The sequence below is a fragment of the Acinetobacter sp. S4400-12 genome, assembly GCF_024129495.1.
Taxonomy (GTDB): domain Bacteria; phylum Pseudomonadota; class Gammaproteobacteria; order Pseudomonadales; family Moraxellaceae; genus Acinetobacter; species Acinetobacter lwoffii_C.
The window spans coordinates 1-41,557 of sequence record NZ_JAMXYB010000022.1 but is presented as its reverse complement, the minus strand read 5'-3'; the positions used below and the strand labels follow the sequence as shown (position 1 = coordinate 41,557).

At 40.0% G+C, this 41,557-nt stretch carries 36 protein-coding genes, 5 pseudogenes and 1 riboswitch; of the genes and pseudogenes, 27 read left to right on the top strand and 14 right to left on the bottom strand.

Translation table 11 applies throughout. From position 1 onward, the window contains the following. The 4 genes from NI461_RS09770 to NI461_RS09755 all read left to right on the top strand — a co-directional run. On the top strand, positions 1-174 hold a 174-nt coding region (locus NI461_RS09770), incomplete at its 5' end, for a transposase family protein (protein ID WP_290443986.1). A gap of 70 nt (positions 175-244) precedes the next feature. Next, positions 245-1,597 (top strand): ThiF family adenylyltransferase, encoded by a 1,353-nt coding sequence (locus tag NI461_RS09765; RefSeq protein WP_253157171.1) that lies wholly within the window; start codon positions 245-247, stop codon positions 1,595-1,597. Further along, positions 1,587-2,069 carry a Mov34/MPN/PAD-1 family protein gene (locus NI461_RS09760; protein ID WP_005234367.1) on the top strand — a complete coding sequence of 161 codons (483 nt, stop codon included), beginning with the start codon at positions 1,587-1,589 and terminating at the stop codon, positions 2,067-2,069. Before NI461_RS09765 ends, NI461_RS09760 begins: the two co-directional genes overlap by 11 nt. A 24-nt stretch (positions 2,070-2,093) precedes the next feature. Next, the gene (locus NI461_RS09755) at positions 2,094-2,690 is read left to right on the top strand and encodes a DUF6088 family protein (RefSeq protein WP_005234369.1); all 597 of its coding nucleotides are present in this window, start codon (positions 2,094-2,096) and stop codon (positions 2,688-2,690) included. A 27-nt stretch (positions 2,691-2,717) separates the two neighbouring features. Here the strand turns inward: NI461_RS09755 and NI461_RS09750 are convergent. After that, positions 2,718-2,993 (bottom strand): annotated as a pseudogene (locus NI461_RS09750) (integrase core domain-containing protein); the annotation flags it as partial. Between the two features lie 65 nt (positions 2,994-3,058). Between NI461_RS09750 and NI461_RS09745 the strand changes: the two are divergent. The 4 genes and pseudogenes from NI461_RS09745 to NI461_RS09730 all read left to right on the top strand — a co-directional run. Next, positions 3,059-3,253: pseudogene (locus NI461_RS09745) on the top strand (IS982 family transposase); the annotation flags it as partial. 157 nt (positions 3,254-3,410) lie between these two features. Next, the gene (locus NI461_RS09740) at positions 3,411-5,027 is read left to right on the top strand and encodes an alkaline phosphatase (RefSeq protein WP_131273880.1); all 1,617 of its coding nucleotides are present in this window, start codon (positions 3,411-3,413) and stop codon (positions 5,025-5,027) included. A gap of 14 nt (positions 5,028-5,041) precedes the next feature. Then, positions 5,042-6,553 (top strand): alkaline phosphatase, encoded by a 1,512-nt coding sequence (locus NI461_RS09735; protein ID WP_253153351.1) that lies wholly within the window; start codon positions 5,042-5,044, stop codon positions 6,551-6,553. Between the two features lie 35 nt (positions 6,554-6,588). Next, positions 6,589-7,278 carry a hypothetical protein gene (locus NI461_RS09730; protein WP_228276958.1) on the top strand — a complete coding sequence of 230 codons (690 nt, stop codon included), beginning with the start codon at positions 6,589-6,591 and terminating at the stop codon, positions 7,276-7,278. Between the two features lie 73 nt (positions 7,279-7,351). On the opposite strand, the gene NI461_RS09725 is transcribed toward NI461_RS09730, so the two are convergent. After that, positions 7,352-8,353: an AraC family transcriptional regulator ligand-binding domain-containing protein gene (locus NI461_RS09725; RefSeq protein ID WP_005399817.1), complete on the bottom strand. Its 1,002-nt coding sequence runs from the start codon at positions 8,351-8,353 to the stop codon at positions 7,352-7,354. Continuing rightward, positions 8,350-9,276 carry a diguanylate cyclase gene (locus tag NI461_RS09720; RefSeq protein ID WP_163141003.1) on the bottom strand — a complete coding sequence of 309 codons (927 nt, stop codon included), beginning with the start codon at positions 9,274-9,276 and terminating at the stop codon, positions 8,350-8,352. The genes NI461_RS09725 and NI461_RS09720 overlap by 4 nt, the downstream gene beginning before the upstream one ends. Before the next feature lie 324 nt (positions 9,277-9,600). On the opposite strand from NI461_RS09720, the gene NI461_RS09715 reads away from it, so the two are divergent. The 12 genes and pseudogenes from NI461_RS09715 to NI461_RS09665 all read left to right on the top strand — a co-directional run bounded on the left by NI461_RS09715 (position 9,601) and on the right by NI461_RS09665 (position 25,288). Continuing rightward, on the top strand, positions 9,601-12,087 hold the full coding sequence (locus NI461_RS09715; protein ID WP_253157170.1) for a TonB-dependent receptor: 2,487 nt from the start codon (positions 9,601-9,603) through the stop codon (positions 12,085-12,087). A gap of 76 nt (positions 12,088-12,163) precedes the next feature. Continuing rightward, positions 12,164-14,143 carry a phytase gene (locus NI461_RS09710; RefSeq protein ID WP_253157169.1) on the top strand — a complete coding sequence of 660 codons (1,980 nt, stop codon included), beginning with the start codon at positions 12,164-12,166 and terminating at the stop codon, positions 14,141-14,143. A gap of 113 nt (positions 14,144-14,256) precedes the next feature. Beyond that, positions 14,257-14,955, top strand: coding sequence for a protein TolQ (gene tolQ, locus NI461_RS09705; protein WP_049590884.1), 699 nt, complete (start codon positions 14,257-14,259; stop codon positions 14,953-14,955). A gap of 12 nt (positions 14,956-14,967) precedes the next feature. Further along, positions 14,968-15,414 (top strand): protein TolR, encoded by a 447-nt coding sequence (tolR, locus tag NI461_RS09700; protein WP_086208627.1) that lies wholly within the window; start codon positions 14,968-14,970, stop codon positions 15,412-15,414. Then, positions 15,411-16,172, top strand: coding sequence for an energy transducer TonB (locus NI461_RS09695; protein ID WP_253150961.1), 762 nt, complete (start codon positions 15,411-15,413; stop codon positions 16,170-16,172). Before tolR ends, NI461_RS09695 begins: the two co-directional genes overlap by 4 nt. Positions 16,173-16,292: 120 nt before the next feature. Next, positions 16,293-16,451, top strand: coding sequence for a transposase (locus NI461_RS14310; protein WP_163168538.1), 159 nt, complete (start codon positions 16,293-16,295; stop codon positions 16,449-16,451). 383 nt (positions 16,452-16,834) lie between these two features. Next, a pseudogene (locus NI461_RS09690) lies at positions 16,835-19,225 on the top strand (type I restriction endonuclease subunit R); the annotation flags it as partial. 134 nt (positions 19,226-19,359) lie between these two features. Beyond that, a pseudogene (locus NI461_RS09685) lies at positions 19,360-19,590 on the top strand (integrase core domain-containing protein); the annotation flags it as partial. A gap of 142 nt (positions 19,591-19,732) precedes the next feature. After that, positions 19,733-19,879, top strand: a riboswitch (cobalamin riboswitch). Positions 19,880-20,004: 125 nt separating this feature from the next. After that, positions 20,005-21,861, top strand: a complete 1,857-nt coding sequence (locus NI461_RS09680; protein ID WP_253150965.1) for a TonB-dependent receptor — start codon at positions 20,005-20,007, stop codon at positions 21,859-21,861. 345 nt (positions 21,862-22,206) lie between these two features. Further along, on the top strand, positions 22,207-23,340 hold the full coding sequence (locus NI461_RS09675) for a 5-methyltetrahydropteroyltriglutamate--homocysteine S-methyltransferase (RefSeq protein ID WP_253157168.1): 1,134 nt from the start codon (positions 22,207-22,209) through the stop codon (positions 23,338-23,340). A 159-nt stretch (positions 23,341-23,499) separates the two neighbouring features. Continuing rightward, positions 23,500-23,793 (top strand): hypothetical protein, encoded by a 294-nt coding sequence (locus NI461_RS09670; RefSeq protein ID WP_075175391.1) that lies wholly within the window; start codon positions 23,500-23,502, stop codon positions 23,791-23,793. A gap of 109 nt (positions 23,794-23,902) precedes the next feature. Next, positions 23,903-25,288 carry a methylenetetrahydrofolate reductase C-terminal domain-containing protein gene (locus tag NI461_RS09665; protein ID WP_005267252.1) on the top strand — a complete coding sequence of 462 codons (1,386 nt, stop codon included), beginning with the start codon at positions 23,903-23,905 and terminating at the stop codon, positions 25,286-25,288. 276 nt (positions 25,289-25,564) lie between these two features. On the opposite strand, the gene NI461_RS09660 is transcribed toward NI461_RS09665, so the two are convergent. The 3 genes from NI461_RS09660 to NI461_RS09650 form a co-directional block, all read right to left on the bottom strand. Beyond that, a complete protein-coding gene (locus tag NI461_RS09660; protein ID WP_253150969.1) occupies positions 25,565-27,106 on the bottom strand; it encodes a PepSY domain-containing protein in 1,542 nt (513 codons plus the stop codon). 3 nt (positions 27,107-27,109) lie between these two features. Then, complete coding sequence (locus NI461_RS09655; protein WP_051069421.1) at positions 27,110-27,346, bottom strand: hypothetical protein; 237 nt, start codon at positions 27,344-27,346, stop codon at positions 27,110-27,112. 162 nt (positions 27,347-27,508) lie between these two features. Continuing rightward, positions 27,509-28,177, bottom strand: coding sequence for an epoxyqueuosine reductase QueH (locus NI461_RS09650; RefSeq protein WP_075175394.1), 669 nt, complete (start codon positions 28,175-28,177; stop codon positions 27,509-27,511). A 443-nt stretch (positions 28,178-28,620) separates the two neighbouring features. Between NI461_RS09650 and NI461_RS09645 the strand changes: the two genes are divergently transcribed. From NI461_RS09645 to NI461_RS09615, 7 genes are all read left to right on the top strand, one after another. Beyond that, complete coding sequence (locus tag NI461_RS09645; protein WP_253150971.1) at positions 28,621-29,922, top strand: MFS transporter; 1,302 nt, start codon at positions 28,621-28,623, stop codon at positions 29,920-29,922. Between the two features lie 353 nt (positions 29,923-30,275). Then, complete coding sequence (locus tag NI461_RS09640; RefSeq protein ID WP_067728746.1) at positions 30,276-31,274, top strand: putative oxygenase MesX; 999 nt, start codon at positions 30,276-30,278, stop codon at positions 31,272-31,274. Positions 31,275-31,316: 42 nt separating this feature from the next. Next, positions 31,317-32,345: a methionine synthase gene (locus tag NI461_RS09635; RefSeq protein WP_005267229.1), complete on the top strand. Its 1,029-nt coding sequence runs from the start codon at positions 31,317-31,319 to the stop codon at positions 32,343-32,345. A gap of 96 nt (positions 32,346-32,441) precedes the next feature. Further along, on the top strand, positions 32,442-32,936 hold the full coding sequence (locus NI461_RS09630) for a flavin reductase (RefSeq protein WP_005267227.1): 495 nt from the start codon (positions 32,442-32,444) through the stop codon (positions 32,934-32,936). A 43-nt stretch (positions 32,937-32,979) separates the two neighbouring features. After that, positions 32,980-33,780: a sulfite exporter TauE/SafE family protein gene (locus NI461_RS09625; protein ID WP_005267225.1), complete on the top strand. Its 801-nt coding sequence runs from the start codon at positions 32,980-32,982 to the stop codon at positions 33,778-33,780. Between the two features lie 83 nt (positions 33,781-33,863). Next, positions 33,864-34,781 carry a LysR family transcriptional regulator gene (locus NI461_RS09620; RefSeq protein ID WP_253150973.1) on the top strand — a complete coding sequence of 306 codons (918 nt, stop codon included), beginning with the start codon at positions 33,864-33,866 and terminating at the stop codon, positions 34,779-34,781. Positions 34,782-35,226: 445 nt separating this feature from the next. Further along, complete coding sequence (locus NI461_RS09615; protein ID WP_253157172.1) at positions 35,227-36,378, top strand: tyrosine-type recombinase/integrase; 1,152 nt, start codon at positions 35,227-35,229, stop codon at positions 36,376-36,378. Between the two features lie 133 nt (positions 36,379-36,511). On the opposite strand, the gene NI461_RS09610 is transcribed toward NI461_RS09615, so the two are convergent. The 8 genes and pseudogenes from NI461_RS09610 to NI461_RS09575 all read right to left on the bottom strand — a co-directional run bounded on the left by NI461_RS09610 (position 36,512) and on the right by NI461_RS09575 (position 41,489). Then, positions 36,512-36,688, bottom strand: coding sequence for a hypothetical protein (locus NI461_RS09610; RefSeq protein WP_167513722.1), 177 nt, complete (start codon positions 36,686-36,688; stop codon positions 36,512-36,514). Between the two features lie 17 nt (positions 36,689-36,705). Beyond that, a complete protein-coding gene (locus NI461_RS09605) occupies positions 36,706-36,909 on the bottom strand; it encodes a hypothetical protein (protein WP_253157167.1) in 204 nt (67 codons plus the stop codon). Then, complete coding sequence (locus NI461_RS09600; RefSeq protein WP_253157166.1) at positions 36,906-37,388, bottom strand: DUF551 domain-containing protein; 483 nt, start codon at positions 37,386-37,388, stop codon at positions 36,906-36,908. Before NI461_RS09600 ends, NI461_RS09605 begins: the two co-directional genes overlap by 4 nt. Beyond that, entirely contained in the window at positions 37,388-37,651 is a 264-nt protein-coding gene (locus NI461_RS09595; protein ID WP_253157165.1) for a hypothetical protein, read from the bottom strand. Before NI461_RS09595 ends, NI461_RS09600 begins: the two co-directional genes overlap by 1 nt. A 34-nt stretch (positions 37,652-37,685) precedes the next feature. Further along, positions 37,686-38,015, bottom strand: a pseudogene (ssb, locus tag NI461_RS09590) (single-stranded DNA-binding protein); the annotation flags it as partial. Further along, positions 38,003-38,491 (bottom strand): hypothetical protein, encoded by a 489-nt coding sequence (locus NI461_RS09585; protein WP_253157163.1) that lies wholly within the window; start codon positions 38,489-38,491, stop codon positions 38,003-38,005. The gene NI461_RS09585 and the pseudogene ssb, both read right to left, overlap by 13 nt. Further along, positions 38,491-41,250, bottom strand: a complete 2,760-nt coding sequence (locus NI461_RS09580; protein WP_253157161.1) for a toprim domain-containing protein — start codon at positions 41,248-41,250, stop codon at positions 38,491-38,493. The genes NI461_RS09585 and NI461_RS09580 overlap by 1 nt, the downstream gene beginning before the upstream one ends. Beyond that, positions 41,250-41,489 (bottom strand): hypothetical protein, encoded by a 240-nt coding sequence (locus tag NI461_RS09575; RefSeq protein WP_253157159.1) that lies wholly within the window; start codon positions 41,487-41,489, stop codon positions 41,250-41,252. The genes NI461_RS09580 and NI461_RS09575 overlap by 1 nt, the downstream gene beginning before the upstream one ends. Positions 41,490-41,557: the final 68 nt, after the last annotated feature.

The following is a 41,557-nucleotide window of genomic DNA, read 5'->3' as shown; positions in this document are numbered from 1 at the left end:
CTAAAAATCTATAATCAGGAAATCAACAAAAGAAGAATAGCAATTGAGCATGTATTTGGTCGCTTAAAAACCTTCAAAATTCTTGCTGAGCAATATCGCAATCGAGGCAAAAGACTGGGATTAAGATTCAATTTAATTGCGGCAATCTATAATTTGGAACTGAGTAAAAAATGATTTATGAAAGAGGTCTAATGAAAGTAATAGAAACGAGGAATTTTATAGGGAAATAAGTTCTTATTGGAGATTGCAATTAAATTTTAATAACCATCAGCTTGTTGTTTTGGAACATCCCTCAACTAATGGTGAGCTTTTTGGACTCACTGATCAAAGGGGAGGAATAAAACGTCATCAAGTTGTATGGTTAGCATCGCAGCAACCAATGATAGAAAAGCATCTTTCTAAAATATTAAACAGGGTAGAGAAAGTATCAGTTTTAGCACCAGTTGCATATTTTATTCGCTTAAATTCTTATCCAACTGTTGAAATTCCTAATTCCAACAAAGTCTTTGAATGGATTGAAAATCATATATCTTCAGTAGATTTTCAGAGGTTATTAGAATGGGATAAAAGAAACAATAGTTATCCTATTAGATGGTTACTATTAGAACTCCCGGATACTGAGCCACCCATTATTCAAGCGATAACTCTTAAACACAAAGGTATCAAAAGTGATAGCCATCAAGTTTATGGTAAACGAGCTGGACGTCGATTACGTAAGCAACAGAATAACGATGTAACATTGTCGAGTTTGGAACATAGTCCAGTTCATTTGCTAGCAAAAAATGTAATCCATTCAAGAAACATAGAACTATCAAATAATGATATAGCAAATAAAAAAATAGCAGTAATTGGTGCAGGTTCTTTAGGTAGTTCAGTCATTATGCATCTAGTGAGGGCAGGTATTACTAACATCACCATTGTTGATCCTGATAGATTTGAAAGTGCAAATTTAGGAAGACATATTTTAGGGGTAGATGATTTAGGTAAATATAAAACCCAAGCATTAAAAGAGCGAATCCAAAAAGATTTGTCTCATATCACTATTACATCAATTCCACAATATATTCAGTATGAATGTATTAAGAATATTAGCATGCTTGATGAAATGGATGTGGTGGTAATTACAACTGCTGATTGGAATTCAGAAGAGTTTATATGGTTATTGCATGAAGTTAGGCAACCTAAGTGGGCTTTAATCCAAGCTTGGGCTGAGCCTCATGCAATTATAGGGCATGTGCTGATAACTAGACCAAATAGTATTGCTGATGGACGCTACTTATTCGATGAGCATGGAAACTTTTTACACCAACATTCAGAATGGAAGGATAATGGGGTCATCCCACTTCCTGGTTGTGGAGAAGCGTTTATCCCTGGTGGTCCTATTGGAATTAATACAATAGCGGCAATAACAGCTCAATCGGTATTTGATGTACTTACTGGAAAAGTAGAATCTGAGACATGGGTTACTAGTATAGGTGATATTGAAAAGATACGTGAATTGAATGGTATGTACGTTGGACCGAATGTACCTGAAGGTTGTAAGCAAATTGTCATTTCCAGAGAGTGGCCAAAGGAGCAGTGTACTAGTGAGCTATGATCTAGCTTGGGAATGGCGATGGAAAACGCTTGATGTTGAATTAAAAGTGTCCACAGAGGTGGTAGACATATTCTTTTCTCATCAACAAAAATTAAAAGAAGATGAGAAAGGCGGGCAGTTATTTATTGATACAAGTATGTCGGATGGTTTATGGCTTGCAGTAGCTACACCTCCACATAATGCTGACCTTTCTGGTCCAACATGGTTGGAACTAGATGCCAATAGGTGTAAGCAGGAGGCTATTGAGTATCAAAATCAAGGGTTAGTTTTGGTAGGATACTGGCATACCCATGCTGAGTTAACCCCTAATTTGTCCCCGCAAGATATAAAAAGCTTTCGTGAATTTTCACGAAAGAATATTAGCTCGTTGCCGAACCCTTTAGCTGTAATTGTTGGTAATGGTAGTAATGGCGATACAATTAGAGCTTGGTCTTTACAAGAAAATGGTTTTATACAAGCTACATTAAACTAATTGGTGTTTAGAAGGGTATCTTTTGTGAAGTTTTCCAAAGATAAAATTGTAATTGATGAATATAAAAAAATTGAGGAAGGTAAAGTATTTAGTGCTTTAGATTTTAGTGTCCATGTAAATGATAAAAAGCTGCAATGGATTTTGAGAGATTATATAAAAAATGGTGATTCCCTCATTCTTTTTCCGAAGGTCTATTACAAGACCAAAAAGAATAGAATGATTCCAAATAGGATTCTCACTCCAGATATACAGAATACTTTAAAAGTCTTATCAAGGCGTACTGGGGAGATGTTTCAAGAACATGGAGGGATATCAGCAAATTATTTAGGTTTAAGTACCCAAGTTCCACAAATAGAGGTTTTTTATACTAATAGAAATTCACGAGAGTTTTTATTTTTTGATTGTACTGTGAGATTAATAAAAACACGTTGTCTCGACGTTTTTCAATATCCTCATGAGAGAGTTGGTTGGGCTGTATCAGCACTTTATTTTCTTGGCCCTAAGGTTGTTGATGTGAAAATGATTAACAAATTAAAAGAATCGTTGGGTGAAGAGGATTTTCAGACATTTTTGAGAGCTAAAAAGCCAAGTTGGATTAATAAACTAATAGATGAATCATAGTTGAGATGTAGAAATAATATGTGTGATTCATAGAGATCGTTTCAATTTAGCGATCTCTAAATCCATCTTGTAATTGGCGTGTTGAATCCGTTCATTTGATGGGTTGTATTGCTTCTGGACCTCATCAGAGAAAGGGGTTTCTTCACATAATTCAAAGTACCTTTCCATCGGTGTTTTACCTTTCAAAGCTGAATGTGGTCTCATCCAGTTATAGTAATGCTGCCATTCGGCTAGCTTGTCTTGGATATCTTCAGAATTAATATCGACAGTAGCGTAGAACTCAGATTTATCAGTCTTTTGAGAAGTAAGCGTCCGCTGAGTTATTTATGGGAGGATTATCATCCAAGCAGATAAAATTATAAAGCACTGATTTAATTGCATATAACAGAAAGAATATGAAATCTGTTTTAATCTCCATATATGATGAATATCATTTAAAGCATCGTAATAAAATAGAGACTTTATTCAGCTCATTAAAAGGGTAATATAATTTAGTCCTCAGTAAAGCGAGAAGCATTGAAGTGTACTTAGCTGGAATTTATGCATCTTTATATGCTTACTAATGATGTTATCAAAATAAGCTAAACATTCGAGTAATGGAATCCTTGGCTTAAATAGGTTTCGGGTTATTTTTAGCAAGTAAATGAAAAAGTAGTTAAATGTCATCTTATTTAAATATCTGCGGCGTATGGTTCAGCCATCTTTAGATGGGTTGATGCCATGCTCGGTTCTCTTGAAAAATTCCAATTAAAAACAATCAGCGTGGTATGTATAAGTTTCAGCGCCTTATTGCTTACCGCTTGTCAAACTACTACGATAACGCGAAATCAACAAGCCAATACAGAGCAACAGCTCCAACAAGAAAAAGTCCAACAACCGAAACGTGTGGTCTTTTTTTTGGGTGATGGTATGGGCATCACCACGCTTACCGCTTCACGTATTTATGCTGTTGGTGAAGATGGTCAGTTGGCGATTGATCGGCTGCCTGAGTCTGCTTTTGTTCGTACCTTTTCTGAAGATGCGCAAGTCACGGACAGCGCACCTTCGATGGGCGCGTACATGACCGGTGTGAAGATGAAAAACGAGGTGATCTCGATGCAGACAGGGACGATTGCGGTTGAACCTGACTCAGTAGGGAATAACCAGTGCGTTAGTAACCCACAAAACAAAAATAAGCAAAACACACAGACTTTACTTGAATTAGCCAAAGCAAAGGGCTGGGGGACAGGGGTTGTGACCACAACGCGGATCACGCATGCCACACCAGCATCGACTTATGCGCATATATGCCACCGTGATGCTGAAAATGACATTGCATCACAGTTGGTCCCGAGCTCAAAAGGCGATGATTATCAACGCTATAACCTCAAACTCAAAGATGGAGTCGATGTGGTTTTAGGTGGAGGTAAGCGTCAATTTTTGCCTAAAGATGCAGGTGGAGAACGTACTGATGGGCGCAATCTAATTACCGAGATGCAAAAGGCAGGCTACCGCGTGGTTTTTGATGAAAACCAACTGTCCCAAGTGCAACTGGCGAAAAATGAAAAATTATTGGGTTTATTTAATCACAGCCATTTAAATTACGACTTGGATCGCACCAAGAAAAACTTGGCAGAGCCGAGTCTCAAGCAAATGACGCTGTCTGCTTTAGACATCCTGACGCAAAATAAAAAAGGTTTTTTCCTGATGGTGGAGGGCGGGCGTATAGATCATGCGCTGCATGACACCAATGCCAAACGTGCTTTACAAGACACGATTGCCTTAAATGATGCTTTAGAAGCAACCATTCAAAAGCTTAAACAAAGTGATCCTGAACTTAAAAATACACTGATTGTAATCACAGCCGACCATGATCACACCTTGGTTTTAAATGGTTATGCCAAGCGTACAGGAAAATACGTCGAAGGTAAGGAAACCAGTGTGCTTGGATTGGTAAAAAACTATGATCAAGCGGGCTTTGCTCAAGATATTCATGGTCAACCTTATCCGATTATCGGTTTTGGTACGGGCAAAAAACGCCCCACTCAAAACCGTATGGATGACTTGGTACTGAACTTAAAAGACACTGATGTCTGTCATCCTGTACAAGGGCCAAAGGCACCACAAGGTGAAAAATATAGTTTCACCTATCCTTTGGCTGAAACGGGTTGGTGTACGGGCACTGCTGCGGATGATTTCCAACAAGAAGCTGTGATTCAAACGGGCTATAAAGATAAAGAAACGCATGGCGGTGCAGATGTGTTTTTAGGTGCGATTGGTCAGGGAGCCGATCAGTTCTCAGGTAGCCTTGAAAATATTGAGGTCAATCACCTCATTCGTAAGATCACAGGCTTATAGCAGAGGGATATCACATGAAACATACTTTAAAAACCATCCCATACATGATGCTTCTGCTTACAGCGTCGATTTCTTCAAGTGCTTTGTATGCTGCGGACACCACAGTTACACCGACGAAAAGCGTTATATTCTTTTTAGGCGATGGCATGGGACCAACCACAGTGACGGCAAGTCGTATTTATGCTGTGGGGGAAAATGGCAAACTGGCCATGGACAGCATGAAGCACGCAGCAAGGATTAAAACCTATTCTGAGGATGGTCAAACCACAGATAGCGCTCCCTCTATGGGTGCCTATATGACTGGGCAGAAAAATAAAAATGAAGTGATTGCCATGACAACAGGAACGGTTGCGGTCGAACCTGAAGAAGGAAAATTGCCGAATGGCAAAAGCTTAGCGAAAGCCATCAACCGTTGTCCAGAACAGGGCAGTAGTATGGTCGCAGGGATGCCTGCGTTAAGTATTTTAGAACTGGCAAAAAAGCAGGGTAAAGCGGTTGGCGTAGTGACGACGACCGAACTCACCCATGCCACACCTGCGGCAACCTATGCACATATCTGTCACCGTGATGCGCAATACGATATCGCGCTTCAAGCTGTTCCAAAAGGTAAAGCTTATAATCCAAACTTATTGGATGGTATTAATGTCCTTATGGGAGGCGGCTTAAATCATTGGACGCCTTATGATGCAGTCTCTAACCCCAAAGGGCGCTTGGATGGTCGTGATTTATTGGCAGAGTTTAAACAGCAGGGTTATCAAATCGTTTTAAGCCAAAGTGATTTGGCACAGACGGTCAATACTCAGAAAATTTTCGGCATATTCTCCACACAGTCACATTTAAATTTTGATTTGGACCGACTCAAGAAGAATATAGAGACTGAACCGAGTCTGGCGGCGATGACCAGTAAAGCGATTGATGCACTGCAAGCACAGAGTCATGGACAAGGCTATTTCTTGATGGTTGAGGGTGGGCGTATTGACCATGCGCTACATGCCAATAATGCCAAACGGGCATTGCAGGAAACCAAGGCATTTAATGATGCAATTCAAACTGCACTGGATAAAGTGGATTTGAGCAATACCTTGATTGTAGTGACGGCAGACCATGACCATGTGATGACCTTTAATGGTTATGCCGCACGAACGGGTCAAACGACGGAAACTAATCCAGGTATTTTGGGGCTGAGCTATGACTATAATATTGCAAAAGAGCAAAATGCTTACAGCAAAGTGCTGGCTGATGGCCAAGTACATAATCCATACCGCGATGTAAATGGGGCAACAGGAACGACGCTTGTTTTTGGAAATGGTACGGGTAAACGTTTAGATATTCGTGACAGTATTAGCAACGAGCAAGCCTTTGCTGACGACTATAAACAAGAAGTCGGGGTACAACTGACGAAAAGCGAAACACATGGCGGCGGAGATGTGATGCTGTTTGCTGAAGGAAAGAATTCAAATCTATTCAAAGGCACACAAGAAAATACATGGGTATTTGAGCAATTGAAAAAGGCGTTTGGATTCTAATGGATACAAGATTTATACGGCCGTTCAAATTCAAAATGAAATTCTTAGCATTGTCTTTCAGTTTGCTCAGTCCATGGGTATGGTCGGCCGATGAATATCGTATTGATTATCAGATAGAACGATTGGATGCCAATGGGGTCACGACCATTCAAAAATACAGTGAGAAAATAATTCGAGATGAGCAAAATATTTGGATTGAACGTTTAAACACACAAACGCATGCTGACGAAGCCCAGACACATAGCAACGCTCATGTGTCTGCCAAAACAGACACCCATGAGCATGTGAGTTTTGACAGTGCAATTCAGTGGATGCAGCGCAAAGATGTAGTCGGGCAAGCAAACGTAGAAAGTCCGTTTCAGCGTTTTTATATTTTGCCAGATGAAAAAATGCGGGTGCAATTGCAGGATGTCGATCAAGAAATGCTAGGGATGAAAAACTGTTGGCGCTGTGAATATAGTTTGATTCATCCTGACATTTTAAAGCGAGCACAATTGATTCAACGTGATCCGAAGTTAGCGCATTATCAAATACGCAGTGCTGGGCAAACGTTGAATATTATATGGAGTGAACAGGATCAACTGGTTCAAAAATACGAATTGCTCAAACCGACCTCAGGCTATGCCAAAACCTTTACCGTGCGCAAAATTGGCCAACATGTTGCTATACCTTGGACACAAACAGAAAAATACAGCGAACGTGACTATGCGGACTTTAGTGATTAGCCGATGAGTTTTTGACTTTTAATTTCGACGTTACAATAGAAATACCCGTGATTTTTTTGGGAAAAATAAGCGCTTAGGACTGTGCCGCTTGTACGGTTAAACCACTCCACCGCTTAAACGCACGTCGAAAATTAGTGGCATCGTTAATTTGTAAATACTGAGAAATCTGTTCAGTTTTAAAACCATGTACACGATATAAAATTATGGCAGTATGCAAACGACTTTGATCGAGTTGCGCCTGAAAATGGGTCTGATGCTTTTTCAGTTTACGTTTTAAGGTGGCAGAACTCATTTGAAAATAGTCAGCGGTTTGTTCAAGTTGAATATTATTTTGAATATTCTGCATTAAATATTGGTGCAAACTGAGCAAAAAACTCTGTTGAATATTTTGAGCTGTCATTTCTTTCAGCGCATATTGATAACTGATTGAAGCTAAGGTCGAAGAGGCATTGGGAAGTTTTTCATAAATCAAATCGCGAGGTAGGCTCATCATGTTGATCGGGCGATTAAACTCTAAAGCACTGCCTAAATGTGTCCAATATTGTTCAATATAATCCGGTTCAGAAAAATTAAACTCGAATTTCCACGCTAATTTGGCTTGGTACAGTTGACGGCTAAACGCTTGTACTGCACTCATTGCGCTTTCGATTAAAAAGCGATTTTCAAGCTTGTTTTCATCTAACCAATAAATATGAATATGGCTTTGACTGTACATGAGTCGAGGGCATAACCAAGGTGAAACGGACGCGGAAAATGTTAAATAACGGCTAAGTGCCTCATCGAAGGTCGATGCATAAAGCATGGATTTAATGGCGTCATTAAAGGGGGTGGTTAGGCTGCGTTGACCAAATAAAAAACTGATGTCCTGATTGCGAAAACACTGTTCAGCATTTTTTAAAACCTGTTGTAACTGTTGTTGACTAATTAGTTTTTGCCCCGAAAAGATATCTTCTAAGAAAATACTGCTGCCACTGAGCAGGACGTGATGTTCGACTTCATGACTCGCTGCCAAATCAATTAAAATAGACAATTGATGATGCGCAGGAATGTAGCTGTAGTCGCATTCAAAGCTCATACCATGACTCGCTTCGGTGAGTAGTACTGCTTCACTTGGAGCAATTGCTGATTTAAGGCACTCAAGAGTTGTTGGGCAGTTTGGTATTGTCCGACAGCGCAGCAGGTCGTGAGTGCTTTTAGAGGAATGTGCACAGACAGATCACGTTGATAATAAGCACTGACCATAAGCATGCGTTCAAGTTGAGCAGCCATTTTTTCAGCCTGTTGTAGCTTAGTCTCTGGTAACAACATAATAAAACGATCTCCTGCGAAGCGGCAGAGCAGGTCTTGTGGTCGTAAGTTTAAGCTAATCAATTGTGAAACATGCTGTAAAATAGATGTGCCTTCATCAAAGCCATGTGTTTGATTAATCTGATTAAAATTATGCATATCTAGCAGTATAACGGACATGTCGCTGGGTTCATGCAAGTTTTGCTCGATTGCGGCTTTGAGCTGTGTTTTAAAATAATGAGCATCGGCCAAAGGGGTGAGTGCATCGAATAAGCGATGATCCCGATAAATACGTTCTCGTTTTTGCATGTGTTTAGAAATTGCCTGTTCTTCTTGATGCCAAAAATAAATCCCGATGGTAAATAGATACAGTCCAATTGGAAAAGGAATGGACTCAAGCCATGCATCCCACATGATTTCTTTAGGCAGGCGAATAAACTCATCTAAGCTGTCCATCCACATGTGGAAAAAAATAAAACACAGTCCATAAAAGATATAGTTGGTTACACGGCCCAAAGGACGGCTTTTAATAATAAAGAAAATCCAAATACCAATAAAAACAGTTGCTCCCCCTTCACCTAAAATATCGACCCAGTTCCATTCAGCAAATGACTTGCTCTGCCCAAGTAAGATAAACAACCAAAGGGATAAGCTACAGGCAGTCGCTACACATAATAAAGGCCAGCGGTAGTAAGCAAAGTATTTAGGCATAGCATTTTTTGAAATGATTTATTTTCGCCCAAGCTAAACAGATTTAGATGACAGTTTGATGGCAATGGCTAGGGTCAAAATAGATCAGGGTATTTTTGATTTTTGAGAATAAAAATGCTGAAAAACCCTATCTTTGAGGTGAATATGCATCATTCTGTATGCTCAGTATTTTCTCTATACAGATCAAATTAGCTCATTTTTTGCTGAAAAAGGCCAAAAACAAATAAAAAGGACAGATCGTAAAAGGCACTGTCACATCATGTTCACATTCAATTTCTATTGTGCGTTCAAACCATGCCACTTTGGCTTGAGGGGAAGAACATAATGCAAAATAATCAGAGCCGTTTCATGAAACATAAGCGTGCGGGTTTTCAGCTCAGCACACTGGTCCTGTCAATGCTGAGCATGACGCATCTACATGCCGAAGATAACACGGTGGAATATGTACAGGTCATTGGTCAAGCTGCAAGTATGGATAAAGCACTCAAAGAACAAAAACGTGCCGACCAAATCAGCAGTGTGGTACATGCCGATGGCATTGGACAATTACCCGATGACAATGCCGCAGAAGCGTTGCAACGGATACCAGGTGTATCTACAGAGCGTGACCAAGGCGAAGGACGTTTTGTTTCCGTTCGTGGTTTAGGCGCTGACTTAAATGCAGTAACCATCAATGGTACTTTGGTTCCCGCGCCTGAAAGCGATCGCCGTGGCGTAGCATTGGATGTCTTACCTTCAGAGCTAGTACAGTCATTGGCTGTGGTGAAAACGCTGACACCAGACATGGATGCCAACTCATTAGGTGGTACGGTGCAGGTTGAAAGTTTATCGGCTTTTGACCATGACGGTTTGTTTTATACGGGAACGATTGAAGGTGGTTATGATGAAAAACGGGAAAAATATAGCCCTAAAGCATCTGGTGCTATCAGTAATCGTTTCAGTGTTGGTGAGGGGCAAGACAACCTTGGGGTGGCACTGGCACTGAGTTATCAAAACCGAAAATTTGGCTCGGACAATGTTGAAACGGGTGGGGCTTGGGATGGTGACGCACTTGAAGAAACCGCAATGCGTCAATATGACATCGAGCGTGAGCGCATTGGTGCGGGTTTAAACTTTGATTACCGTCCGAATGACAGAGGCGAATACTATTTAAGAACTTTATATAGTCGCTTTAAAGACACTGAATCACGTCAGGAAGTGGCGGCTGAATTTTCTGATCCACAACTTGCAGGCCAGCGTGGTGATGCAGAAGTGACTCGTTCACTGAAGAGCCGTGAAGAAACACAAGAAATACAGTCTTTTGTCCTCGGTGGTAAGCAAGGTTTTGGCACGTGGACGGTGGAAGGTCAGCTCGGTTATAGCGAAGCATCGGAGGAAAATCCAGGGGGAATTTCGGGGGCAAAATACCAAGGTGATTTTAGTAATGTTGGATTTAATAGTACGCAAAAACCTGTAATTACGGCAGACCAAGATTTTTATGATGCGGCCAACTATGAGTTAGATTCGGTGTCGTGGGAAAAATCTAAAACCACCGATAAAGAATACAACGGTAAATTAGACTTTTTGAAAGACTATATGCTGGGGAATTATGCTGCTGCATTGAAGTTCGGCGGAAAAATCAGTCAACGTGAAAAAACCAACAATACCGATGAATGGAAATATGAAGATCTCAGTACGTCAAGTTCAGATTTCAATTCAAACAGCCATTATGAACTGGGTCAGTTTGGTCCAACCATTAATAAAAACGCTATTAAAGATAAAATCAGTGGATTAAATCCAAATGATTATGTGGTTGCTGACGGTTCAATCATTAATGACTTTAAGTCGAATGAAGACATACAAGCGGCTTATGTCATGAATACCGTTGATTTGGATCAACTGCGTGTGATTGCAGGCTTACGTTATGAAAATACCAACTTTGAAGCACGTGGTTTTGAGTTCAACGATGATGTGATCACTGCGACTAAATATAAAAATGACTATGATCATTGGTTGCCAAGCCTACATTTACGTTATCAATTGGCCGATAACGCTTACCTCCGTGCCGCTTGGACCAATAGTGTGGTACGTCCAAACTTTGCGCAAAGTGCACCAAGTGTTTATATCGATGGCGATGAAGCTGAGTTTGGTAACCCAATGTTAAAGCCTTTAGAATCTTCTAACTTTGATTTGGGGGTGGAAAAGTATTTTGGCAAAGCCAGTATGGTGGGTTTCTACGCATTTTATAAAGATATCGATAACTTTATTTATAACACCAATATTGCAGGAACAGGGCAATGGGCTGACTTTGATGAAGCTATAACCTATAAAAATGGTAATGAAGCAAAACTGTACGGGATGGAGTTTGCCTACTCACAAAAGTTTGACCATCTAGGAGCACCATGGAACGGGTTCTTGTTGGGTTTAAATACCACCTTTAGTAAGTCAGAGGCGGATATTGATTCGATGAAAGATGGCGAACTTCTGAGCCGTCGTATTCATTTACCAAACCAGTCGGATGTGGTCGGTAATGCCATGATTGGTTGGGAAAATGAGCGCTTTGGTGTACGACTTTCAGCAAATTATAAATCGAACTATTTGTATGCATTAGGTGATATCGACACGCCAGAAAAAGACATTTATACCGATGACCAAATCTTCCTTGATTTCAGTAGTCATGTGAATTTATCTAAAAACTTACAATTGACGTTTGATGTGCAAAACATCACCGATGAAACTTATTACAACTATGCAGGCTCTAAGGCTTATAACGCTCAATATGAAGAATATGGCCCAGCATACAAACTTGCACTGACCTACACCCATTTTTAAGTCGAATTAAATTTAGTTCTCAGGTTTGCTCAGTAAAAGCAGACCTGAGTTTCCTTGCCCAATTTTGAGTGTCTCTATGAAATTTTCATCTTTTAAATTGTCTGCTTTAAGCAGTTGCTTGCTGTTATTGAGCGCATGCAGTCAGCACAGCGTGCCCCAAGCTCCGCAAAATAGCCAGTCGTTAAGCTCGGCTGAAATACCAATAGATCAGCCTATAACAGCGAAGTTGCAATTACGTGAAGTCGACATGAATGGGGCAAAAACTGAGGATGTGCAATGGTTAAGCTTGAGTGCATGGCCTGAAGTTGCCGCACTGTTGAGCAGTAAAAACAAAGGGCTACAAATCTTAGATGATCAACAAAATGTACTACATCAAATTCAAGGTCAGTTTGGGCGTTTTGATTATCGGATTGGTTCGGAGCGTTTATTGATTGCTGCGTCAAATTTGCAACAACAGCAAATTCAACTGATGAGCATGAACTTAAAAAATAAAGCATGGGACAAACCCAGCTTTATTCCAAAGCGTTCATTTAAGTCTGAAGATGTTTGCTTATATACCGATGCTCAAGGGCTGAGTTTTGCTTTTTTAGTAGGCGAAGAGGGGCTTGGTGAACAATGGTTGGTGGCTCAGCATGAGAAGGCTTTGAGTCAACCACAGTTGGTACGCCGTCTCAGTTTTCCACCTGCTAGTAGTGTATGCAAAGTGAATGATGCCACAGCAGAGCTGTTTATTAATGAAGCGAATGTTGGCGTTTGGGCATATCCAGCTCATTCCGAAGCAGACATGGTGCGTCAGGCGGTGGATCTCGTGCAACCCTTTGGTTCGATTCAAGGTTCACCTTCTGCAATTGCGATTGTAGATGATCATGTCGCTGTACTCGATGCGGAAAAACCTTTGCTTTATCGTTATCAAAAGCAAGATAAGCAATGGAAAGCACAGCCGCCTTTACAACTAGATACGGTGAAAGAAGCAGAGACTTTGAGTGTTCAAGGTAATTTAACAGATAAATCCTTGCTGATTTTAGATGATAAAACCGTGAAAGTGACAGATGTGGAATGGGAAACTCAGACCCAGACCAAAGCCCAAAATATCATCACTATTCCAGCAGAAGTGCAGACGGAGGTCGTGCCAAGTACAGGTGATGCGGCTGATGATCCTGCGATTTGGCATAACGCTGCACAGCCGAGTCAGTCCCGTATTTTAGCGACAGATAAACAAGGTGGTCTACAGGTTAACGACTTACAGGGCAAAACTGTGCAGTACTTGCCAGTAGGGCGATTGAATAATGTCGATGTACGCCACGGTTTTAAATGGGGCAATCAGACAGTCGATTTGGCGGTGGCATCGAACCGAGATCATAACAGCCTGCATCTCTTTGCGATTCAACCCAAAACGGGCAAGGTTTCTGTGCTTGGCGAGTTAACAACCACATTGGATGATATTTATGGCATTTGCATGTACCGCGACGCTCAAGGGGAAATTTATGCCATTCCCAACGATAAAAATGGGACTTTTGTTCAATACCACATCACGGCTGCACAGCAAAAATTACGGGCTGAAGAAGTACAACGTTTTTCAGTGAAAACTCAACCTGAAGGCTGTATCGTAGACGATGCCACAGGGCGTATTTTCTTGGGTGAAGAAGATGTCGCGGTGTGGGTAAAAGATCTCAACCCAAAAACTCAGCTTCCTATGCAGCAGGTGATAGGTGTAGGAGAGGTGATGCATGATGACATTGAGGGGATGGGACTTTATCACGGCAAAAACCAAAGTTATTTGGTGGTTTCAAGCCAAGGCAATGACAGCTTTGTGGTGCTTGATGCTGCTGCACCTTACACGGTTCTTGGCGCATTTCGTATCGGCATCAATACCGACAAAGGCATTGACGCTGTGTCTGAAACAGATGGACTAGATGTGAGTTCCCTAAATTTTGGTGGCAAATGGAAGCGAGGCATGTTGGTGGTGCAAGATGGACGTAAACGTATGCCTGAAACCAATCAGAACTTTAAATATGTGCCTTGGGAAAAAATCGCCCAAGCGCTGCATTTGGACTAAATAACTCTTTAGTACTTTAGTACCTGAGTGAGTACATGGGCTGCTAAAGAATCACAGCCCATTTTAAAAATATATATGTACTGCACCATGCAGTAAAAAAATTGGAGTGCGTTATGCAAGCAACGATGGATCAAATGTCAGTTTGGATGTTGATTAGCCATGCCAGTGTGTTGGTAAAAGTAGTGATGTTGATTTTGGTTTTATCCTCAGTCGTAAGTTGGTATTTAATCGTGCGTCACGGCATGTTACTTCGTGGACAAGAGCAGCTTTGGAACCGTTTTTTAAAGAATTTTAGACAGCAAAAAGATCTCAATCTTTTACAGCAAGATTACCAACAGCCTGAACAACAAAAAGGCGTTGTCAGCATTTTTCAACATGGGGTGGATGAATACCATCAATTGATCAAAGATGAGCAACTCACCACAAGTGATGTGATTGATGGGGTAGAACGTCGTTTACTCAGTAGTATTAGTGAAGAAGAAGAAAAGCTTCAGCAGAATCTAACCTTTCTCGCAACAGTCGGTTCAGTCAGCCCTTATATAGGCTTATTTGGAACGGTCTGGGGCATTATGAATGCGTTTATTGGACTGTCTGCCGTTGAACAGGCAACCCTCAATACAGTTGCACCAGGGATTGCAGAAGCGCTGATTGCGACAGCTATTGGTTTATTTGCCGCTATTCCTGCGGTCGTGGCGTATAACCGCTTTTCGGCACGTGCTGACAAGCTTTCCAGTCGTTATTACGGTTTTGCCAATGAGTTGCAAACGCGTATTTATCGTTTGTTGGGGCACACTGAGCGCACTTCGCGTTAAGGAGCAAGAACCATGATTAAGCGTCCTCAAAAATTAAAACCCAATGCTGAAATGAATGTGGTTCCTTATATTGATGTCATGTTGGTGTTGTTGGTAATTTTTATGGTGACTGCACCAATGTTGACGCAAGGCATTCAAATTGATTTGCCTAAAGTGGATGCCAATGTCATGCCCGCGTCACAACAGCAGCGTATTGTAACCTTATCTATTCAAGCCAATGGCCAGTATTACTGGAATATTGGATCAGAAGTGAATACCGAGAAAGTTACGGATCAGGCCATTGATTTAGCCACTATGCAACAAAAGCTCGTTCCGATTATTCAAAAAGATAAAAGCTTACAGTTTTATGTACGTGCCGATCAGGATGCTGATTATCAACTGGTTGCACAGGCCATAGCATCCTTGCAAAAAAGTGGGGTAACGAACTTGGGGCTAGTGACAGAGGAACCACAATCATGATGACAACCGTTTCCAAAATTAGGATCCGTGATCAAGGCCTAGCACTTTCGGTCACGGCTGGATTGCATATTGCGCTAATTGCATGGTTATGTACGGTTGAGATGCATGAAACATTGGCGGAACCCAAGCCGAAAACCATTCAATTACAATTTGTGCAAATACCCCCTCCAGCCAAACAACAACCTGAACCTAAAAAGCCTGAGCCGATAGTCGAAGAAAAACCCTTACATGAGCCTGTCAAGAAACAGCTTGAGAAACCTACTGAAGTCCAACCGAAAACCACCAAGAAGTTTGTAGAGTCACAGAGCAACAAAATTGTACCTACAGCGTCTAAACCGACACAGCAAGTCGTGACGGAAAAGCAAACGGCAGTAGCGGAATCTCAGAAAACAGTAGATACGCAGTCTCAAGCGGATATACCAACTCAGACGAAGACCCAGAAATCAGTAGAACCTAAAGCACAAACTCATCCTGAATCATTTGATGTTAAAAATTATCAACCTGTTACAAAAATAGCACCAGCTTATCCTGAACAAGCTTTGGATCGTCAGCTAGAGGGGGATTGTACGGTGGTGTATAGCGTGAACGAAAAAGGACGGGTAGAAAATCCAAAGGCACAAGGCGACTGCCATCCGATGTTTGTACGACCTTCGATTCAGGCTGCTCTCACTTTTAAATATCAGCCTCGTCTCGTCGATGGCAAACCGACCAGTGTGTCGAATGTTAAAAATACCTTCCAATATCGTATTGAAAGTTAATCTTATTCCGTGGGTGCCATAAATTCTCCTTTAAGCTCTTTTCATTTCTATATTTTTCAATTGCCCGTACTCTTCTTGCCGATAATATTTAGTAGCAAATTCAAGATACTATAAGATTACATGGTTATTACTGCTCAAAAAAACAGTAAAAATATCATAGAAGCTATTTTATGGAAGCTATGTACGGGTGCGACATGGCATGATATTCCTCAAGAGCTCTGCCCTTTGCAAACTGCTTACAATCGATTTCATCACAGGCAAGTTAAGATACTTTTTTAACTGTCATGATCCTGAGCAGATCCAAGAATACACGGAATTGGGTATTTTAGGTGTTGGTCGAATCCACAGAAATAATTCTAGTGAAGTAGAAAAAATGGCTAATGCTGTGCGCTATTTAGTACGGCCTGAAAAAGATGCGCAACATCTGCGTGTGAAATGCAAAGCCAAGATGCGTACATTTCAATGAGTTGAAAATAATCTCAAATATACATTATCTAGATGAAAACGAGTTTTTTTAACTTTGCAAGGCTTGCCAATCGGTGAGCCTTTGTCATTTCTAGAGGTATATATTATGAGTTTAAATTGTCCTTATTGCTTATCGGATCAAGTCATTCAGGTAGTGAATCAGCAGGTGAGTGGGTCTGATTCTACAGGTCTAGCCGCATCTTCAGATTGAAGAAAAGGAAGACTGGGAAGGTCGTATATACAAAAAAGAGAGCCTGATCTTCCCACGTTATCATCAGTGGAAAGTGGTCAGTAAACTGGTTGAGGACTCATTAGCTGAAGGCACAGGACAGAAATACCTGATTCAGCACAGCGCAGGTTCGGGTAAATCCAACTCAATTGCATGGACGGCGCACCAGCTTTCTAGCCTTTATGATGCTAACAATAAAAAGATGTTTGATTCCGTCATTGTGGTGACAGACCGAACCATTTTAGATGCGCAATTACAAGACACCATTTATCAGTTTGAACATGCAGATGGCGTCGTGGGACGGATTAACAACAAGGAAGGCGATGGCTCCAAATCGGAGAAACTGGCAAAAGCTTTGGAAATGGCTCAGCCGATTATTATCGTGACCATTCAGACTTTCCCATTTGTACTACGTGCCATTGAAAACAGCACCAGTTTAAAAGAACGTAAATACGCCGTCATTGCCGATGAAGCCCATTCATCGCAAAGCGGTTCCACGGCGCGTCAGCTCAAAGAAACTTTGATGATTGAAGAGCGTGATGAAGATGAACAGCTTTCTTCGGAAGATGTACTCGATGCCGTGATGGCATCACGTAAGGATAGTGCAAACCTAAGCTTCTATGCCTTTACCGCAACACCAAAGGATAAAACCTTACAACTGTTTGGACGCTTGCCCGATCCAAGCATGCCGCCGTCTAAAACCAATATTCCTGTGGCATATCACGTCTATTCGATGCGCCAAGCGATTGAAGAAGGCTTTATTTTGGATGTACTGAAGAACTACACCAACTATAAAGTCATCTATAAGCTCAAGCAGAAAATTGAAGAAAAAGATGCAACCGTTGATGCCAAAAAAGCCAAGATCAAGCTGAATCAATGGGTACGCTTGCATGACCATAATATCTCGCAAAAAGTACATATCATTATTGAACACTTTAAAAAGAATATTATGGGCTTACTCGGTGGACAAGCCAAAGCCATGCTGGTGACTAGTTCACGTAAAGAGGCGGTGCGTTATAAACAGGCTTTTGATAAATACATTGCTGAGAACAAATACCAGAATATTCAAGCCATGGTGGCATTCTCTGGTGAAGTTGAATTCAACCAGAATGATTCTGATTGTAGTCATTTACTGGGGCAGAAATTCACTGAAAGTAACATGAACCCGAACCTGAAAGGTCGTGAAATGCGTAAGGCATTCGATAGCGATGACTTTCAGGTAATGATTGTGGCAAACAAGTTCCAGACCGGCTTTGACCAGCCGAAGCTGTGTGCCATGTACGTAGATAAAAAGCTAGGTGGAGTAGAGTGCGTACAGACCTTATCTCGTTTGAATCGTACTTATCCGGGTAAAGCAGAAACTGGCACCTTTGTTCTGGATTTCTTTAATGAACCGCAAGATATACTGGATGCCTTCCAACCTTACTACCAAACAGCAGAACTGGCAGATGTGTCCAATCCTGATCAAGTGTACGATCTGGCCAACAAGCTGAAATCAGCAGGTATTTTCCTTATGACTGAGGTAGAGCAGTTTACAGAAGCTTTTTATAGCAAGAACAAACCCAATGCGGCACTTGCCAATATCTGTAAGCCTGCGATGCAACGCTGGCAACATCGCTACACGACAGCCATGAATGATTATGATGTCACTAAGAACCGTTTACAACGCTGTAAGCAGACAGGGGACGCCATACTGATTGCCAATGCTGAAAACGAATTTGCTGAAGCGAAGAAAGCCCGTGATGCACTAGAAATCTTTAAAAAGGATTTAGGCAGCTTTACCCGTTTCTATGAGTTTATGTCTCAAATCGTGGAGTATGACGATCAAGAACTTGAGAAGCTGAGTCTTTTTGCGCGTAACTTACGCCCAATGCTACGTGAACAAGCTGCGGATGAAGATGAGATCGATCTGAGTAATGTCGCGATGAGCCATTACCGCTTGTCTAAGCTTCGTCAGCAGGATATTCAGCTTAAAGCAGATAGTACCGAGCATAAACTTGAGCCTGGTAATGAACTGGGTACTGCAAAGCCGAAAGACAAGAAAGAAGACTTTTTGTCGCAGATTTTAAGCCGTATGAATGATCTGTTTGTGACGGACAATCTGACAGAGAAAGACATGATCAACTATGCTCTGACCATTGCTGACAAGATGTCTGAAAATACGCGGATGATGAAACAGATTCATAACAACACTCGTGAACAGGCCATGCTAGGTGAGTTTGATACGGCGCTTGATGATGCTGTATTAGACAGTAATGCAGCGCATATGGAGCAAATGACACAGTTGATGAGTGATCCTACGAAGATGAAGCAATTTGCGCATATTATTTATGATGTATTGGTTAATAAAGAACGCTAAGTTTTCTTATAAAATAAAGAGGCTTTGTTGCATAAACATTCTTCAAGATGCTGATTCTTAAAGATTTGTTTGATTTTTAATCCAAAAATGAATTAAAAAAATCATAGTCTTAGATATTTATGCAACAAAGCCGTATGGATGGTAAAGGTCGATGGATTGATAATGTGATGGTTGAACGGTTATGGAGAAGCGTTAAATATGAAGAGGTGTATCTCAAAGCTTATAGCAGTGTCACCGATGCGAAAAAGCAATTGAGTGCATATTTTGAATTTTATAATTTGAAACGACCTCATTCGAGTCTGGACAAAATGACTCCAGATGAGTTTTACTATGACCAGCTACCACAACAAAATAAGGTAGCTTAACTAGAGCAGAATATCACTTATAAATAAGCTTTTAGTTGTTCAAACAAGTGGGACCACCTCTCTATATTCCTTAGAAAATTTAGCTTTATGAGAGTAATACGAATAATCAGAAACAGTTTGACTTAGCAAGGACTTAGTTTTAGTCTCTGTACCTGCTTCAGGTGCTTCTATAGAGAAGTGAAACTGGGAAGTTAGTACACGTATGTGTAAGCTAACACTGCCCCCGCAACGGTGAATAGGATAGCAACATCCTTAAGTCCGGAGACCGGCCTGCTGCACAACCTAACTAATGCGGCGGGCGTTAAAACAGGGATTGCATACTTTTTATATTTGATTTGGTATTGCTTACCCAAAATCCGTCTGCGCGCTTCACATTTATAGTCGCACGGGCGGTGCGATGTTCTGGGGTATACCATGAATCATATCTACACGACTGCTTTAGGTGGTCTACTTGTTTTATCACCATTGTCAGTTGCGATAGCAGCCGAAAATTCTGTTTTTAAACTTCCTGAAATTAACGTTGTCGCCAATTTAGTTGAGCAAAAAAATGTTGACACGCTAGCTGCGGTTACTGTGATTGATCGTGAAGAAATTGAACGTAAGCAATTTAATTCTTTACAAGACTTATTACGTACCATTCCAAGTATTTCATACACAAGTTCTGGTGGTATGGGACAAACTGCGGGTATTTCTATTCGTGGTGCGAATTCAAATGCACTTTTAGTATTGGTTGATGGGCAAAAAGTAGGTTCTGCAACACTTGGGCAGACTGCATTTGAACATCTACCCATTGCTCAAATCGAGCGCGTTGAAGTGGTACGTGGTCCACGTTCAAGCTTATATGGTTCAGAAGCAATTGGTGGTGTGGTAAAGGTCTATACACGTAAAGGTACGACAGATGGTGTTAAACCATTTGCATCTTTTACATATGGCTCACATGAAACCTATGAGGCGAATGCTGGCTTAAATATTCGTCAGGATAATAGCTGGGCAACTTTAAGTGCATCAGGTTTAAAAACACGTGGGATTAATGCATCAACTTTAACTGAGCCTCAAGATTTAGATAAAGATGGCTATGAAAATGCCTCTATTTCTTTACGTGCTGGGCATCAAATTAACGAACGTTTAGATGTTTCGATCAATGCTTTACATGTAGATGGCAAGTATGAATATGATGCTCAAGATGATTGGGGTTATCCATATGCAGATACGCCAAATGTGCATGCTAAAATTGAACAAACGATTTATGGTGCAGGTGCAAAATTCAAAGCAAATGATATATGGACAACTGAGCTAAAACTTGGCCGTGCAGTAGATAAAAACGAAAGTTTTGATGCGTATCCTGCAAGTTTTGAAACATTGCGTGATAGTGCATCTTGGTTAAATACTTTAGAACTTCATCCAAATCATAGTGTGGTTGCAGGTGTTGATTATCAGGTAGATGAAATAAAAAGCAGTAATACCTATGTAGAAAATGAGCGTGACAATATCGGTTATTTTGCACAGTACTTAGGTAATGTAGGCAAAGTTGAATTACAAGGTGCAGTACGTTTTGATGATAACGAGCAGTTTGGTGATAAAACCACAGGTAATGCCACTTTAGGTTATCGTTTTAACGATGCTATTTTGGCATATGCAACCTATGGTACAGCTTTCCGTGCGCCAACTTTTAATGACTTATATTGGGTCGGTACTGGTAACCCTGATTTACAACCTGAAACTTCAAAAAATACTGAAATTGGGGTGAAAGGTCAGCACAAGTTTATTAATTGGGAATTAAATGCGTTTGAAAATAAGATAGATAACCTGATTGCATGGGCGCCAAATGCAGCAGGGGAAGATGTACCATCTAATATTAATGAGGCACTTATTCGTGGTGTGGAATTAGTCTTAGGTCAGAACTACGATAATGTTTCTTGGAACTTAAATTATACAAACCAAGATCCTGAAAATCGTAGTAAAGGCGCAGAAGGTCAGCAAATTGCTTATCGTCCGAAGCAAATACTAAATGTGTCGTTAGATTACACGATTGATCAATGGACAATTGGTGGTGCAGTGCACGCAGAAGATAAACGTAAAACAACTGATTTTGCCAACCCAGAATTACATGGTTTTGCATTGTTCGATACTCGAGTAAGTTATAAAGTATCGCCTGAGTTTGAAATTCAAACTAAACTTGCCAATGTATTTGATGTTGAACACAACACCAATAATGGCTACAACCAAGATGGTCGTACTGCTTGGGTAACACTTCGCTATGCGATGAAATAATACTTCTTAAGGATAAACCATGAAGGATCTTCATTTATGAGTGAAAATCCTTCAGTAAAAGCACATTTAATAACAGTTATAATTCACTGTTATTGTTGTTTTTTATAGTTTTATTCTATCTAAATTTATCTAATTAAACACCAGTACAGTTTTGTTGTTATACCTTCAATACTCCCGTTTTGAATGTAGTGCACATGAAAAACCAGACGATTCGTCGTCTGGTTTTTCATTAATAAACTGAAATACTGGTACAGCATTCTCTTTTCGTTGAAAGACATATCGATTAACGACACTTCTAATTTTACAAAGTGACCTTCTCAGAAGTCATTTTTATTTGGTTTATTTATGCAAAGTAACACATCTCCTCAAGCCAAGAGTCAATATGCGAATAATAAGGTAGAGCATATCGGTAGCTTTTTAAGAGCATTAAAACTCAAAAAAGCACGTTACGACTTTGCTGATCGGGTCATATATGAAGAGACATTAAGACAGGTTGAAGATGCAGAAATTGACAACCTGATCGATATTCAGCTTGATTTAGATTGTACCGTTATGACAGATGGTGATTTTCGCCGTACTTGGTGGCATTTCGATTTTCTTGAGCAATTGCAAGGCATAGAAAGCTACAAAACACGTGATGGATTGAAATATAAAGATGCGATCAGTAAACCGATTGACATCCGTATCACAGGGAAAATTGCTTGGTCAGAAGAACACACGAGTCTGATTCATTATCGTTATCTACATAAAGCAATTGAAGGTTTTGCAACTGCTAAATATTGCATACCAAGTCCAACTATGTTGCTTTTTCCACACTTAAGAAACAATCGGTTCTATGCAGATCGTATCAATGTCTATATTGCAGATATTGGGCAATCTTATCGAGAAGCAATTCAAGCGCTTTACCAAGAAGGTTGTCGATATTTACAACTGAATGATGAGTTTTGGGCCTATTTAAGTGATGAAGAATATAGAGCAACTGAAATCACTTCTGGTATGTCAGATCATGACTTAGCAATGCTAGGTGTAGAAATACTCAATCTTGCACTCAAAGATAAACCAGAAGATTTATTTATATCGTTGCATATTGACCGTGGCAACTTTAGTTCGAGCTGGTTGTATCAAGGTGATTATCACTTTATCTCTACATATATTTTCAAACAGTTGACCAATATCGATCGTTACTTATTGGAATTTGATACAGATCGGGCAGGTGGATTTGAACCTATTGCGCTACTCAAAGGCACACAAACAGAAGTATTTTTGGGCTTAGTCTCTTCGAAAAAAGAGTATGTGGAAAGTGAAGATGACATTTCACAGCGTATCCATGACGCAACTCAATTTTTACCCATTGAGCAATTAGGGCTGTGTTTACAGAGCGGTTTTGCTTCAACTGAAGAGGGCAACAAAATTTCCTATGATACCCAGTGGGAAAAAATTAAGTTAATGAATAAGGTCGCAAAAAAGTTCTGGCCTTAATTTCATCATTTACGTCTTGTAAAAGTGATCAGTCAAAGTATGCGTATTATTGCCTTGGTAATAACTGTAAATGCTTTAATTAATCCTTTTGCAAGATATTCAAATTAATCAGTATGTTTAAAAGTTTTAAGTAAGTTATCCAGTGGTTTGAGAGTAAAGATGTTAAAGGATAAAGAGTTTATTGGTCGAGTATGTCGAATGACAAATACCAATAACCCAATTGATTTTAGTGTGTTAAAGGTAATACGTTCTACGGAAAGTAGTATTCTAGGTTTCGAGATATCTAGAAAAAATACAAATGGTGCTCAATCAGAAACGGCTCTAAAAGATGATGTGAAATTTCAGGATCATGACAATTGGATAAGCGGTTCTGATCTGATCATTCAGCTACTTGAGCAAAAAATTAATACGCTTAGGCGTCAAATTAAAATCAGCTCAGCTAAAAGAAAATAAAGAATGTGAACAGGAGAGAACATTCAAATTGTATTTATCTACAATGACATGTTCTTTCCTGAATTTTAAATAATGTTTTAGCTTTAGGATATTTGGTTAATCAAGGGACATGCTTAATTTTTTTCAACACTTAGAACATTATAAATTTTGTATTTTAGTTGAATATTTGACTTCATCTAAAACTCAACATGTAGCACAAGATATTGCGGGTTTCTCAGCTTTTATTGCAATTGCTGACCGTGTCCATTCAGACCATGATATGGCACCGCTTGAGGCTAGTCAGCATTATTCAAAATCGAGCGATAAAGTTCTGCATTTTTCTGGGAAAGATCGAGATATTCAGGATTTTGAATTATTTTTAGATCAAGCCAAATCAGCCAATATTAAGAATCTTTTATTGCTGACAGGCGATAAGCTCAAAGAGCACAGTTATGGGGGGGATGAATCTGGACGTACCCGATATCTAGAATCGGTGAATGCCGTGATGGTAGCCAAGCGCCGTGGTGGATTTCATCTAGGTGTGGCCTTTAACCCGTTCAAATATGCTGAAGCTGAGCGTGACGCACAATATCTAAAACTACACAAAAAGATGAAGGCAGGCGCAGATTTTATTATTACCCAATTAGGGTATGACATGGATGCTTTAAAACAAGTAAAGGCTTTTTTAAATCGTCATCATTACCAACAAAAAATACTTGCTTGTGTTATGCCGCTGAGTTTTGCTCGTGCCAATTTTATGGTGAAAAATAAAGTCGCTGGTATTGTGATTACACCCTATATGTTAGGGGTGTTGGCTCAGGAAAAACAGGATGGGTTGAGTGATCGGGTTCATTTACGCTGTGCTTTACAGATCCTGATGTGTAAACATCTTGGGTTTGCCGGAGTTCACCTTTCAGCCTGTTACAAGCCTGAAGAGCAGATGCTTTTGGAAAGCTATATAGAACAATATCGGCATCTGGATTTGAATGCACTTGAAGCTCTCTGGAATTCATTATGGCAAGTGAAGACTGGAAAAGAGTTCATGCCAGAATTGCCTTATTACTCCCGTCAGCCGACATCCAGTCAGTTGATTAAATATCAGCAACTACATTTCATGCATGAGGCATTGTTTGAGTCCAAAATTGCCAAGGGTATCGGACGCTTTATTTTTAAAGCCTCATTTTGGGAGCATACACCTGCTGCAAAAGCATTACTGAAAACTGAATTTATCTCTAAGCATGGCGTTGTGGGCTGTGAAAGCTGTGGTCAATGCAGGCTAGGAGATACTTTATATATCTGTCCTGAAACCTGTCCAAAAGGATTGGCGAATGGTCCTTGTGGGGGGACTACCTTAGACCGCTGTGAATTTGGAGATCGAGAATGCATTCATTCTGTGAAAGCCCGGCTTGCCAAAGCCGTGGGACAGACTGACGTTCTAAAAGAAAAATTGATTCCAACTGTACCACTTGAAGTACGTGGCACTAGTTCTTGGAAAAATTGGTATACAGAAGCTTAATTCATTACATTAATTACGTTTAATGAATATCAAAATCAAAAGAATAGGCGTGATCAAAAGATATAGTGAAATAAAACCAATACTGTTTCCATAATGTGAGCAAAGTGGAAACAAGGATAATCCTAAAAGCAGTATTCCTAGAAATCTAGAGATCTGGGGATACTGACTAAGTACAGCAAAGCGACTTTGTTGTGTTTTTATACGCTGCTTTGAGCTCACTGCAAAAAATAACAGCATAGCTAAAATGATCAAGCCTAGACCAATGATAAGTTTCATTTAGCGTATACCGTTTATAAACTGATTTTGAGTCACTTGGTTTGATGCAATTGGTGCTATTTTTTGATGTAAAAATATAGCCAACAAAGCAAACAGAAGAATGAGTAGATCAACTCTCAAGAACATCCAATACGATGAGAATGAAGAAATAAGATGATGATTGAATAAGTAGCATAGGTTTATGATAGGTAGTATAAGAGCGAGAATGATGAAGCCCTTGAGTAAGCTTTTCCAAAGTTGATGCTGTGGCATTAAACAAGCGATTAAAAAGCAAATGAACCACACTGAGAAAAATGTAGTAATTTCATAATTGGGTAAATTGTAAGGTGCTGTCACTAAGCGGTTTATATAGAAATAACTCAGTACGGCAATACCAAGACCTATAGTTGCAGTCATATTAAGTCTGTTGACCAGATATGCACCAAGATGAAAGCTTTGTTTTTTATTTTTTATCTGTCTTTTTAAGCTCCATAAAAATAAGCCTGAAGCAATCATTGTTGCTCCGAGTATGCCCGATAAAAACAAGATGAATCGTAAACTCGGCTGTGCATAACGTGCCATGTGTAAGCTATATATTCCATTATTCAAAGTTGCTAATGCACTTGTATTTCGATTGTTTTTAAGCAATTCACCTGTATGTGCATTAAAAATAAACTGATCTTGGTTACGTGTGATCGTACGATCTTCTTTTTTATTAATTGTTATATGGGCCGATGATGTATTTGGACTTTTTACTGTAATTGTATCTAAGGGTGCAACTCCCCATTGTCGAGTCGTGTGCTTTAAAAAGTATTGTATAGGGCGCATTTCTGCTTTTTCAGGAGTTGAAAGTAAATCCTGCTGAGGTATTGTACGGATCTCTTCAAAATACTGAAAAGGATTGTCAGGATAGCTGAGTTTTAAATTTGCAGGGAAGAGTACATAAAAGAACATCGCCAAGCCTGTAAATGCCGTCACAAAGAAAAACGGCATCGCTGTGACAGCGGATACAGTATGATAGTCAAGATAAGAGAGTTGTCCCTTATTAGTACGTAAAGTAAAAAATTCGATCAGTAATTTTTTATGAGTAATCACACCAGAAATCAATAAAATTAATAAAATAAAGGCAGTAAAAGTGACGATGATCTGTCCTGTCATATAAGACATGCCATAGAGTTGAAAGTGCAGTCGATAAAAGAAATCACCACCTTGGGTATTTAATAACTGTAATTCACTGCCAGTTGAAGCATTTAATATTCTATTTTCGAAAGCACCTTCAGCCGTTTGCCAAAAGACACGATTTACAGGTGCATTATCATGAGCAACATGGATAAACCAACTTTTTGCATCGGGAGCATGTGTTTGTAAATAGGCAAAAGCGGATTGAGCTGCCTCATTAGAGCTAGTTTGCATAGTTGCAAATTGAGGTTGCATCCAGTAATTGATTTCAGTTTTATACAAACTCAATGATCCCATCACAAAAATGAGAAAGAGCAACCAACCAAAAATTAAGCCTAGCCAAGAATGCAAAGTTGCCGTAGATTGTCTAATCGATTTCAGCATGAATTATCCTAAAAACTTGTGTGTAAGAAATAAAATGCTGAGTACAATCAGGCTTAATAGAGACAACCATTTCAGGTTCTTGATACAAAAAATCAAAATGACAAATGCGATATAAAAGATAAGTGCGACCAATGAGCCAAGCAAAACAGATTCGGCTTTAGGTAAAAAAGATTGGCATAAATGAATCAAATTGAGGGCAAAAAAATAAGTGCATAGATAGCCAATACCAAAGCCAATCATAAAGCGATAAAGTGTAATTAAATGAAGTTTCAAGGCGTTTGATCGCAGTATATTTGATGATGAAATTGAAAGCTAAATAGCCAATCTTAGAGAGTTTTGATCTGTATAACTCTTTTGAATTACAAAGATGAGATACCCAAATAGATTGGCTATTTTAGCGTATTAAGTCTCGTCATCCATGGCATTCGAATAGAATTTCACACCTAATTTAATCCGTTCACGACCTTGGCTCATACGCCAACGGTTGGTGTCGCGCAAGGAATAGACACAGCCACAATATTCTTGTTGGTAGAACTCTTCCTTCTTGCTGATTTCGAGCATACGAACAGCACCACCATTTTTACGCCAGTTGTAATCCCAATAGGTAATGCCTGGGTAATGTGAAGCAGAACGATGACCACAGTCATTAATCTGCTGCATGTTCTTCCAACGGGAAATACCAAGCGAGCTACTTATTAGACTGAAGCCATTTTCGGCTGCATATAAAGCTGTACGCTCAAAACGCATATCAAAGCACATGGTACAACGGATGCCTTTCTCAGGTTCATTTTCCATACCTTTGGCACGTGCAAACCAATTGTCAGTATCGTAATCACAGTCGATAAAAGGGATATTATGTTTTTCGGCAAAGCGAATATTTTCTTCCTTACGAATTTCATATTCTTTTATCGGGTGAATGTTAGGGTTATAGAAAAAGATTGAAAAGTCGATACCTGATTCAATCAAGGTTTCCATCACTTCACCTGAGCACGGCGCACAGCAGGAGTGAAGCAGGAGTTTGTCATGACCTTCTGGGAGAGTCAGTTTTTGACGTTCAAGTTTATTTGACATGGAAATAGGGCTTAAATCTAAACCCTACATCTTAACAATCTAATCTCATGGTTAAGGTGATTTTTGCTCATGTTTAAATGAGTGATCTTCAGGATGTAAGTTGTGAATTAAATTCATCTTTTGGTGAGGAAATATCGTTTTACTCATGTATTGGTGTGGGTGTAAATTGCACTGGTGAAATATGATTAGAGCTTAAACAAATCAATTGAATGAAGCCAAATTTTAAAATTGAAGGCTGAGCTATTTTTTCTTTGGAAAAGCTAAAAATAGCTCATTAATTTGAATACTTAAATTTCGCTAAAAGTCATAAAAAAATTGAATCGGGTTCTAAACATATTTTGTTCAGTGTATATCTAAGCCGTCATCATTTTTTTTGTACAAATATAAATGAGAGCCGACTTATTTATATCTTTTGATTTTTTATCGAATGATGATGGTCTTTCATGGAATATGTAGAACACAACACCTCCACGGTCAATCCAAATTCTAAAACACGTGTTTTATTTGCGAGTCTGGTAGGTACAACAATTGAATTTTTCGACTTTTATATTTATGCCACGGCTGCTGTACTGGTTTTCCCGCATTTATTTTTCCCTGAAAGTAGTGGTAGTGCCGCATTACTGCAATCTTTAGCCACTTTTTCAATTGCATTTATCGCACGTCCAATTGGCGCTATTATTTTTGGACATCTTGGTGATCGAATTGGCCGTAAAGCCACACTCGTTTCTGCATTGCTATTAATGGGGATTTCTACAGTTTGCATCGGACTATTACCGACCCATGCACAAATTGGTGTGGCTGCACCCATCTTGTTAGCATTGTGTCGTTTAGGGCAAGGGCTTGGTTTGAGTGGCGAGTGGAGTGGTGCGGTATTATTCGCCACAGAAAATGCACCAAAGGGTAAACGTGCATGGTATGGCATGTTCCCACAGCTCGGTTCTCCAATTGGTTTTATTCTTGCGGCAAGCTCATTTTTATTATTAGGTGCATTTTTATCAGATGAAGCCTTTATGCAATGGGGCTGGCGAATTCCGTTTATTGCAAGTGCATTGCTAGTATTCGTTGGCTTATATATTCGATTAAAACTACACGAATCTCCAGCTTTTCAAAATGTTTTAAACAAGCAATCAGCAGTTAAAGTACCTTTGAAGGATGTGCTCACCAAACATATTGGAAAAGTGGTATTGGGTATGTTGGCGACAGTATGTACCTTGGTTGTATTTTATTTGATGACGATATTTGCATTGAATTGGGGGACAACCGCATTAGGGTATAGTCGAGATACTTTTTTAAAAATCCAACTGATTGCAACAGTGTGTTTTGGTCTGTGTATTCCTATCTCTGCATTATCCGCTGAGAAGTTTGGTAGAAAAATAACATCCATTGCCATTTGTATTCTGACCATGATCTTTGGATTGTTCTTCTCAACATTTTTTGTTGCTGATAACGTATTATCAGTATTGGTGTTCCTGTGCCTTGGTTTAAGTATTATGGGCTTAACTTATGGACCACTTGGGACCATTTTGTCTGAAATTTTCCCTGTTTCAGTTCGATATACAGGAACAGCCTTGTCTTATAATTTGGGTAGTATTTTAGGCGCATCATTTGCCCCTTTGATTGCAACTCAATTGGCTCAAAATTATGGTTTGCATGCTGTGGGATATTATTTATCTATCGCGGCAGGTGTTTCTCTATGTGCTTTCATGTGTATTCGTGAAACAAAAAATGAAAACATTATGAGCTGATTGTTTTATTGCACATGATGCTCAATTTCGGGCTTATTCAATCGTATATTTTAAAATGAATAAGCCCACAACTCAGATACACCTTATCCCAACTCGTTTTCTCATCATTAAATGTTCATCATTGTATCGATATACAGATGCATTCGATTTCTATTTAATACGTGTCCAACACTTGATCTTTCAATATGGATATTTGATGAGGCGATCTCATCCATTGCATGTTAAAAAAACACCAACATGAGATTTACTCATCTCATCCTGAATTTATATCGTTTTACTCATTTTATGATTCACGTTTAAATAAAGCCATTCAGAAATTTAGATTTTGTAAAATTTTTTAGGTGGCAATCTCCATGAGTCAGAAATTTGCATGTTCAATCAAACGCATTCGTTTCGATGAAAACTATGAACCAGCAAACAATACACGTTTAACCACGAATTTTGCTAACTTGGCCCGTGGTGAAAGCCGCCAAGAAAACCTGCGTCGTACACTTGCGATGATCAACAATCGTTTTAATAGTTTGGCTACAGTCGACAATCCAAAAGGCGATCGCTATTCACTTGAGATCGATATTATTTCTGCAGAGATTGATATTGAGGGCAACGGTCAAACCTTCCCATTTATTGAAACACTAAAAAGCACCATCATTGATCATAAAACCAATCAGCGCATTGAAGGCATGATCGGAAACAGTTTTTCTTCTTATGTTCGTGATTATGACTTTAGTGTTGTGCTTCCTGCATTAGGCTGTAAGTTTAATGAGATGCCTGAAGATTTTGGAGACTTGCATGGCAAGTTATATTTACATCTAGTGAACTCTGAAGTATTTAAAACAGAATTTAGAAACAATCCTGTTATTTGTTTAAGTGTTTCTACAACAAAAACTTATTACCAAACAGCTAACGTGCATCCAGTACTCGGTGTCGAATACACCAATGATGATTACTCACGTACTGATGCCTACTTTGCCAAAATGGGCTTAAGCGTTCGTTACTTTAAGCCTCAAGGCGCGAATGCACCATTAGCTTTCTACTGTGCAGGCGATCTACTTCGTGACTACACTGATTTTGAATTGATCAGTGCGATTGCGACTATGGAAAGCTTCCAAAAAATCTACCGTCCTGAAATTTACAATACCAACTCTCCGGCAGGTGTGGAATATCAACCAAGCTTGAGCTATGGCGATTACTCACTGACACGTATTGTTTATGACCGTGTTGAACGTGGTGAATTGGCGGTGAAACAAGGTAAGTGGACAGAAGAAAACTTCATCAAACCGTATAAAGACATTTTGGACGAGTGGGCTGCGAATTTTAAAATTGAAAATGCTCAGCAAGACCAAGCGGCTTAATCCATTGCATTGATAGACGAATTTAAAGAAAGAAGATTAGACATGGCTATTTTATTACCAACATCAACAGCAGGCAGCTTACCGAAACCGTCATGGCTCGCTGAACCTGAAAAATTATGGTCAGCATGGAAACTTGAAGGCGAAGAACTTCTTGAAGCTAAACGTGATGCGTTAAAATTATCATTACATGAGCAAGTCACTGCTGGTATTGATATCGTAAGTGACGGTGAACAAACCCGTCAGCACTTCGTAACGACCTTCATTGAGCATCTTGAAGGGGTGGATTTCGAAAAGCGTGAAACCATGCGTATTCGTAATCGTTATGAAGCAAGCGTACCGTCGGTTGTGGGTGAAGTTTCTCGTAAAAAAGCCGTGTTTGTAGATGATGCGAAATTCTTGCGCAGCCAAACCAATCAACCAATTAAATGGGCGCTTCCTGGTCCGATGACCATGATTGATACACTTTACGATGGTCACTACAAGAGTCGTGAAAAATTGGCTTGGGAGTTTGCTAAAATTCTTAACCAAGAAGCGTTAGAGCTTGAAGCAGCAGGAGTCGACATTATTCAGTTTGATGAGCCTGCATTTAATGTGTTCTTTGATGAAGTAAATGACTGGGGTATTCCGACCTTAGAGCGTGCGCTTGAAGGACTCAAATGTGAAACCGCTGTGCATATTTGCTATGGCTACGGCATCAAGGCAAATACGGATTGGAAACAAACCTTGGGTAATGAATGGCGTCAGTATGAAGAATCATTCCCTAAATTACAAAAGTCAAAGGTAGATATCATTTCGTTAGAGTGCCAAAACTCACGTGTACCGATGGATTTAATTGAACTGATTCGTGGCAAAAAAGTCATGGTTGGGGCAATTGATGTGGCAACCAATCAGGTTGAAACGGCTGAAGACGTGGCAAATACTTTGCGTAAAGCATTGCAGTTTGTAGATGCTGACAAACTCTATCCTTCAACCAACTGTGGTATGACGCCACTTTCTCGCCAAGTTGCACGTGGCAAGCTTGAAGCCCTAAGTGCAGGTGCAGCCATTGTTCGTAGAGAATTAGAGGCTTAATCAAACGCAGTTTGATGCTTAGCAGGGTAAATGCTTACTGAATCATTTGTCCTGTTCTAAGCAAAAGCACTTGATTATACATTTGAGATAAAAAAGATGATTGAAGCAACAGACTTTAGAAATGCAATGTCTTTACTAACGACTGCAGTAAATGTGATTACAACCACAGGCGAAGCAGGGATGCATGGCTTTACTGCATCTGCGGTATGTAGTGTCACAGATACTCCGCCAACATTATTAGTCTGTATGAATCAATCCTCTCGTTCTCATGCTCAGTTTATTGAAAATCAAGTCTTAGCTGTAAATGTACTGAGTACTCAGCATGAACAGCTTTCAAATGCGTTTGCTTCAAGCAAGTTCAGTTCTGAAGATCGTTTCAAACTAGGTGATTGGAGTAGGTTGGAAACAGGATCACCAATTTTAGAAGATGCTTTAGTCAGTTTTGATTGTCAGATTGAGAATGTTCAACAAGTCGGTACACATAGTATATTTTTATGCCGCGTACTTGCAGTAAAACACAGCGATCAAGAAGAAAGCTTGGTGTACTTTAACCGCGCTTATCATCAAGTGGGTCAGTTAGAAACGGCTTAAAGCCCATTGCTTCAATACTCTATTCTTTAAAAGTCAGTATATCGTGGAATTAATCATTTTTTTTGCCATCGGGGCGCTTGCAGGATTTGCAGCAGGACTCTTTGGTGTTGGTGGTGGAACGATCATCGTCCCATTACTCTTTATTGTTTTTACTCAGATGGACTACAGTCCTGATGTCATTATGCATTTGGCATTAGGAACCTCATTAGCCACCATTGTTGTCACTTCAATTAGTTCATTGATGGCACACCATAGAAATGGTGCAGTGATGTGGTCAGTATTTAAAAATCTGGCGCCACCGATGGCGATTGGCTGTTTTGCCGGAGCAGCGATTGCAGGATGGCTCTCAGGAATACATCTTCAACTCATCGTTGGTTTATTCTTGATTTGGGTGGCATATACTATGTTCATGGGGGCTAAAAAGGTCGTGGACTCAAGTAGAACACTGCCTTCAACTGGTAAGCAGGTGGCTGCAGGTTCAGTGATTGGGGTGGCTTCAGCTATTTTTGGGATCGGTGGTGGCAGTTTAACCGTCCCGTTTCTCAACCGTTATGGCGTCGTCATGCAAAAGGCAGTGGGAACATCTGCCGCTTGTGGTTTACCCATTGCGTTCGCTGGTGCTTTAGGCTTTATGATTTTTGGGATGAAAGCACATGCTGCTGTGCCTAACAGTATTGGCTATGTACATACTTACGCATTCTTAGGCATTAGCCTGATGAGTTTCTTTACAGCTAAGTTGGGTGCAAAAACAGCGCATGCTTTATCACCGCAAATGCTGAAAAAATGTTTTGCGGTATTGTTGAGTATCGTTGGATGCTTTTTCCTGTTTAAAGGATTGAGTTAAGAGATATTCAATTAATTTGATATGAAGAACAGGCTCACTCAGTGTGGGCTTTTCTGACATTATAGTTATTGTTTGGGATTTACATGATAGAAATACGACATTTGAAAACACTGACAGCCTTGAGAGAGCACGGTTCATTGGTTGCAGCAGCAGGTGACCTATGTCTGACTCCTTCGGCTGTATCTCACCAGTTGCGAGAGCTAGATCAATGGTTTGGTGTAGAAGTTGTCAATCGTCGTACACGTCCTATCAGTTTCTCTAATGTTGGCTTACGTCTATTGAAATTGGCCGATGAAGTATTGCCACAAGTTCAAATTACACAAAGCGACATTACACGTATTATTCATGGGCAAACTGGTCGGATTACTTTTTCTTCCGAATGCCATAGTTGTTTCGATTGGCTCATGCCCTTACTCAATCAATACCGTATTCAATATCCCGATGTCGATTTGGATTTTGCATCAGGATTTGAAGCAAATCCACATGAGTTATTGCAAAATGGCGAATTTGATTTATTGATTACTGCAGATCCGATTGCTTTGAAAGGTGTTGAATACTTTCCAGTGTTTGAGTATGAGTCTCGACTTGTCTTATCGACAACACATCCATTGGTGCGTGCAGAACACATTACTGTTCAAGAGTTGGCTGAAGAAACGCTTATTACATATCCAGTGGATAAACATCGTTTGGATATCATGTCTAAGCTATTTATTCCTGCAAATATTCAGCCGAAAAATATTCGAACCACCGACTTGACCCAAATGTTGATTCAGTTGGTTGCAAGCGGTCGTGGTATTGCCGCATTGCCTGATTGGGTGGTGAATGAATATGAGCAAAAAGGTTGGGTCACTTCACGACGTCTTAATTGTGTTGCACCTGAAGGTTTACGTCGTACCTTATATGCTGGTTTTAGAACGGATGAAAAAGACAAAGATTACTTTGATGGTTTCTTAAAGCAGCTTGAGCGATTCTCAAAGAAAAGAATCTCTTACTACAGTTAGTTCTCTGAGTCTTTATCATTGCATTATCCTAGGGGGGATTTAGACAATAATAGTTTTATGATTCAATGCACTAAATCAAATTTGGGTTCACATTGGGTAAAAAATAATTGCCACATTTTTTGCCACACTTTTTTTAAATCCTATCAAAAACTATCAAATGAAATTATATAAATGATTGAAAATACAAACAATTATATTTGATAGATTTTGATAGAGTTAAGCTTTAGCGGGTTCAACTCCCGCCACCTCCACCAAATGTGTTAATCAGGGTCAATCATTACAAATCAGAATTGATCAGGATTCAGCAGAAAAGCCTTGAAACTTAACGGTTTCAGGGCTTTTTTGTGTTCATTCATCTGTCATGATAAATCACATTGAATCATTGAAAATCATGGTCTATCAAACTAGGATGTTATACCAACGTTATACGGGTATAACATTTGAAATGTTGTCAGACTTAAAAGTAAAAAATTTAAAGCCACAAGAAAAACGCTATTCGATTGCAGATGGGGAAGGGCTGATTATTTCTGTATTTCCATCTGGGAAAAAGAAATGGGTGCTGTCGTATCGACACCACGGCAAACAGAATCAAAAAACGCTCGGTGAATATCCTGAAATTGGCTGTAAGGATGCAAGAAACCTTGCCCGGGATTTTAAATCACAGCTAAGTGGTAAAAAAATCAATGTGCCGACTTTGGGGGAAGTTATCCAGGAATGGTTGGCGATCATGGGGCCACGCTGGACCAGTGATAAATATAAATATACGGTGATTTACCGGTTAAATTACATTGCTGAAGATTTCTCTGACATCAGTGTTGATGAAATTGAACGAAAAGATGTCGTAAAAAAAGTAAAAGAGATTGTGGCCAAAGGAACCATTGAAACTGCCAAGCGATCCTTGCGCCTGTTAAGTGATGTCTTTAACTTTGCAATTGCATCCGATTACACTGAAAAGAATCCATGTATTTTAGTCGGTGATGTAATTCCTAAACAGGACGTTGAAAATTTGGCTGCATTGAAGCCACATCAAATGAAAGAGTTTTGGACGAAGATCCAGCAAAGCTATGTCACTGATGATTTAATGATTGCACTAAAACTTGCCTGTTATACCGCTGTTCGTATATCCGAGTTGCTTCATGCCAGATGGGATACAGGCGAAATTGATCTGAATAAAAAAGAATGGATCATTCCAGCATCGCGGATGAAAATGCGTCGTGATCATGTAGTCCCACTGACGGATCAGACAGTCGAGCTGTTTAAAATCATGTATGACCGCAAAACTGATGAAGGTTTTATCTTTAAACATACGCGAAAGCCGAATATGCCATGCCGATCAGAAAGTATATTGGCCATTATTAAGCGTAATGGCTATGCAAAGCTGATGACTACGCATGGATTCCGTACCGTTTTTTCAACACATGCCAATGAGTCGACCTTATTTCGGGAGGATGTCATTGAATATCAGATAGCCCATGTGCCGAAAAATAAAATCCGGGGTATTTATAACAGGGCAGAATACTGGTCAGAACGGGTGGAATTGATGACCTGGTATGCCAATGAAGTAGATAAATGGATAAAAACTTCTGAAAATGGTTAGAAATGCAGATTTTTTGCATTAAAAGATTGAAAAATAGAATAAATACGCTGATTTTAAATGGTTAGAAACTGGCTAGAATGCAGTTAAATCAGGGTTAGAACATAGAAAAAGGGCATAAAATATGCCCTTTTTCTTATGATTGCGTCCCGATACTGGTATCGTTTTTCATGGTTTCGAGTGTGGAATCTTTCCATTCCTTCCGGTTGCCGAATACCCGTTCAGGTGGATATTTGTTGATGTAATGCTTTTTAAAGGTATTTACGCAAATCCCCAATTCTTTGGCCACCTTGACCATTGGATGCCATGACATAAGTTAATTTCCTCCCTTTAAATTACTGAAATAAAGTCAAAGTGTTTTAGATTTAGATGTAAGGGTGTGAACCAGGTTCTTACCCACATAGTCTGGTTGAAGGTCAGCAGCCGGTCTTTACCATCTTCTTTAAAATAGGTCACACGGTCGCCCTTAATTGCCACAATGGAGGCACCTTCAGGCTTTTCGGCCTCGAGTTGTGTAAGGTTTTTTTCAATCATTGGCTTTGTTCCATTGGATTGGTTAAGGGCATCCAGTGTGGAATTTCATGCTCAAAATGAGAGTTGATAAAAATATCCTCACCTGCATACGTGCAGATTTTATAGTTTGGATCTTTATATGGTTTTTCATGAGCATGTGGTCTGAATACCAATACCTTTTGGCCTTGTTCAGGCATCTCATCTTTAACAGAAATCCATTCTGGCATCGCTTGGGCTTTGGCTTCCTTCACCAAGCAAATCAAGCACGGCTCTTCATCGGGGTACTGACTGTTAAAAATACCAGTAGGGGATTCACATTTTTTTAAGTGTTCATCACAAAGCAGCAGCTTAATTTTTTGATCAGATTGAGCCTTGGCCTCCCGCTCAACAGCGTTTGCAAAGTCATAAACATAAGCGTTTAAATCCATATTTCCGCTTGCTTGCTCTTTTAATTTGAAGCCATTTGCTAAAGCTAATTCTTTAACTTTTTCAATATCCATCACGCCACCTCATCCCAATCAAAATCTTCACCAAGCTGTTCACTGTTATCCGAATCATACAAAATGACAGAGATAATCTCGTATTCATCCATTTCTGGCATGTTGGCCATTTTTTCAAAAGCTTCATGAATACTTTCAAAGTTACCGTACAACGTTTGAATTTGTGTGGCAGTACCACCGCCCAGTAATTCGAGTGACTCTTGAATTTTTGGGTCTAAAGTTACATCTTTACGAATACGAACCTGGTATTTTTTCTTTTCCATGTTGATTCCCTTAATACGCATTTGCTTGTGGTGCAGAGTCGAGCATCTGAAGCTGTTCTGCCTGAATTTCTGTGGTGTAGCGTTCAATGCCGTTCTGATCCGTCCATTGACGTGTTTTTAATTTGCCTTCGATATAAACCTTTGAACCTTTTTTCAGGTACTGCTGGGCAATTTCGCCTAAACGGTTTTTGACCACAATGCGATGCCACTCGGTTTGTTCAATCCATTCACCAGACTGTTTGTTTTGCCATTTTTCAGTAGTTGCGATTGAAAACTGTGTGAGTGAGCCGCCATTTGGAAAGCTTTTGCTTTCAGGATTGGCACCCAGTGTGCCGACCAGAATTACTTTATTTACACCACGCATGATGCTTCTCCTTCAAATTTGGCAAAATGGCTGAAATGAGCCGTGAAGCATTTGTTGTTATTGGTAAATGGAATGTCCGGGTTTTCGATATGGCAGACATAAAGTTGATCTGTGCCGACGACCTGCTTCACTTCAAAACGCTGGTGACCGCTGACAATGAACTTGTAACGTGCAAATTCATCAGGGATCCAAACGATGTCGCCTACATTGAAATCATGCACACTTACTACTTCAGGATCTGTAAACGGCAAGGAAGAATCAAAATCCAGTTTAGCTGTTTCCAGTCCACCAGGTTGTGCTGTGCCAGTTTCAACAATGTTTTTCATTTCGTTGATCAGAATGCATGCTTCAGTTGGCATGTGCTGAATGCATGGGTGCTGATTCAAAACATTATGCAAACGAAGTACACGTGCTGAAATGTCTTGGTGTTCAGCGATCATTTTGAAATAGCTTTGATCTTGAGTTTGAGCGTTCATTATTTTTTTGCCCCTAAATTTGGATTAGTGAAGATCCAGCACTTCACATTGCGTGAAGCTTTACCTGGTACATCACGACTTTTTGAAACCGCTGCCACGTCATCTGCAGGGAAGCGGTCTGAATACACCTGTTTGTTGCTTTCAATGAATTTGTACTTGCGCGATGTACGAAGCAGTTTTTTCATTTCATTGATTTCTGGCAGCTGCTGATAGTTGCGTGCAGCTACTTTGTAGATTTCGTTTAAATTGATTGCGAGGGTTTGAGCATCGTTGTCATGGTGGTTTAAGCCCCATTCCGGTGAACGGTTGCCTTGCAGGTATTCGTAAACATCCCAGAATTTTTCCACGTCAGGATGATCACCATTCAACTGTTCAACACGTTCACGTGCCATGTCTTCAAGCATGGCTTGTGCTTCAAGCATGTCTTCAAGGTCAATCGGTAAAACGTGTTTGGTCATTGCTTCAATCAGTGCTGCCACTTGTGCATGACATAAGGCAATACGTGTATGGGTAATGCCAATTTCATGATAGTGATCTTCAATTGACTGTAACTTTGACGCATAGGTTTCCAAAATTTTGTCTTCATTGCGCAGGCAATGGGTCATGAAGGTGCAGGCATCTTCCAGTTCCATACGATCCAGTTCATCGACAATGCGTTTGGTTTCCAGTGACTGTCCTTTGCGGTCGAAGTACAGGTGCAAGGTACGTGTCAAAATTGCTTCTGAAGCCTGAATTGCAGTGTTCTGTGAAATTAGAATGGCACCACGAAACGGTGGTTCATAGGTTTCATTACCTGCAGTCTTTAAACCTTTAGAACGGATGGCACGACCGTTAAACGCATCTTTCAATTCATCCCAACTGAATTTGGACTTTTGAACAGCATTACCATTTACGTCATTACGGTCGCCTTCGATCAGTACCACTGGCAGGTTGGCGATCTGGGCAAAGTTACGGTACACCGCCACATTGGTTGATTTGTTTGCATCAAAGCCTTCATAGTCTTTACGACCTGAAAGTTTCCACATGAGTTCGATTAAACGTGATTTACCTGCACCGGCTTCACCGACAATTTCCATAAATGGATATGAGCTGTGCATGCCACGGATCTGTTCAGCAAAGTAAGAACCCATCCACCACGCCAGGGCAATTACGCCTTTTGCGCCACGAACACGGTAAAAGTCTTTCCACCATGATGGTTCAAACTGTTTTTTAGGATTCAAGGTGATCGCTGGTGAACTTGCCAGTGTTTTAATTTCCTGACGTTTTACTTTGAAAAAGTCATGCTCATTGATGGCAATGATTTGACCTTTATGCACGGCATATTTTTCAAAGATGTAAGTCTGGTATTCACGGCTATAACCAATGTAGTCAATGGTTTTTACTTCACGTAAACGTTCGGTTTCACGTTTGATAAATGTTTCCAGGTGCATATCTGTACCTGTCCACATTGCACCCGACATGACTGACATGACACGTGGTTTGAACTTTGAACGTGAAGACATCTGGTCTGCAGTAAACGTGGTTTTTGCTTCTGACCAAGGGCTTTGCAGTTTGAAGTAATACCAGGATTCATCAGTGATTTCATTGCGCTGAAAATACAATGGCTCAATTTGAGCATTACAAATTTCTTTTGCTGCAGAACAGTTCTTCAATGCACTTGAACGGATCTCTTTATCAGTGAGGATCTGACCACCATTTTCTGCTGCTTCATTGTTGCGGTCTTCCAGGTGCTGAACTGCCTTGTTGAATTTGTCGTAGTCCAATTCCCACCAGTACAAACGGAATTTGTGGTTGTAATAGAAGGTGTGACGACGACCTTCATAGAAGTTATAAATCAGAAGACCTGCTTCTTCAGCCGTTTCAGCAATCAGCAATTCACCATAGTGTTTGTATTTTGGGAATTGATCAGGATTGAGTTTGTCCCACTGGAACAAGTCATTCCAGTCGAGTTTTTTACCACCATTTGCCGGTGGCTGTGCAGCTGTAGACGACCAACCTTCAGCACGTGAACGTTCATGCCATTTAACTGTGTAGCCTTTACCTGCTGAATCATTGTCAAATGCCCAGCGTAAACGTGGCTTGTCAATTTTTAGTTCATGGCAACGATCTGCAATTTGCTTTAAGAAAGCAGAAGGGTAATTGACACATGACAGGCATGATATGGCTTTGACACCTGACTGACTCAGTGCAATGGCATCAAAGATACCTTCAGTGATCCAAACGGCTTCACCCGTTGCACCGAGTTTGCAGATTTCATCTAGTTCATGTATTGACCATGCTTGACCTGCATTTTTAAAGCCATAGTTTAAGCGTGCTTTTTTATTGCCAAAACGTTCAGGTCGGTCAATCAGACGTTCCCAATAGTTTTTGTCGTCCAACATAAAGCGAACAGTTGCAGAGGATTCGCCAGTGTTTGAGTCTTTATAGAACTGCTGGGTGTATTTACCAATTAAGTTTTTAAGATCGAAACCACGACCTTCTGACAAGAAAGCATCAGCAGCTGCGTTTGGATTTGTATCGGTTTGTGGATGGTATTCAGACCAGTCTTTGAATAAATCTTCACAGATGTCTTTGACGTGTTCTTCATAACCACATTTGACCAAGCGACCACATTTCACGATACGTGGATTATGGGCATGGGTATAAAGTTCTTTTTTACCGCACTGTGGGCAGATCCCTTCACGGAACCATTCGCCACGTGTCTTGAAGCTGAACATATTTTCAAGACGGTTAATGATGCGATGTTTCATTTCAGACATTAGTGAAGTCCTTTTACGTTGCTATTTACAATCCATTCCCAGTCCTTTGCATCTTGGAATGTGATGATTTGATGCTCGAATAAGGCTTCGATATAGCCTTTGAGTTTTTCAGCAAAACGTAGACGTTCTTCACCAGACAAAGTTTTAAGTTGTGCTATACGATTGCGTAAGGCTTCTGTACCATTGCGATTCGCAATTTGATTCTTTCGTTTTATGCAAAGTTCTTGAAGTGTTGTCATTCTGTTTACTCTTAGCTTGAATTAAGTAAACTAATAAGCTTTTCAGGGGCTTATTGTTTATTTTTGGC

What these genes read in the sequence shown, in the direction of transcription:
- NI461_RS09740 (WP_131273880.1), top strand. Translation starts at nt 3,411, where the DNA reads ATGCTCGGTTCTCTTGAAAAATTCCAATTAAAAACAATCAGCGTGGTA.
- NI461_RS09735 (WP_253153351.1), top strand. Translation starts at nt 5,042, where the DNA reads ATGAAACATACTTTAAAAACCATCCCATACATGATGCTTCTGCTTACA.
- NI461_RS09730 (WP_228276958.1), top strand. Translation starts at nt 6,589, where the DNA reads ATGAAATTCTTAGCATTGTCTTTCAGTTTGCTCAGTCCATGGGTATGG.
- NI461_RS09725 (WP_005399817.1), bottom strand. Translation starts at nt 8,353, where the DNA reads ATGAGCTTTGAATGCGACTACAGCTACATTCCTGCGCATCATCAATTG.
- NI461_RS09720 (WP_163141003.1), bottom strand. Translation starts at nt 9,276, where the DNA reads ATGCCTAAATACTTTGCTTACTACCGCTGGCCTTTATTATGTGTAGCG.
- NI461_RS09715 (WP_253157170.1), top strand. Translation starts at nt 9,601, where the DNA reads ATGCAAAATAATCAGAGCCGTTTCATGAAACATAAGCGTGCGGGTTTT.
- NI461_RS09710 (WP_253157169.1), top strand. Translation starts at nt 12,164, where the DNA reads ATGAAATTTTCATCTTTTAAATTGTCTGCTTTAAGCAGTTGCTTGCTG.
- tolQ (WP_049590884.1), top strand. Translation starts at nt 14,257, where the DNA reads ATGCAAGCAACGATGGATCAAATGTCAGTTTGGATGTTGATTAGCCAT.
- tolR (WP_086208627.1), top strand. Translation starts at nt 14,968, where the DNA reads ATGATTAAGCGTCCTCAAAAATTAAAACCCAATGCTGAAATGAATGTG.
- NI461_RS09695 (WP_253150961.1), top strand. Translation starts at nt 15,411, where the DNA reads ATGATGACAACCGTTTCCAAAATTAGGATCCGTGATCAAGGCCTAGCA.
- NI461_RS14310 (WP_163168538.1), top strand. Translation starts at nt 16,293, where the DNA reads ATGGTTATTACTGCTCAAAAAAACAGTAAAAATATCATAGAAGCTATT.
- NI461_RS09680 (WP_253150965.1), top strand. Translation starts at nt 20,005, where the DNA reads ATGAATCATATCTACACGACTGCTTTAGGTGGTCTACTTGTTTTATCA.
- NI461_RS09675 (WP_253157168.1), top strand. Translation starts at nt 22,207, where the DNA reads ATGCAAAGTAACACATCTCCTCAAGCCAAGAGTCAATATGCGAATAAT.
- NI461_RS09670 (WP_075175391.1), top strand. Translation starts at nt 23,500, where the DNA reads ATGTTAAAGGATAAAGAGTTTATTGGTCGAGTATGTCGAATGACAAAT.
- NI461_RS09665 (WP_005267252.1), top strand. Translation starts at nt 23,903, where the DNA reads ATGCTTAATTTTTTTCAACACTTAGAACATTATAAATTTTGTATTTTA.
- NI461_RS09660 (WP_253150969.1), bottom strand. Translation starts at nt 27,106, where the DNA reads ATGCTGAAATCGATTAGACAATCTACGGCAACTTTGCATTCTTGGCTA.
- NI461_RS09655 (WP_051069421.1), bottom strand. Translation starts at nt 27,346, where the DNA reads ATGATTGGCTTTGGTATTGGCTATCTATGCACTTATTTTTTTGCCCTC.
- NI461_RS09650 (WP_075175394.1), bottom strand. Translation starts at nt 28,177, where the DNA reads ATGTCAAATAAACTTGAACGTCAAAAACTGACTCTCCCAGAAGGTCAT.
- NI461_RS09645 (WP_253150971.1), top strand. Translation starts at nt 28,621, where the DNA reads ATGGAATATGTAGAACACAACACCTCCACGGTCAATCCAAATTCTAAA.
- NI461_RS09640 (WP_067728746.1), top strand. Translation starts at nt 30,276, where the DNA reads ATGAGTCAGAAATTTGCATGTTCAATCAAACGCATTCGTTTCGATGAA.
- NI461_RS09635 (WP_005267229.1), top strand. Translation starts at nt 31,317, where the DNA reads ATGGCTATTTTATTACCAACATCAACAGCAGGCAGCTTACCGAAACCG.
- NI461_RS09630 (WP_005267227.1), top strand. Translation starts at nt 32,442, where the DNA reads ATGATTGAAGCAACAGACTTTAGAAATGCAATGTCTTTACTAACGACT.
- NI461_RS09620 (WP_253150973.1), top strand. Translation starts at nt 33,864, where the DNA reads ATGATAGAAATACGACATTTGAAAACACTGACAGCCTTGAGAGAGCAC.
- NI461_RS09615 (WP_253157172.1), top strand. Translation starts at nt 35,227, where the DNA reads ATGTTGTCAGACTTAAAAGTAAAAAATTTAAAGCCACAAGAAAAACGC.
- NI461_RS09610 (WP_167513722.1), bottom strand. Translation starts at nt 36,688, where the DNA reads ATGTCATGGCATCCAATGGTCAAGGTGGCCAAAGAATTGGGGATTTGC.
- NI461_RS09605 (WP_253157167.1), bottom strand. Translation starts at nt 36,909, where the DNA reads ATGATTGAAAAAAACCTTACACAACTCGAGGCCGAAAAGCCTGAAGGT.
- NI461_RS09600 (WP_253157166.1), bottom strand. Translation starts at nt 37,388, where the DNA reads ATGGATATTGAAAAAGTTAAAGAATTAGCTTTAGCAAATGGCTTCAAA.
- NI461_RS09595 (WP_253157165.1), bottom strand. Translation starts at nt 37,651, where the DNA reads ATGGAAAAGAAAAAATACCAGGTTCGTATTCGTAAAGATGTAACTTTA.
- NI461_RS09585 (WP_253157163.1), bottom strand. Translation starts at nt 38,491, where the DNA reads ATGAACGCTCAAACTCAAGATCAAAGCTATTTCAAAATGATCGCTGAA.
- NI461_RS09580 (WP_253157161.1), bottom strand. Translation starts at nt 41,250, where the DNA reads ATGTCTGAAATGAAACATCGCATCATTAACCGTCTTGAAAATATGTTC.
- NI461_RS09575 (WP_253157159.1), bottom strand. Translation starts at nt 41,489, where the DNA reads ATGACAACACTTCAAGAACTTTGCATAAAACGAAAGAATCAAATTGCG.